Raw genomic sequence first — 57,671 nt, forward strand, 5'->3', positions numbered from 1 at the left:
ATCCAGACATTGGATCGTCATAGAACTCAGTTCAATTTCGGCCATGTTTAGCCAGCTTCCATGCTTGGGAGTGTAGTGGATTTCCAATCGTTTCGCTAAAGATAAGGCCTGTTCTGGCGGAAAGGTTTCATATAACGAAGAGATTGTGTGCGTGTTCAAATTGTCCATGACGAGCCGAACCCGTTTCGCATCGGGATAGTGAACGTCCAGTAATTCCTGGATTTGAAGTGCCCAATCTGCTTTGGTTCGTCTTTCGCTTGCCTGTACGTGACGCCATCCAGCTAACGGTTCCGTAAACAAAAACACACTGCAGCTTCCCTTTCGTACGTATTCGTAATCTTCACGCCGCACTTGCCCAGGTTTCATCGGTTCGGATGGACGAGAATCCTCCAGAAGCTGAATCGGCTGTTCGTCCATACAAATTAGTGGGATTTCAGGATCGTAAGGCAGGGCATACGTCTCCAAAACATCCTCCATTCGGGCGACAAATTCGGCGCTGGACTTGGCGGGAATACACCATTGTTTCTTTAAGTGAGGCTTAAGTTTCGTTTTTTTAACGTGGCTCGAATCGTCTCTCGTCCCACCGATTCTATAATATTCAGTTCGATGACCCGGCGCGTCAATAGACGAATGGTCCAGCGAGCATAGCCCACCGGCGGCTCGGAACAGGCCAGTGCAATGATCCGGGCCTCCAGTTCTCCCGTAATCACAGAGGGATGCCCCGGCTCCGACCGTTTTCGATACTGCAATGTGGCCTCTAAGCCGCGGGTACAGTAACTCTTCACGGTATGATGAATCGTGACGTCACTAACACCAACTCGCTGGGCAATCTCCATCTGCTTGGGAATGGCTCCTTGACTTTCATCTACCAGCATGAGGATGAGGCAGCGATTTCGAATTCCCCGTGAAGTCTCCTTCGCATGAAGAAGTTGCTGAAGCCGTTCGCGTTCTTCGTCTTTCAGTTCAACCACGTATTTTTTGTTCATTGGTAAGCCCTCCCATTTGACTCTATATGGAGAGCTTAAAGGTAATATTATTCACGGTCAAGGTACTAGTGTTAACCAACAAACATAAGTTTCTAACATAAGGCCGAAATCACTTCTATATTGAATCCTTTTTTTATCTTCTTTCGAAAAACTATCCATTGTCTTTATATATAGTGAGTGAAATAGTAAATCTTCAAGTATTTTTCGCTCTATAGGAATAAATTCATTATGACTAATTTTTAAAAATGGTTTTTTCAAAAATAAATCGAATGAAAAATTGACATGAGTCTCATTATTAATTTCATCTTCCTGTAATATCCATTTATTCGCTTCATATATATCAAAACTCATCTCTTTCAATATATTAGCAAAATACTCCTTGGACTTATCGCTAGCAGGTAAAAGCGTATTAGGGTTAATAAACCAATTATCCCTAATTAATCCAGTGTCATTATAAATATTTAACACTCTAAAAACTAACGCACTAGTTAAATATATGTATTTCTCCAAGGATATATTGAATTTTAATAAAAAAGAGTTTTGTACACTTTCAAGCGATGTTTCCTGTTTACTTCCTTTATTAAAGGGAGATTTAATAAATATAAAATATGATCTAATAAATTGTTGCGATGCATTATCATATCTATTAAAGAACGAATTCGCATCAATATATGTTTTTAAATCATTTTCATCATATTTCATTTCCGTTTCTTGTAATGATAAAATTAATTTGATTGAATTTGAAAATTCATTCTTATTTTTTATATAATTTCCTGTAGATTCTGACCCTATGTTCTTCAATAAGTATTTCCATGTCAAAAGAACTCCATGGCGTGTTATTAGTTGACTAGGGCGTGTCTGAAAACTAATCTTAATGGAGCTATTTCAACAAAATCATCGCAGAAGCCAGAAAGGCAAAGCTCAAAAAGTTTCGGGAAAGTTTGTCATAGCGTGTTGCGATCCCACGAAATTGTTTGAGTTTGTTGAAAAAACATTCCACAAGATGGCGTTCTTTATAATGGTAAAAATCACAGTCCCAAGGATCTGTCGTATTGGATTTAGGCGGGATGCAGAACGTTGCGTTTTGGGATTCAATATACGTTCGAATGCTAAGAGTTCCGTAAGCTTTATCGGCTAAAACAGCACTGCCAGACAACGTTACGTCAGAGAGGACGTGGGCGGCTACCGTACAGTCATGGATATTTCCAGGTGTTAAATACAGGCGAATTGGATTGCCCAGCGCATCTACTACGGCGTGGATTTTGGTATTACGGCCCCCTCGGGAAAGTCCGATTTCTTGATTGGTTTCGGCGTTTTCGGCCCCTTTTTAGCCCCCGCTGCGTGCTGATGAACTTTACAGGAGGTGCTGTCCAGAGAGACATCCTGCAAGTCCGCATCGCGGGTCAAGGCCTCAAAAATCTTTTGAAAAAGGTCGTCGTTACTCCACAAACGAAATCGGGAATACACAGTTTTCCAAGGACCAAACCGTTCAGGCAAATCACGCCAAGGCGCACCTGTTTTGACTTTCCAGAGCATTCCATTAAGCATCACTCGGTTGGATTTTGAGGGCCTGCCTTCTCCTGTGTTTTCGGGTGGCAATAAATCTTGTATTCGTTCCCAGTCCTGGTCTTTAATTTCGTGGCGTCTTAGCATCTTTTTACAAGCTCCTTGTAATTTCGTCCTTGTAAAATTATGCTACGGTTACGTTTTTGAAGCAATATCTAGTTTTCAGACACGCCCTAGTTTCAAGATACTTTATTCTTTTATAACTTTTTTTATGTTTTTTATTTATTTTAGATTCTCTAATAAATTCACTAATAATTTTTTCATTGTCTTTACTATGTTTGCTACTATCATTAAATCCTAGTCTCGATAATATTCTCGCTAAAACCACAACTTCCGTTTCATTGTATTTCTGCTTTAGAATCTCTTTAACAGTTGGATTTTTGAAAATTTTCGAATACTCTGCATATGTTAATACATTCACTAGGTTAGCCTCCATTTTAATTAACTCACACTTATAATAGCGAAACTTTGAAAAATACATATCGTTCTTTAAATACTTTCCTTAAAGTTTAACTCAATCCCTCTTCACTATTATCACCCTTATAAAAGCATAAATATAGTCCTCTGTTAAAACAAAAAACATAGAAAACATTTCGACAAAACCGTCCTCTAGCCCTGCCAAATCATGAGACATATCTCCAATTGGCCGAATTATTAAATTTGACATATAGTACTCTCTCCTTTAAAATTTTAATCTTCTATAAGTTCAACTAACAATTTTAAAGGGTAGTTGTTTAGAACGGTGTTCAGAAAAGCTAAATACGACTGGGCTGTGCACTGCACGTCTACTTGTGTAAAGACGACCGATTCCAATCACGATTTGCCCATTATCACGAAGCTGTTGAATCAGAAATCCATAAAGACCAAGCCTAATAAAATCTGGGTCACATACAATATGTCATTCCCCACCGAGAAGGCCGGCTATATCTGGCCAGTTTGCTCTTTTTTATAACCGAAAGCGAGTCAATGGTGCGCTGATTTTTTCCCCCTGTCCAGTTTGCAGCAAAGTTCAAAAAGAGAAAAACCGCATTATTCACTTTTTCATCCACTTTCTTGACGGAAGTCCTATACTTCAGCCAACGCCTGTGAAAAAAGAGATCACTCTTTAAATCATTTATTAAGTCGATTTTTCACATCACCATGTATTATCTCAATCGTAAACTTAATCCAAAGCTTTTCGTATTTCTTCTATCTTTTCCTGAGTAAACAAATATCTTTTTCGTCCATCCTTAAATACAACCGTTTGGTCAGGTATAATCCCCTTATCTTGAAGTAACAATTTCAGTTTCTTCTCTCCAATATGCATTATTTTCATCACTTCAGATAAATAATATCCTTTTACTTCCTGTCGCTCGTTTTTCAACTTTGCGATACACTTTTCCAATTCATACTCAGAATACAAAGCATCAGCAAGTGTTCCGCTAAAACATCTCCTTCTTGGATGAATCAAACCCGCTCTTGTGAATCGAATCAGATCTATTATCTTAAGACCGTTAACAGAGTACTTTATTAATGCTTCGTGAAAAGAAATCCCACGGAAGGAACGTTGATAAGGACCTGAGCAATCTAAAAGCAACTCTTCTATGTCTCGTTTTAATATCATCTTGTGAGTTACATATGGAGTAACAACCTCCTTAAGAATTTCTTCATTAATCAAATGAGCAACCGACTCACGTGTGATCCCAAGAATTGAAGCAGCATCATGTTTATGTATGTAACTATCCCTCTCTTCAATCAACTTGTTCAGAGACGTTTGATTAACGATATACCTCTGATGCACTCCAAACGGATTTGACTTCATTTCAAGTCTACCAATTTGTTGGAGATGTTTTATTTTTCCGTAACACATTCCTGTTTCATTCTTCACTTCTTCTCTACGAAGCGACACTCGCTGTCTTAGCAAATCTTTATTATTTTTAAATATGGAAAAATCTTTTCGTATAGCGCCTTCATTCAATTTTTGAATCCAAAACTGTTCATAAGCATTTCTTATCCATGAAAATTCTTTTGCAATCAGTCCTTGTTCATATCTAACTTTCTGCTCATACATTGTTCCTTTATTTTTCTTGGAAAACTCGTTTAGCACTTGATAATAGTGGGTTGGAAAATCTTGATACATCCATATGAAATTCCCCCAAGAAACTAGGTGTTTTAGATTATCCAAATTCCCATTTCGTTTATTTGAAAATGTGTGTATTGGAATGGGCTGATTATCAATGAAGCTCTGCAGTCCCTCTAGAATATGAAAAGAAAGCTCAGCTAAACGAAAAAACTGTTCGACTTCTATTATTCCGATATCATTTAATACAGGATCATCCTCAAGAAAACAACGTTGAATTAGTGCTTGGGAAGACATGTAAAAGGGTGTAGGTTTATATCTGTTTTCATTAGGAGTTAATAATTGATAACCGCACCGTTTACAACTTCCTAACTGCAGTATTTCGTGTAAAGTAAAATTTTTGTGACATTTGGGACAATGATCAATGAGAATTTGTTGATGTTCCACGCACATACAAACTGGATGAAATCCCCATATGTACTGATGGATGCCTTTTAAGTTTAGGCATTCTGAACAAAACTTAACTTTATTTCTGAGGATATACTTTTTACCAGATTCTTGATTTTTATTCCATTTCGAGTAGCTTCGAGAGTATAAACGATCCATTGTTTCATTAGTTAATCGTCCCAAAATAACCGTATCTTCCTTCTCAAATATATTATTTTGAAGATCCCTTGTTGAAGATGTTAGCAGATTGTAAATACCTAAACTAGTTTGATATTGATTTTGGTATACGATACGTTCTATATAGCCGGTCAGACTCTCCTCCTCATTTAATTGAGGTCTCAAAAGAAACTGCATCTTACTCCTCCTAATTTGGTTTCTACCATTTATTATTTCCAAATTAAAAGAATATACTCTACTATAAAAAAAAGCCCTACAGATTTAGTAGGGTTAGTAGCGTAGAAATTTATGAAACACCATATTGCCAACAACTTGTGATTGTAGTAGTCACTCACCTCCTCTTATTTTTCTCGGGCGAAGCTTGAAAGAGATTAGCCTGAAGTTTTTGCTCCTTCTCTATTTCCTCCATTAAATCAAATCTATTTTGTTCGAAGGGATTTATTGCATATGGACGAGTAGAGCGCGTAATTCTATCAAAGGCATCTCGTAAATCGATCTCGCTTATTTGATCGTCTCCCTTTTTGAGTGCATATTTTGTTGCTTGTTTAAGTAAGCGCATGATGTATCGAGGAATACCCGATGAGAAATAATAAATTTTAGCAGCAATCTCAGGATCGGATATATGTGAAAGGTTCGAAAACGGTAATAGTTTATCAATCGATACCAGGAATTTCCTAAACTCAATAATTTGTTCTTTAGAAGAGAAAGAAAAAGGTGGTAGCACAACCCGATTAGGGTAACGCCCATCTAATTGCTCATTATGTTCGAATATTCGTTCTGACACAGGCAACCCACAAAGTACTACTGGAATGTTTACCTCATCAATAAAAGTTTTGAGCCAGTCGGAGGCAGTAGCAAGAACATGATCTGTATCACGATCAATTAAATGATGAAATTCATCTAGAATAATCATCTGAATATCACAAGCTTTGACAAAATGTTGGATTCGGTTAGTCATATTTTCTTCTGTACCTTTATCAAAAAGTGGATCTCCCATTATTCTAAGAATTTTTGAAGCCAAGACTTTAGGTGAGCGAGCCCTTGGAGGGACTTTTAGGAGCAATACCGGAATAACGGTTCGTTCTGTTTCCTCTTTTCTTGGATAATTGGATACATACAGTTCGACCAAAGTTGACTTTCCGGCTCCGGTAGGACCAATAATACATAATTGTTCTGTTATTAAACTATCTTTAGAGAGTTCATGAATTTCTTCTAACTCTAAGAGTACCTCGGAAAATTTAGGGTGCATGACTAATATAGATTCGACATGCGCTATCCTTAGATTGTACTCACTAACTGATACTCGCTTCCCATTAAGAGGCTCAAAGATGGGTTTCACCATAATTTTCTACCCACTCTCATTCGATTTTTTACGAATAATCGTATCGTATTCTTCTAATTCAATATCGAGATCCTCGAAAATTGATTGACCTATTGAAGGTGTATTTGATTCTGATTTTGTATTTTTTTGTTTTCCATTGCTTTTTTTCCGTTTGGAAAGTATCTGCTTATTGTCCTCAACGTATTCGAGCGATTCATCGACTAAACGAATTGACTCCAAGTCACTCGGTGCTAATTGAGCATCAAAGGTAACTTGAATAGCAGCTAGATTTTTTGACATGATTTGTGCTCGTTTATCTTTAGGTAACTGTTCAATTTTTTTCAGACGCCTTTTACTATCAGTAATCAGTTTAGAAATAGCTCGATCTGCAGCGGCCAAATCAGATGTGTCAAACTCACGATAGGCATTCTCATTGTTATAAGAATAAGCATGTAATTGCTCATAGTGAACCGGATAAGAGTCATTGATCTTTTTATTCTTCAAACTATTACCGGTTGGGTATGCCTCAATATATTGCTGGTTTTCTTCATCGTAGATGTATACTGTTCTCATGTCTGCCATATTAAAACGGACCCTGACGTGCTCTGTATCTTTTCTTCGTTTTTTACGATCAGCCAACTCCATGAGTAATGAACTGTTATAATGTTGCGATTGAATCTCGATCCCTTTATTGGTGATCTTCCGAGGTTCTATCCCAGATCCCAATAATATTATCAATTCTTCTTTGCTATATGGTAGTTGTCTTTGAACATTCATTTCTTTTAGTCCTTGCTTCCATATAAAATCAGGAGTCCCTCCAACTGCAATGCTATAATCGTTAGCAATTTTATCAATAAAAATAATGTGAATGATATTGTACAATGTAAGCAAATCTATACAGGCATTTTTTTCTGATTTATACTGTGATCTTTCTTGTGGATTAGAGAATGTTGTACCAGGAAATTGGTGAATTATATGATTGATCCTTTTTAATGCTCTCTCGATGGTTCCTTTGTGGTGACCCGTTTGAACTGGACAATACTGAAGTTCAACACCAATTAATCCAAGCAAATCCTTAAGATCCTCGGATTCATTAACTTTGGCATTGTCTACAACGACTACCTCAGGACGACCAAATGCTGTCCAGTCATGTTTTAACTGAGGGTAGAGTTTCTTGAGGTGAACTTTAGGTAGCATGGCGTGAAGGAGACATTGTTTGATATCTTTCGTCTGGGGCTCGTTAGGACAAATATAAAAACCAAGAGGATAGTCGCTAAAAACATCAATAGCATAGATAAGATAGTAACGAACACGTTTTAACGTCTCTAAATCAACTATTAGTATATCAAGGGGAGTCCAATCAACTTCGATTCTTTGTAGAGGACGTTCAACATCAATCTCTGTAGTAGATCCGCTTTTATTTAAAGCTGCTTGTACGGGCCCATGTCTTGATCGATCTTTTTGATAGCTATTTGTCTTATCTTGCACAATACGGAAAACTGTCGTTTGACTACATGCTTTAATTTGATCTATTTTTTCACGTAATCTATTGTATTCCTTTACTTGCTCCTTCAATTCAATCCATTTATCTCGAATACTTGTCTCAAGTCCAGTTTTCTCTTCATTTCGAAGTAATGTCTCAATAATTGAAACATTGATTGGGTCGGTATAATAGCCACGCTTTCTAAAACGACCTGTAGAAATTAAGGACCTTTTATCACACGTCTCTAAATATCTTTTTTTCCACTTATATAGCATAGATACTGAACCAATACTCAGCTTCAGATTAGCTGGTAGCGAATCAATGTACCTCTGAATGTCTGCTGGTTTTATTTCACCTGAAATAACAGGATTTAATACTTTATATCGACTCTCCATAATTTCACGTTCCTCATTGGATAACAGATCAGGATCGGACATGCGGGGCAGCAGTTGATAAGTAGATTCTTTCTTTGGAAGAAGCCGTTTTTCAAACCAAGCCACTAATAATTCGTTCATTGAAAAAATCTCTACTTTATTATCATAAGATAAATTAGAAAGCTCCATGTCGTCATTATCCAGATACTTACGAATAACATATTTCTGCTCATTCATTAAAAACTGGACTCCAGGAAATAAAGCGAAACCTTCCATTCACTTACACCTCCAGTTGGATGCTAACTTCTGCTTCATCATTTAACTCCTGACTAATTAAATCCGTGTATATGTTGTGATGATAAATTAGCGAGTAGATTGCTTTGTAGAAGTTTTCAGTTTCGAGTTCGCTACATCTCCCTCTCAATTCACTTATTTTACATCTTTCTAAATCCATCAACTTTTGAGTAATATATAGTAGATCTTTGGTCTCTACAGGTTGAGTGCCTAAACTACGAAGTAGACTTAAGTTTTTTTGAAAATAGCCGGGTCTGATTAAAGTATCCGTTACAATCTTATATTCCCAGCCCAATTGGCTGCAATACGACTGTCCAACGGCATATTTGATCAAATTTTCTTCCGTTCTAAGTTTCCCTTCTGGCTTTATCTCAATGATCCATATTTCACCCGTAATCGTGATAACTTTGAAATCCGGATAATATTTACGTTTTTTTCCTCGATATATATAAGTGATTTTTATTGGCTGACTGATGACTTTCACTATTGAAGGATCAAAATCAAGAACTTTAACATAGTCTCGCTCTATACTACTCTCACAAAGAATCATTGATTTCGTTCTTAGAAAGGGAACCTGAAAACGATGATGCTTTCCCCTACTGGCTTTAATTTTTCGAGCTGGCTTTTCCATAAAAATCACCTCTCTAGTAATTTTACCATTCTATTAATTTTCTAAACCTAAAATGATAGTAAAAGTAAAAAAGAGTTACAATGAGTGGTCTTATTTGCAACAGAAAAAGAACAGGCTCTGCATTTCAATGCAAAATATATGAATGATTAATCCCCCTTCCTGGTATGCCTTGGTTATTTGATATAACAATAATCCCCTAACGCAGGATGCCTCCTTTTAGTTATACTCGCCGAACACATTTCTTCCATATATTCAATCAATTTTCTATCAACTTCAAGTAAATACACGTCACCTGGAAGAACCTTTTTATTATGTGGCTTTATTCCTATACCTGATAATTCGTTCAATAGTTTTTCTGTAGAGTTTATTGTCTTATGCGCTCTAACGATTTCAACTGCAGGAATGTAGTTTTCTCTAAAATATCCATACTCTTTAGAAGAAATTAGTTGAAATTTACCTTTTCTAAACGATTTCGAAACTTGGATGTAACCTAACTTAACCCAACGTTCAACACTACTTCTTTTCACCTTCAATTTTGTTGAAATCTGCTTTATTGTGAGATATTCTCCCATTAAAAATTCTTCAATTTTCCTTTTGTTAAAATAAAAACGATTTAGCCCTATTCCATCACCTATTTTAGTAGCTCTTATTGACCCGCAAACAAGTTCATTTACAAAATCAGCTAAATTCATATCGTAAAATTCACAAAATTTAGCACACTTATAAAAGGTAAGTGATTCTTCTAGGTTTACATTATGATAATCAGCATTTTGTTCAATATTTTCTAACATAGATATCACTTCTTTTTTGTCAAAAAGAATATATGGATTTCCATCAACTTCTGTACCATGGATTGGGTTCAGTATTTTTTTTTGAATCAGATTATCAATTTGATCTAAACCTACCCCAAGTACCTCCGCAATTTCTTTCCGAGATGTCCCCTCAGTAAATGCCTTATGAAAATTACGTTTAGTAGAAGCAATCATTCGTTTATGGTTTTTATTTAGGATAGTTATATCACTTTTGATTCCCTCTGAGTATCCTGTTTCAAAATAATTAAGCAAATAAAAATCAAATGCTTCCCGAACGAAATGAAATTCAGGGTATTCTAAATTTTTCAATATTAAGGTCCTTATTTTGTTATAACTAGTTACGTTCTGATTATTATCCTTTTCATTTAAACGCAAAAAATCAATAAATTCATAAAATCTGACTGGCCAATCTCGAAAGATATCTAAACTGATATCAAGCTTGAAATTCAAGCCACTTTCCATAATTGATTTAGAGAAATTATTAGTGTTTCTTTTGTTAAAGGTACCATTAACCCATCTTGTAACTATTATCATTAAATACAAAAATGAACTAAAAGTTAATTCATTAGTTACGTTTAAATCTTTCGGAAGTTCTCCAGTTTTATAAAATCTTTTATAAAAATAATTTGAAAAAGGCGATTCTATATGCTTAATTTCGGAATCTCTAAAATCAAATCCACATTTACAATGAACTAGTCTTTGCCGGTAAGGGTTGATCTTAGAATTACAATTACAACATCTATCAATCATATAACAGTTATGAATCGGACAAACTGTAAACAATGATAGTTCCCATAAATCTTGATGATAGGGACATTCTAGAAAACAAATCGGGCAAAATCTTTGTTCATGCGCACAAGTTGCGTACCTCCATAAATTAAATCGTATCCCTTCATTTTTTAATACTTCTTCAGCCCCTATTTGTTTTAGTAATACCTTCTCTTCTAAATTAGTTTTTAAAATCAATCTTTCTATGATTTCTAAATTCAACTCATTTTCAGGAATCAATAAATTTAAAAATTTATTATATTTCTGTAGACCAGCTAGTCGAAATAACATTTTTGAGTCTTGGTAATGATTTGCCTCTGAAATCCTCAAAATATAACCTCTAAGGCTTTCGTGCTCATACATCATAGGCCTAATAAGTAATGCTGATTCCAATGCTTCTTTCCTCCCTTCAATTCGCTTATATAATATCAAAACCACCCTTACTTTATAATTAAAGCAGAACACCCAACTAGACACTCAATAAATGATTATCTAAATAAAAAGACGCTCCAATAAAATGGAACGTCCAACTTGTAAAAGTCACTATTCTTTTAATGTCTTCAAAAAAAACCGATCATAGACTTTACCATATATCATTCCAAAGTTCTATTTTTCCCCGCTGCTTTTGCCTTCATTGAATTAATCATTGTCCCAGTTGTTTAAGTTGCAGTAAACGACCACTCTTTATCTGTGCAGCGAAATAGAAATCAATCCACCCAATTATAACAATAAACAAAAAATCAATTTCCATTCTCGAATCACGTATCATACTTGAAATCAACTTTCTGTCTGTTAAAGAGGGATGGGGGACTGCCTCTGGATGTGTATGCCATTCTCCAAGGTAAATGATTTGTCCCCCTGATTCTTCCCAATTTTTATCCACGATTTGCTGAGCTGTTTTTACATCACGTTCAAAAAAGCACCTCCCTGATCTATCCGTTTCAGAAGGCTCACTTACATGTTCGATTACAATTCTATCCATATAAACACGACCGAGCAGAATTCCTCCAGACTCGTGTTGATCTTTCCTGACTTGGCGGTAACTCTCGAAAATCCTTAGAACTTCTTCATTTATAATTACTTCCATTTTCCCAAACGCATACTTCAAGATTGGCATCCCTCACATCTTTGAAATTCAGAAAGAGGAACTCGTCTAGTTGTGTAATCATTAGCCAACCCCCAACGTGAAGATATCTTTCTCCCATTATTCCGTTGCTTAGACAAATCACCCAACCAAGTAAATAAAATGTTTTGATTTATTTTTTCAGAATTAATATCTTCGACAAAATACATGAGATCGTTAATAAAACGTTTAACTTCAACAACACTATAAGGAAAATAAGTACTCTGACAACCTGCTTCTCGGATTGCATATTGGCCAGGATTAATAAGGATGTTTTGCTTAAAAATATGGTCACGGTCAAACAAACAACGTAAGCAACCTTCGTTATTAGGATTCACATATAATGCATGTCCACCCGCTAAAAAAGGCTCTACCCAAACATAAAGAATTGGTTTGTGAATTATTCCTTTTTTCTGGAGGTCGTTAAGTCTTAATTCAATAGGAAGATTTCCAACTGCAACAATCACCAATTCATATTGATTTAGTATAGATTGGTAATCACGTAATATTTTTAGAATGTCCTCATTATATATAGCATGACGGCTATGAGGTAAGCGTGAGGTAAGATGTTGGCTTACAGCATCTACCTTATTTTTACCAACATCAATCGCCCCACATAAATGCCGAGCTATATTTTCAAAGGAGAGTTTATCTTTGTCAACGAGTAAGAGTTCAGTAATCCCCATATCACTTAGAGACTGTGCAATATGGCTGCCAATTGAGCCACACCCGAGCAATGCAACCTTCTCCTGAGGTTTTACTTCACCATCACCGCCACGATGCATAATTCTTTCCTTGTCTACACGAATTACTGAGTATTTCACTAAAGGAACCTGTCGAAAAAAATTCAGTTCCATTCTGGCGTTTGTCATTCCTTTTCGGAATCCGTCAACAGCCTTCTGTTTTTTGCGCTTCTTAATGTATGCCGAGGGGGCTGTTTGCCGGGGCATCTGATGTTCCCATATTCCTAATATTTGTCCCTTTGTAGTAGTTATAGAGAACATAATTGATGTTGGGCGGGTGTGCTTATTCATGAATTGGAATAATGGATTAATAAGTTCTGGGTCGAACTGACGTAATCTTTTTATTAACTCCCCATTAGTATTTGGATATGGTGGTGTACCAAGGGACTTTAATGGTAGATAAAGAGCCTTTTTGTTGGCAGGCTCTGCTACCGAGCCTATGTTTTTCAGCCATTTGATTCCTTCAAGTATGCTGTCAACAGCTATAGTACCAGCCCCAAATGTTGGGTGAATAAAATCTATCAGTTCAACCTCTTTTAATGAATTAGTCAGATCAATCATTGATAAAATTGTACCATTGGTATGTTGGCCCCAATAAGAATCAAATTCATCTAAGTAATCAGTCATGTTCTCTCTCCTTATTCCAGCCTCTATAAGGGAGAAAGCACGATTAATGACTTCATCTATCACACCTAGTGGATTTTCTGCATTAGGATGAGCCTCTTCTGGATCAAAACAACACAGATTACGGGTAATATCCAAATGAGGAATCGGATAAAGCCTAGAAAAATATGATTGTGGCACATGAACTGTAGGGAATACATCCGGAAACAAATAAGGTATCGATAATACTATTGCTTGACCGTTTTTTCGAAGGTGAAAAGATCGCGCAAATCTTCTCACATCGTCGACCTTAACTATTTGTGCTTCATAGTGCTTAATGAGATGGAGTGATACAACTTCTATCACTCCATCGTAGTATTCAGATAAACTAAGCTGATCTTCCATGGTTACCCAAAATTGGAGGAGATGCGAATGTGCGCGCAGCACTCGATTCCTGTTCCTCTTTCTCTGGTGGTTCAAACTCTGGAAAGCGGTCTCCAAATACGTCTATCCACTTACCAGCTGCTTTGGCTTTGTCGTTTTGTTCCAGTGCTTGGCCTGCTTTTTTGATTAAGCTATCTAGTTTGTTCAAAAAATTATCCTGCTTTGTCGTTGACCAATCTGCGATCAACTCTTCACTTGGAAAAACCGGTCTTGATAAACTGAACGACTCGGACAAAGCTTGATGGATGGCTTTTGCAGTTGCTGCAAATGCTGCATCATCTTGGTCATCTTCAACATAGTGATTCGCTGCCAAAATGGTAAGAATCATCCCACTTGGCAACTTAGGATCGCTATTTTTATAGTCCTTCCAAGCCTTAAGATAACGAACTATACGTTTTAACTGGTTGCCTTTTTCAGAAACTTCATTATTAAACCACTCGGTTAGAAGCTTTGGATCACTATCGATCCAACCCTTATTTTTATGTGCGAGCTTAGGATGGTCCCCCTGCATTACGTATATAGGGAGATCAACATGGTACTCAGCTTTGTAGATCACACGAACACACGTATTCTTATCTAATGGGTCTGTGTCTGTGTGCCCGTCTACTGCTTCAATCACCCAATTATGGACTGTTGAAGGGGTTGGCCAATCATCTCCATCAACATCTTCAAGATGTTGCAGGTAAATACCATCATCAATATCATATTCCTCATCAATTGGATTTATTGTAGTATTCATCATGTAAGAACCTTGCCCGTAAAATTTAGGCTCAGTTAGCTTAAGCGTATCTTTGAAATACTTTCTTATTTTGCTCCTTATAGCATTACGTGATGAACGCAAGCTCTTTTTCTTGTCAGAATGCAAATAAATCTTTTCATGGAACGCAGTAAACAAATCGTGACAATCTGACATTAGGCTGTCGCCTCCTTATTGTTAACTTCGAAAAACGCTTGTAACTCAGCTTTATCAATCCACTCTATTGCTTTCTCCATTCCTTTTTGTTCCATGATCTTGAGAGATTTCTTGCAAGCATAATCCAAGGATATATAGCCTTTTTGAGCTGGAGTTAGCTCTGTACTGGGAATTCTTAAATATTCCCCTCCTACTGAAGAACGCAACAGATAATTGATGAAGTTATGGGTTGCCCCACTTTGAGAATCAATCATCAACGAAAATAAATCCTGGTTCCATTTGAAAAAGGACATTCGTTTTTTAACTTTCAAGTGATCTGGAAATCGTACTCGCTCATTTAGTGATGATACCGATAAAAGAGCATAGTTATGGTACCTGTTATCGTCATTGTAATGAGTCAGGAACTCTGTGATCCCAAGTAAGGAAGGATTATTAGCCCAAACACCGCCATCAATGAATTGCTCAGTGCCCTTCATAGTTTGCATTTCTGCAATAGGAAAATAAGTCGGCGCTGCTGATGTCGCAAGTGCTACATCCGTAAGCAATCGGTCTTTATCACGAGTAAGAGCTGGCACGTGATCTGATTTAAACACATACGGCTCCCCAGTCGTAATGTTAAAAGTAGGAATTAGAACATTTGTGCTGCAATCTCCAACTCGTCTGTCTCCAAAAACACCCTCTAGTGCAGATTTTAAAGCAATATCCTTATACTTTGAAGTGAAAAGGAGCGACTTACCAAAATGAAATTTTCTTCTCCACTTATTATGGTAAGGAAATATTTTCGGACCCATTTCAGTATAAAATCTAACTACTTCAGATGCTTTAATCCCTGAGGCAAGTGCCAAGGCGATGATTCCACCAGTAGAAGTTCCACAAATTAAGTTAAAATGGCGATGGATGGGTCCAAACCTATCCTCAAAATGCGATAGAATTACAGCTGAGTAGAGGCCTTTAATTCCACCTCCGTCTATCGCCAAAATTTTGTAACAGTTTGAATTCAACTGACTTCCCCCTTAAAAAATCCCAAAGTTACATAATGGCTATAAAAAAAGAACACGGCATGAGAAAATAATAATCTGCCGTGTTCATGGTGTAGTGTATAAATATGCATGTGTATGAATTGAATTTCGAATTCTCAGCCAAATGAAACAGTTTTATCGTTTAAAATGAAACATTTCTCATTTAAAATGAAAAATCACAAATGAATAACGGGCAAAGAATATTTCTCAACTCACCCGCACCGACTATACCCGCAATTACTACACGTCTTACATCCCTCGACATTCACCAGCGAGGCGCTGCCGCAGGATGGGCAGAGGTCGCGCGAGGCTGTAGCATGATTATGTGCGCTATGCCCACCGTGACTATCGTCTGTGACGTTTGCGGCTTTCAGTTCGGCATTCAATGCCTCCGTGAAATCCTCCAGTTCAAGTGTTGCTGCGATTGGTGCAGGGATGTGATCGTCCTGGGTGTTGTTCAGCACATGGGTCTCCAGTGCCTTGGCAACGGCGTCGGCAATGGACTCTACGCGGTTCGCGCCGAAGCCGATGGCGCCGGAGCCGCCGATGCCTTTCAGATGCTTGATCAACAGTTCAACCTTCTCGCCGTGATCTCCATAACGGAGGAACAAGGAGCAGACACGCCCCAGTGCTTCCGCCATGGCGAATACGTCAGAACCCGCCTTGCCTACGTTCAGGAAGATCTCCGCCGGAGTTCCGTCCAGATCGTTGATTGTAATATAGGCCATACCGAATGGCGTGTTGATCTTATAGGTTGCACCACGCAGGATCTGCGGGCGTTTCTTGTATTGTTTGTCCAGCACATTAGCATTGGCTTGCGGTGCAGGGCTTGCGGACACTGCCGAATTTGTTGCAGCAGAAGCAGTTGCTTCGGAAACCGCCGGTTCAACAATTTCTTTTACAGGAGCATCCTTCTTGTCTTCCTTCTTCTCGGTTTGCAGCACTTGTATGTCACGGCTTCCGTCACGGTAGATCGTTACGCCTTTGCAGCCCAGATCAAAGGCCATTTCGTACAGCTCTTTGGTCTCTTCAACGGTGAAGTCGGACGGACAGTTCGCGGTCTTGGAAATGGAGCTGTCCACCCAGCGCTGAATGGCTGCTTGGGCGCGAATGTGATCCTTGGCTGACAAATCCATGGAAGTCACGAAGTAATCGGGAAGCTCTTCACCCGGATGGGCTTCCAGCCACTCCTCTGCAATCGGCACGAACTGCTCATCGAAGCCGAGACGGCTTTGACGGTAATATTTGAAGGCAAAATACGGCTCAATGCCGGTTGATGTACCTACCATTGTACCCGTGCTGCCTGTTGGCGCTTGGGTAATCACGGTCACGTTGCGCATTCCATGCTCACGAATGGCTGCGCCAACTTCAGGGTAGGTTTCGGTCATATTTTTCATAAAGCCGCTCAGCAGATATTTTTCGGTATCAAAGGCCTGGAATGAGCCCTTCTCACCGGCAGTTTCCGCAGAGGCAAGATACGCTTCGCGTGCCATGAAGCCATACAGCTTGTCCAAGAACTCCAAAGATTCCGGGCTGCCGTAACGGATATTCAGTTTGATCATCAGCTCCGCCAGTCCCATAGTTCCAAGACCGACTCGGCGTTCCAGCTTCTGATTGGCTTCATTTTCCGGGAAATGATAAGGGGTCTTGTCAATGACATTGTCCAGGAAACGCACGGAATACCGGGTTGTAATCGCCAAATCCTCCCAGTTCACATCATGATTCTCTTCATCATAGAACTTGGAGAGATTCACAGCCGACAAATTGCAGACGCCCCAGCCCGGAAGACCCTGCTCCCCGCAAGGGTTCGTACAAATAATCGGGTTAAAATACCAGCTGTTGGACATCTGGTTGTAGTATTCCATGAACACGACGCCCGGCTCAGCGGACTTCCATGCCGATTCAATAATGGTATGCCATACGTCACGCGCTTTGACGGTACGGTAATGAATGACGCTGCGGCCTTCGGCCTTCCATTTGTCCAGGTCGCCATCCCAAATTTCGTTATAATCCGGGTCCGTGGTATCCGGGAACACCAAATCCCAATCGAGATCTTCCTTGACCGCTTTCATGAAGCTGTTGCTCACGCATACCGAAAGGTTGGCATTGGTGACTTGCCCCATCGTTTGCTTCACGGTAATAAAGTCCATCACATCCGGGTGCCAGTCATTAATCATCAGCATCAGCGCACCGCGTCGGCTGCCGCCTTGCTCTATGAGTCCGGTCGTATAGCTGAACAGGCCGCCCCAGGATACAGAGCCGCTGGAGGAACCGTTGACTCCTCTTACAATGGCGCGGCGCGGTCGCAGTGAGGAAAGATTAATCCCTACGCCGCCTCCGCGGGCCATAATTTCCGTCATTTCAGACAACGTCTGCATGATGCCGCCACGGCTGTCCTTCGGGGAAGGCACTACATAGCAGTTGAAAAGAGTAAGCTCCTCGCTCGCTCCTGCGCCTGCGGCGATCCGGCCGCCGGGAACAAGCTTCCAGTCATCCAGGATGCTGCGGAATTTGCCTGTCCACTCCTGCTGAAGCTCGGGAGTTTTCTCTACGGAAGCCATGGCGGCTGCCAGCCGGTCCCACATTTCTTCCGGAGTTTTTTCAATATTAAGCGTCAGCTTCTCAACGTCGGATTGCACAAGCTCGCCGCGGCGTGTCTTAACCGTAACTATACGGCCATTACGCTCTACGATTTCGCCGACTTCCTTCGTCGGGAACTTGGGGTCGTCCTTGGTCAGGACGAGCACAACATCGCCCACCTTGGCATTGTTGCTGTCTGCATCCTTCCAGGCATAACGGTCCAGAAATATTTTTTCGCTCAGGCCTTCAAGGCGCTGCTTACGTTCCACTGTACTCAATAAAAAAACCTCCCGCATGTGTGATTAGTGCTTCCGCTTTCAACCAACATTTTAACCATTTGTCACAATATATTGTATACGCCAGCCTTTAAACTATACCACATATTGTATCACAGGTCTTTTTCCAGAATGATGCCGTTCTGCCCGAAAATCAACATAAGATAGCTTTTTTCTCACTCTTGCTTCCTTTTTTATCATATTAAAAAGAAAATAGCAGGTTATGAATTCTCTCTTTTACGCGCATACTACTTCTACGTATCCCTATGTAACCCGCGCTGGAGGTGGCTGCTCTATGACTCAATTATTCCGCAATTCCATGCCCCATAAGGGTGCAGAGTCTGCTCCTGTATTACCTGTCCCTCTATCCTTTGACCGCAGTTGGCTGCAGGATCTGGAGTCCAAGCTGGATAAAGGCGGCCCTTGGGGAGACTGGAGATTGTCCCGCCTCGCGGTTCAGGGCGAAGAGTCCGGGCTGGTCACCAGCTTCACTGAGCTGCAGTGCATGCAGCATCTGTCCGGGTTGTCTCCTCTTCCCCACCAGCTTGATACGGCCCATAAGGTTCTCTTCCAAATGTCGGGCCGGGCGATTCTGGCTGACGAAGTCGGACTGGGCAAGACGATCGAAGCCGGACTTATATTGAAGGAATATATCGTGCGCGGACTTGTCTCCAAGGTTCTTATCCTTGTTCCTGCCTCTCTGGTTTTGCAGTGGGTGCGCGAGCTGAACTCCAAATTCGGCATTTCCGCCGTGGCCCAGAAGAAGTCCTATTCCTGGGATAATTATATCGTCGTTGCTTCCATGGATACCGCGAAGCGTGATCCCCATAAAGAGATTTTGCTGAATAATGAATACGATATGCTGATTATCGATGAAGCACACAAGCTGAAAAACAAGAAGACAACCAACTATCAATTTGTCCAGCAGCTGCGCAAAAAATACTGTTTACTGCTCACTGCAACTCCCGTCCAGAACGATCTCGGCGAGCTGTTTAACCTGATTACGCTGCTGAAGCCGGGCCAGCTGGGCAACCAAAACGATTTTGCCAGCAATTTTGTTGTGGATAAGCGTCAGCCCAAGAATGAAGATCAACTCAAAGGGGAGCTGTCCAAGGTCATGATCCGGAACCGGCGCGGGGAAGGACCTGTTGTTTTTACCAAACGAAAGGTCCGCAACATCCCGCTCATCCTTTCACCCGAAGAGAGAGTATTATATGACAGCGTAACCTCTTTTGTCAAAGACCAATATCAGGAGTCAGGCGGAAATCTCAGCAGTATGCTCTCTCTGGTGACGCTACAGCGGGAGGTATGCAGCAGCCGGGATGCAGTATTCATTACTCTGGTGAATTTGATGAAAAAATTGCCCCCGGACTCTCCAAAACGGGACCGCATGATTGATCTGCTGCAGAAGATCCGTACTGTAAAAACGAATACCAAAGCGGAAACGACCCTTTCTCTCATCCAGGAAATGAACGAGAAAGTAATTGTGTTCACCGAATACCGCGCCACACAGGAGTATTTATTGCAGTATTTCCGTGAGCATGGATTGCAGTCTGTCCCTTATTCCGGCGGGATGAACCGCGGCAAGAAAGACTGGATGATGGATTTATTCCGCGGCCGCGCCCAGGTGATGATTGCAACGGAGGCGGGCGGCGAAGGCATCAACCTGCAATTTTGCCATCACATGATCAATTTCGATTTACCCTGGAACCCCATGCGGGTGGAGCAGAGGATTGGACGTGTTCATCGGCTGGGCCAGGAAAATGATGTTGTGATCTATAATCTGTCCACGGAAGGCACCATTGAAGAGCATATTCTGCATTTGCTGCATGAGAAGATCAATATGTTCGAGATGGTGATTGGCGGACTGGATGTGATTCTGGAGCGCTTTGAGAAGAAAGAATCCCTGGAGAAGAGTCTGTACAAAATCATACTCGAAGCCGGGAGCGACGAAGAGCTGCGCAGTAAAGTGGATCATCTCGGGCAGTCGCTAAGTGATTTGAAGGAAGGCATCCACATAGAAAGTGAGAGCACATCATGACCCTAACCCTACAGCAAATCCGCACACAAGTCATGGATTATCTCGAAGCCACAGAATGCTCCATTATTGAAAAGTCTCCGTATCACGTTACGGTTAAGCTGTCACCGCGAGCAGACCGGATGCTCACGGACCGTCCCTACTATTGGGGTTTTGTCGAGCGGACAGGTGTTGATCCGGAGACTCTGTCTTTTACCTTTGTCTTCGATCCGGAGAAGTACGATGCTTTGAGCGCCCCGGCCGGCAAAGCGCCGCCAGCGGGAGCCCCCCAAGCCGATCCGCAAGCCGGGCTCCTGTCCCGCTACTTCGGTGTAGCGCCTACCGTTCCATGGATCGGCCCGGGAATGATAAGGCGCGAGGACATTATTTATGGCAGCAAGCGGCTTCGGCAGATCTGGACGGCCGCCCGGGACGAGGGCAAATGTCTATATCTGTTCGAGGACCCGGGAACCAGACAGCGGACCACCTTGTTCTCGGCTTCCTACGAGCCTTGGCTCGGAGTTTGCTACAAGGTAGAAATGACTTGTGATTTAAAGTGCGAGCAATTGAACTTCATCGGAATATCACTCTCCACCGGGGTGATTATGGATGATTTTGCGGCCAAGCTGGCTTCGGGTTCATTGCAGCTCACCCCCCGTCTGCCGGAGAACGTCCATATTCAGCCTTACGCCATGTCCCCTTCTGCGGGTACCGACAGATTGGAAGCCTATCTTACCTCGAAGCTGGCAACGCTGGATTACAGCTGGGCAGAAGAGGCACGTGAACGGCTGCGGCTGGAACTTGCAATAATTGACGTGTATTACGAAGATCAGCTGAAAGAGCCGGAAGAGGATAAACGTTTGGCCGTGGAAGAGCAATATTCCAGACGCCGCAACGAAACGGTCTGGCAATATGAGCCCAAAATTACAGTTTCCGCGGTGACCTACGGTTTGTTTCACCTGCGAAGTACGTAGAATATGACCCCGCTCGCTAAAAGCAGGCAAAATAACAAGTGAATTAAGGGAATCAGGCACGACAGCAAGCAACACTCTTTTTAGCGCTTGTCCCATACAATAGAAGAAGTCCTCTGCGGACTATCCGCAGGAAAGAAAGGTGAACAACTGACATGAACATAAAAGATCGGAAGAGGCGCAGTGCAAGGCGACAGGCTTGCTTGCTTCTGCTTCTAAGTATCGGGCTTGCAGTGTCCGGCTTCAGTTTTCCTGCACAGCTCACTGCGGCCGGGAGCCGGGTTGCGGTAACAAAAAATGCTGCCTCCGGCTTGGTTATGAAGACATCCCCTGCTCCCCAAACACTTCAAGATTTCATCCAGATTACTATAGACAAGCTGGCGAAGGAGGACCCCTTTAAGGGTTGGAAGGCCGGGCAGGTTCAATATTATCCGCTGGGTCCGGGTACTCACAGCTGGCTCGTAAATGTAATGAACGGGGAACAACGTATCGGCTATTTGGTCATTGCCGCCAAGGATGAGGGCGGATACATGTTAAGCGAATACGGGGCCGGAAATGAGGGTCTTCCCTACAGTTTGAGTGATCTGCGCCAGTTTCTGGTGCAGGAAGGACTTATTTCATCAACTTATTCAGGTACGCCGGGACTGACTCCTTTATATTCAGCGCTTCTGCCGGTGTGGGAAATAACAATAGCCGGCAAAAAGCTGTATATCAATGCCGCAGTGCCGGAGATCCTTCCGTGGACATCTATTAAGGCGGAAGCTGTACTGAAAACAGAAGCTGCCGCTTCGAATGGGATCTCCGACCCGGAAGGTCTTTCATCCCCTCAAACGGTCTATCGGAGCGGACAATCCTCCGATCCGTATGATGATTTACTGTGGCTAAAGAATCCCAAGCTGCCAGTTCTGAGTGGAGATGCTTTCTTAGTCCTGCTGCAACAGAAGGGGAGCTTAGTGTTTCAGTCCGCCGGACGGAATGACAGATACGGAGCCCCCTTTATGATCACGGGTTATCAGGTGTGGACTTCCGCCACCAACACAGCGGAAACAGGGACACAGAACGCTGACAAGGTTTATGCTGCCATCGGTCCGCAAGGGAAACGATTCGTTCCGCTCTATCTGCTCCATGAGAACGGTACACTGCATAAGACTTCAGCGAACTAATATAGCCAAACACCAAACAACCTTCCTTGAGCCGTTTCGACGGCAAAGGAAGGTTGTTTTAGCTTCTGTCCTCATCCCTTGTTCTTATGACTCCACTTGCTGCGCCAGATGGACAGACCGAGCGGAAGCATCCCGAACCATTTTTGCGACCAGGGCTGTTTAGGTATTTCTTGACGAAGACGGCTGCTGCGCGGGTTCTCCATGTACACAACTACTTTTTCCGTTATATATTTTACCAGCTCATCCCCACCCGAAGCCATTGAAATCACCTCCTCTAGGCATAGTTTTACCTTAAAGAGCACATTCTAACAAAATATCTCGTTCAGGAGGCGATTTGCTTTGAGTTTCAAACGGTTGTACATCACGTTAGCCGCCGCGCTACTTGTCCTGGTAACGGGTTCGGGTTCCACTTACACCTATGCTGCTCCGGAAAAAAAGGACAAGCAGCCCCAGTCCATACTGGGACATGGCCAACCTATGATTCTGATTGACGCCGGTCATGGTGGGATAGATGGCGGAACCTCTTATGGCAAGGTATTGGAAAAGGATATTACGCTCGCTATCTCCCGCAAGCTGTTTCTGCTGCTGCGCAGCGAGGGATTTAACACCATTTTGAACCGGTTCGGTGATTATGCTCCCAGTGAAGAGAACCATTGGCTGAACAGCTCCTCCCGGCATCTGCGTGACCTCGCTCAGCGCAAAGAGCTGGCCGAGACCCTGCCGGCAACCATTGTCGTGAGTATTCATATTAACTGGGTCCCCTCTTCGTCGAAGCATGGGCCGCTTGTACTATACCGTCAAGAGGGCCGCAGCTTCATGCTTGCCGAATCAATTCAAAACCAGCTTAACAAGCTGTATAACGTAGAAACCGGCCCTAGACCCGGCAAGACGTTTTATCTGCTCAAAAAAATAACCGCCACAACAGTAATCGTTGAGACGGGGTTTATCAGCAGCCCTATCGACCGGGCCAAGCTTGTCAGCCCGGGTGGACAGAAGGATATCGCCGAGGCCATCGCTAATGGAATTGCCGCTTATTTTATGGAAGTGTAGGGCTGGCTTTCCATTTCCATTCGTCCTTGACCAGATCTGAAATTCCCACAAACTCGACGCTGTCCTTCATTTGATCGATCCCGCCGCGAATCCCTGCGGCGGTCTCTTTTCCTTGAATGCCAACATGCCCGATGGATATGCAGTAACGGGATTGCATCGCTTGCTCCTGCACCCGGCGCATTTGCCTTAAGACATGCGTCACCGTATGCGTATCATCAAGAAAAACTTGATTTTCTATACGCGGCAACCCCTTCTGCTGCGCCATTTTGCCGACAACAGAGCGGTAATTGGTTTTGCTGTCTACAAAAAACAGCCCTCTTTCCTGGCACACCGACAACACAATTCCCATTACCCGCTCATCACCGGTCACTCTGGAGCCCATATGATTATTAATGCCGATGGCATAAGGTACGTTATCCAATGCGGTTTCCACCCGCTTGCGAATTTCGCCGTCGCTCATATTCGCCAGCACCGCTCCCGGTCCAAGCCATTCCGGCTTGCCATGGCGAGGCTCCATGGGCAGATGCAAAAGAACATCATCGCCCCGCTTATGCGCCCTTATGGCGTCAGCTTTCGTTGTGGGCAGGAATGGCATGACAGCTACCGTTAGCTTTATCGGAAGCGCGAACATTTCCTCCGTTCCCCGTAGCCCGTTTCCAAAGTCGTCGATAATTAGAGCTACCCGGCTGCGGGATGATCTCTCTTTCCTCTGCAGCGCTTCGGCATTAACCGGCTGCTGTTTGACATCGAAATGGGATACAATCGCAGTAGATGCCCCAACATAATAGTCTGCTGCGCTTGCACTGGAAGCGGGAACTGCTGTCCCCAAAGAAGCCAGCAGCAGAGCGGCGGCTACTCTGCTTCCCGTTATGGACCATTGGCGCAGATGTTCTTTTATCATAAAGTCATCTCCCCTATAATCACCTATTCTCAGTGTTTGTAGGCTGGAGAACAATTATGTAAACCCTGCGGTGTCCAACTATTAACAGCATATTAAGACTTAGGCTTATTTGGCTGCTCACGCCCGGCGGTATCGATATATTCTTCGGCTGCTTCCATTTGCGGATGCGGGACGTCCATTCGACCTAAAATCCCATTTGGATAAGGGGATTTGCCGGTCCGGGAAAGTGGACGCCTGGCCGTTTTTCTCACAATGTACAGGCCTGCGAAAAATACGATTAATAGTAGACCCGCTATCAATCCTGCGGCTTGTCCCGGAATAAAAGGCATGCTGACCATAATCCCGATGATGCCGATCAGTCCCAGCCAAGAGGTATACGGAAAACCGGGCAGCTGGCAAAACGCGGCAGGTGAACAGGGAGTATTCTTTCGCCATTTATAATGGGAAGCCAAAATAACGAAGTAGGCAAACAGCAGCGAGAAGCCTCCCGAGCTTATGAGAAACAAATATACATACTGCGGGAGAATGAAGCCGAGACTTAGGCCCCCGAGCATAGCTGCACCGGAGAAAAGAATGCCTTTATACGGGATATCGGACTTATCCTTCAGCCAGGAAGGAGCATGCCCTTCTGCCGCCAACGACCGAATCATCCGTCCCAGTCCAAAGGTAGAGGCAAGCATCGTAGACAAAATCGCGGTAATCATGACGATGTTAATAATGGTGCCGGCCCAATTCATTCCCCAGCGGGATAAGGCAAGAACCAGAGGGCTTTGATCTTCTATAATGCCTTGGGTGGGAAATAACGGCAGGATGACTGCGATTGCGCCGACATATAATCCAACCAGCAGAATTAACGTAAAGTTAATTGCACGGGGAATCGTCTTCCTGGGGTCCCGCACCTCGGAGGTCGCAAGCCCGATGACTTCAAAGCCTGCATAGGTAAAGATGACAATCAGCATGCTGCCTGCAATTCCCGCAATACCGCGGGGAAACCATGGCTCTCCCCGTAATTCACCGGCTCCAACCGCTGGGGCACCCGGCATGACCCCTGCAATAATCGCAAGTCCAACGGCAATAAAGCCGGCTATGGCAAGCAGCTTCACCACTGCCAAACCGCTCTCCAGCCTGCTTAAATGCCTGGCACCCAATAAATTCAACAGGGTAACTGCAATAATAATCATCACTCCCATGACGATTGCTGAAATGTTCGGAAACCATAATCGAAGGAAAGTAGAAGCCGCAATCGACTCGCTGGACATGGCAAAGATAAGTCCCGTCCAATAGACCCAGCCTGTAATGAACCCGACGCCCGGACCAAAGCTTCTCTCCGCATACGTGCGGAATGATCCGGGCACCGGATCCGCAACCGTCATTTCCGACAACGCGTACAAAACGATGTAAATAAGCAAGCCGCCGAGAAGATAAGAAATAATGATGCTGGGTCCCGCTGCTTTGATGGCTACACCCGAGCCAAGGAAGAACGAACCCCCAACAACCGTTCCCAATGCCAGCATAGTTAGATGAAAAGTCGACAATTCCTGTTTTTTCACATTTGCCACAATAGCCAGCCTCCCTGATATTACTTTTGTCTATAGGGAGTATTAGCGAATAAAGGGCAAAGTATGTTAAATCATCATGCCAAGGCCGGGGGATTAATTCTGTTAGCGCCATAATGGCCGACAACGATGACCTCATCCGCATTAAGCTCGTACAGAGCGACAATGACACTTCGCATGATTTTTTTGTCGGGATAGCGGCTTGTAAGATAAGCCTCGTATTTTTTCTCTTCTACGAATTTTTTGTTGAATTCCAGAATTTCGGATATGTGGCTCATGAGCGCATCAGACCAAAAACCTGTCTATAGCCACTTTGAATTGGTCGACATCATCGGCAGCATCGGAATGAACACGCAGCGTGAGAGGCTGGCTCAAATCCACACTAAAAATGCCCATGATCGATTTGGCATCAATAACATAACGGTCTGAGAATAAGTCAATGTCGAAATCAAAGAGCTTTACCATATTCACAAAATCTTTCACATCTTTAACAGAACTCAGTTTGATAGTGAACCTATTCATATCTGGAAAACCTCTCTTCTTCAACGGATTAGACGCTCTTTATAAATTTTTCATATACTTTCCTCTGATTGAGGGCATTATAAAGATCATGCTTGCGAAGACGCAGTTTATCGTATTTAATATATTCCTCTGCATTTGGCTGATAAATCTGCTCTTCCTTCCCCACCATTTCCTTGAAGGCTTCTTCATGGGAATTGTAAATTCCCAGTGACACGCACGCTGAAATCGCCGCCCCCATTGAAGAAGCTTCACTGTTGGAGTACCGGACTACCTTCTTATAGAAAGTTGCGGCCTGTATTTGATTAAAGAGATCCGAATTTGTCATGCCTCCAGCCACACTTATAGTCTCGATCTCACCCGAAATCACTTCAATCAGTGAAAGGTTATCAGCGATCTCCATGGAAATGCCCTCCAGTATGGATCTGGCCATATCTCCCCTTTTGGTTCCAAGAGAAAGGTTGAAGAATACGCCTTTGGCATAGGGATTCCAGAAAGGAGCAGCACTTCCTTCAAAATGGGGAATTAGCATCACGCCATTAGAGCCAATTGGCGAAGCTGACGCCTCTTCATTCATATAAGTGTAGGAAGACTGCTCACCGGAGTAAAACTGATTCCTAAGCCAACGGTACACGGCACCTGTGTTGAAAATTCCCGCTTCCACAATCCATTTCCCGGGAATGGCTGAAGCGCTGCACAGAACCCGACACTTCTTGTCAAACACCGGCTTGTCGGAATAAGCGATTACAAACGAACCTGTCCCCGTATTGGCTTCCGCCATCCCGGGCCTCAGAATGTCCAGGGCAACTGCGGCATTCTGCTGATCCCCGCCAGCCATGATGACCGGAAGTCCCTCCTCCAGCCCCACCAGATGAGCCATTTCCTTCTTCAATCCGCCGGCCTGTGCTCCCGGCGGATGCAATTCGCAGAGAAGCTCTTCATCAATACCCGATGTGGCCAGGATTTCCCGGTCCCATTCAAAGGTTTTAATATTCATGAGCATGGTGCGGGCGGCCTGTGTCCAATCAGTCTTGAACTCTCCGGTCAACTGGTGGATAACATAGTCCTGCACACCAATCAGTTTATGAGCTTTCTTATAGATCTCTGGAGCCTTCTGCTTAAACCAGAGCATTTTGGGAAGCGAGAAATAGGGATTGGCACGCAGTCCGGTTTTAGCATATATGGCATTCATAGATAGCCGTTCGGTTAGCTCGCGGCAAATATCCACACTTCTCTTATCCTGCCAGGTAATCGCGTTATAGAGGCAGTTGCCCTCGAGGTCGACAGGGATGACGGATGCCCGCTGTGAAGTAACGGAGATCGCCGCCACGGAAATATTATTGTCCCGTACATATTGCGCAGCTTCTTTCAAGGTAAAGGCGAGGCCATTACCCCAGTCGAACGGGTCCTGCTCAACCAGACTGGGTGGAGTGAAAATGGCATGGTATTCATAGGTCGATGTATACAGCATCCGGCCCTTGACGTCATAAATAATAGCCCTCATGCTCATAGTTCCTATATCCAGCGTAATAATATGTTCCATGGAATCCTCCTTATACGATGATGCCAACCAATAGTGTTCCAAGAAGCGCGACCAGTGAAGCAATTGTAGTTGATGCGGTCCAGGTTCTAAACGTATCCGTAATGGACATTCCGTAATACTCCTTTACAATCCAAAAACCTGAGTCATTTACATGAGAGAGTCCAATTCCACCAGCACCGATAGCCACGCAGATTAGCGCCGGATCTACACCCATACCAGGAAGCAGTGGCAACATTATGCCGGCTGAGGTCATCATGGCAACCGTAGTTGAGCCAACGGAAAAACGCATAATAATAGCAATGATCCAGGCAAGCAGGATCGGGCTCATATTCAGACTGCTCAGCGTTTCTCCGAGAATTCCTCCCATGCCGCTATCCTGAAGCACCTGATTGAAAGCTCCGCCAGCACCGATTACAAGCAAGATTCCCGCCACCGGCCCAAAGCAGCCGTCTGTCAGACTGAGCAAATCTTCTTTCTTCAGCCCCCTCGAGAACCCAAGGGTAAAATAGGAGAAAAGCGCGGAAATGAGCAGCGCGGTAATCGGGTTGCCCACAAATTTAACAAACGGCAGATAGCCGGCACCTTCAGGCGCCAAAAGCTCCACAATCGTCTTGGCCACCATAATAATCATAGGCAGCAATATGGTAAACAGCGTAATCCCGAAAGAAGGCAATTTCTCTTCCGGTATCATCTCGCTTTTGACAAGATGAGCGGGCGGATTAAGTTTAATGAAACGGGAAATGAAATTACCAAAGACCGGACCGGCCAGAATAACCGCAGGCAGACCTATAAGCAGGCTGTATACGATAACAGTGCCTACATCCGCCCCGAGCGTCCCGGTAATCGCCAGCGCAGCGGGATGCGGCGGAACCATGGCATGAACCGTAATCAGACCGGCAACGACAGGGATTCCAATTTTGACAAGCGACATTTTGGTTTGAAAAGCGATACTGAAAATAACCGGAATCAGAAGCACGAACCCGACCTGAAAAAAAACCGGTATCCCACTGATAAAAGCAACAATCATCATGGCCCAATGTGCATTCTTCTCTCCGAACAAATTCAGCAAGCTTCGGGCCATACGCTGTGCCCCTCCGGAAACCTCCAGCATCTTCCCCAGAATTGTACCCAATCCGAGCACTGTAGCCAGAAAGCCGAGAGTAGATCCCATCCCTGCCTGAAATGAAGTCGCAACTTTATCAATAGGCATACCCGAGGCTATACCCAGGAACAATCCCGCGATGGTAAGAGCCAAAAAAGCGCTAAGTTTTGCTTTCATAATAAGAAATACGATTAATGCGATTGAAGCAAATAAGACCAATAACATCCATGTTACATTACTCATCATTATACCTCCCGAACTAATATTTTTCCGCTCCAAATGTGAAATCGCTTTCAAATATTATTTTTAAAAAAATGATGGTTATGTAATCATCGGAACATCAGCATATACTTCTCTACAACTTGTTTAATGGCATTAATCTGCTGCAACGAAAGAACGGATAAATGCGGTGTTGTCTCTTTAAGCAGTTCCTTAATGTGCTCAACAGTGAATACAGAAATCTCCGTATTGACATTGATTTTACGGATTCCGTGGCGGATGCATTCCCTCAGCACATTCTCCGGTGTTCCGGAACCTCCGTGCAGTACAAGAGGGACAGTAACCTGTTTTTTGATGCTGCGCAATATATCCACCCGGATGTTCGGCTCTCCCTTATACAAGCCATGCACGGTACCGATGGAAACAGCCAAGGCATCTACACCTGTTCTGCGCACGAAATCCTCCGCCTGATCAGGGCTGGTGTAAATTTCCTCATCAGCGGTTGATCCCTCATGGGAATGCTCTCCGGAAGCCAGTGAGCCAAGTTCCGCCTCAACCGATACGCCGCACGCATGTGCCACTTCCACCGCTTTTGCCGTATTGGCGACATTGTCGCTATAGCTCAAAGCCGATCCGTCATACATCACTGAGGTGAATCCTGCTTTTATGGCCCTGTACACATTTTCCAGGCTGGTGCAATGATCCAGATGTAGCGCAAAAGGAATATCCATATCCTTGGACTCCGATTTGACCATTGCTGCGGCAGTTTCGAAATCCATATTCTCCAGGTAACGTTCTCCAAAAGCCAGGATGGCAGGAATCTGGTTCTTCCGGGCACTTTCCAGAACCCCCCGGATCGTTTCATAGCTGTAGACATTAAACGATCCAACCGCATATCCGCCAGCGTCCGCAATGGACAAAACCTGTTTCATGTTGACCAGCATCGTATTCCTCCTTCTCTATTCCCGTTTCTCCCCGAGCCACTGTATAAATTCCGCATTCTCCAGCACTTCCGAATTCACTATAAACCGGGGTTTCTCTCCGTTAAGAAATTTGCGGATATCCTCAAGCAGCAGGGAAGGCGAATTGCCCAGGGCATCTGCCGTAGTGCCGGCGATATGGGTCGTCAGTGTAACATTGTCAAGCTCAAGAAAATCGCTGTCGGCCGGGATAGGCTCAGTCGTGAATACGTCCAGTGCTGCCCCTGAAATTGTCCCTTTACGCAATGCTGCTGCAAGAGCCTGCTGATCGATCAACCCTGCTCTGCCCGTATTGATTAGGTATGCTGTCGGTTTCATCAAGCTGATTTCTTGTTCGCCTATCATATTCTTGTTCGCCTCGGTCAATCTGGCGTGCAGTGTAATGAAATCGCTCTCTTTAAGCACGGTTTCCAGTTCAGCCTTGGTGCAGCCCGCTTCCTTGATATCTTCTTCAGAAGTATAAGGGTCAAACACAAGACAATTCACTCGGAAACCGGACAATTTCTGCGCAACCAGCCTTCCGATATATCCGAAGCCGATGATGCCGATGGTCCGGCCGGACAATTCCGGCACGATGGCGCTGTTGGAGAACGTCTTACGCCAAGTTCCGGTTTTGATTGCGTGATGGGCCCGTGCGATGTTACGGCATTCGGCAAGCATCATGCCGACCGCAAAATCAGAAACCGCATGGGCATTGCGACCTTGAACATTAAATACCAAAACCCCCCGTTTCGTAGCTTCTTGAACATTTACATTTTCCAATCCTGCCCTGGAAACACCGACGATTCGCAGATTTGGCATCGCTTCCATAAGCTTTGAAGAGACGGGCACAAAGAGACCTGCAAGTAATTCAGCATCCGCTCCTGACTCCGTTACAGCCGCAGGAACCTCTTCAATTTCCGGTCCTCTCTTCTCCACTTCCAATCGTCTATATTGAAGCTTCTCCCAATCCGGCTCCCAATCACCCACAACTTTATCGTTGCCATAAGCCCCCATCCATTTCTCCCAGGCTTCTCCAAATCCTTTACCGGGGATCATTGCGTCTCCTAGCAAAATGGCTTTAATGTTCTTTCCCAAGATAACTCCTCCATTTACGTAGTTTTTTTACTACTACAACTTTTAGTTAGTAGTTTTTTTACTACGGTAAATATACTACAGCTTCCTTTCTGCCGTCAATAGTGTTAATCGGGTAAAATTTATTTCAAAAAAATAGCGGTAAACTACTGTCGTCTGGAGACGGGCAGTAATTTTCCGCTTTTGGAGACTAGGGCTGAATCGAGAGGATCAAATTCTCTGGTTTGGCTATTCAGGTCTTCTTTTTGGCTACGGCCAGGCGTGACCGGTTAACCCGTCTGATACCCTCCGGGCCGAGTTTCAGCACCGTAGCCACATAAATGGTGTCGATGATGACCAACTGAATAATTCTGGATATCATAGCATCCGAACGGTAGCGGGTTTCCTGCGAGGAGCTGAGCAGAACAATGTCCGATTGTTCTGCCAGAGAAGAATTAGGGTAGCTGGAAATTGCAGCCACCCGTGTTCCTCTTTCCCTGGCCAGTTCAACCGCGTCCAGAATCTCCCTGCTTTCACCGGAATGTGAAACCGCCACGATCAAGTCTTCTTTCTTCACCTGTGCGCAGGCAATGTTCATGATATGCGGATCTCCGATAAAACTGCAGTCAAAACCGAGTCTCAGAAACTTGTGGTACGCATCTGCCGCAATCATCCCGGAAGCGCCTACTCCGATAAACAGAATTCTTCTTGCCGACTGCATCAGATCTGAAAATAATCTCATGTTACTTTCATCCAATATATTGTTCAAATCGTTAATGGAACTGACGGTAAGCTGAATTACTTTCTTTTTGATGTCATCAAGAGAATCATCGGTATTCACTTCTTCATAAATCGAATTCGTAGAACCATCGGCCAATTCCTGGGCTATCTTCACTCTGAATAGCTGATATGAATCGTAGTTAAGTTTTCTCAAAAAACGGATAACGGTAGTTTCACTCGTATTGCACAGTTGTGCAAGTTCTCCAAGTGATAATAAAAAAACTTTATCTGATTGGGTTAATATATAATCAGCAACCTGCTTTTGCGTAGGCGACAACGTATTGTATTTTGTTCTAATCAGGCTGAACACACTTTCTTCCACAAGAAACACTCCTCTTCTTTTTTCCCCTTGACATTCATTATACTAGATTCTGTGGAGGGGCGTATGTGAAGTTACAGCGCCGATTTCACAAACTTTTTGAGGTTCAACCCCAATATCAGTTCTTGACGGAGAGGGATCCTGTGCAATAGGCATTACTTGAACTTTTGAGAAATTGTTCCTAACCTACTTGCAGCGACGGTACGTTGTAGGAAAGACCGCCATAGTTAGTGCAGGAAATCCCCTCTTCCAGCAGCCAGCGATGCAGCATATAGCCGGTAGGTCCAGCCTCATAGCAGACCTCTAATTGAAAGGCTTCACTCTGGTCTCGCAACTTGCTCATGAGCTTGTGTACAGCCTCTTTAGTATGAACAATGCTGCCCCAGTACCTGGCTTCCTGTCGTCCTTCGTCCGCAACCGCCACAGCAATTTTCGCTTTGGACACGTCTAAACCTACGTATTTAATGGGCATATTCATAGTAAACCGACTCCTTTTTGTTTGGTGGCTCTGATTTTGGATTCTGAGCGTTCACTCTCATGATCACCAATTTCAACCTACGTATAAACAAATTGCGATGTCGGTTTCGTTCATGATAACTATCGACTTGAAATCTATTTTTCCCTGTAAATCAGCTAATTCACCCCATCCGGCGTGGTTAGAGGGAATTACTCCCTCTAAATCAGCTAACTCACCCTATCCGGCGTGGTTAGAGGGAATTACTCCCTCTAAATCAGCTAACTCACCCTATCCGGCGTGGTTAGAGGGAATTACTCCCTGTAAATCAGCTAATTCACCCTATCCGGCGTGGTTAGAGGGAATTACTCCCTGTAAATCAGCAAATTCACCCTATCTGGCGTGGTTAGAGGGATTTACTCCCTCTAAATCAGCTAACTCACCCCATCCGGCGTGATTAGAGGGAATTGCTCCCTGTAAATCAGCAAATTCACCCCATCCGGCGTGATTAGAGGGAATTGCTCCCTGTAAATCAGCAAATTCACCCTATCCGGCGTGGTTAGAGGGATTTACTCCCTCTAAATCAGCTAACTCACCCCATCCAGCGTGATTAGAGGGATTTACTCCCTGTAAAATCCCTAAATACACCTTAAAGCAGGTTCCCCCGGAATATAGAGGGACAATAGTTAGCATGATAACAAGGGCTATGGCGTACGCCCAACGGCTCAAATCCGCGTATTCCCGCGAGCAACATTTGGTAAAGCACTGATTCTGGTGTGGGTCCCTTTTTGAAACTGGAAATATTGCAGCGCTGTTTTATGAAAAATCGTCCCTGTCCTCTGTAGCGGCACAAACGTCATCATACACATGGACATACGGACATACGGACATACGAACACGCTTTCATTAGCTATTCTTCCCTAAGCCTACTGCCTAACACTTAGAAGTTCGAGCTTAAAAAAAAGAAAAACCCTTCCTAAGAAGAGTTTCGTTGATAAAGTATAATGCGGTCGAGAGGACTCGAACCTCCACGATATTGCTACCACACGGACCTGAACCGTGCGCGTCTGCCAATTCCGCCACGACCGCATATTATATGACTCGCTTTAGCGGCCACAAGATAGATCTTACCATGCCGAAAAAAATTCGTCAATACTTTTCCGGATTATTAATTTTCCCTTTATTTTCTGTATATTTCTTGCTTTCATTACCCCTTTCAAGGTATAATAAGAACAAAGGTTCGCATCCTATAAATGAGGTGATTTATATGGCGACTACTAAGATAAATACTCCAGATATAGCACAAGATATAACCCAAGAAGAACTGTCCCTCGTCAGAAGCTATTTGCTGCTAACATTTATTCATAAAGTCTTTGAACGTGATTGCCGGGTAATTGGCAAGAGCGGTCTGTTCAAGACACCTCAGCTGTATATGGAACTGGTATCCAGCGGTGCCAAGAAGACGTCATTAATGCTGCAGGAGGTCAAGCGAGAGCTTGCCTTGCATGGCCTGAGAATTAATACGGTCCGCCAGGATGTGCACGGTGTTGAGGCCCTTTATACTTGCAGAGAATATGCAGGTGAGCTCAATATTTTGTGGCCAGGCTTTCGCCGGGAGATGATGCTGCGGATGCGCGCTTATCTCGGTCTTGCGACTGAATTCTCCATCCTCGCCCGCGAGGAACATGTGGAGCAGTTGGCTCTGACTATCTAGTCACATCAGCACCACTATAAGACAGAAATAGCTCCCTGCCCGTGGTTAATGGTCAGGGAGCTATTTTATTTAAGAAAGGACATCTGGTCTTGGTTCATTAAAAGGCTGAAAGAGGTAATTCCGGTCCAGCTTTACCACCCTCCGGTTTGGACGGCGGATCATTACCTGAGCTTCATCCCAGGCCAGGACAATACCCTTCACATCATTGCTTTCCAATCCGTCCCGCACCACGCGGATTTTCTCGCCCGAGATCCGGTAGTTATTCAATTGTTCATCGCTAATCATCCCTCATACCTCCTCCTTCTTATTTTGCTGCTAATCATAAAAAAGACCACAATGATTGATCATTGGGTCTCATGTAAGCAATGAAAGAGATCACTTGCCTCTCTTGTTCGGTTCACCTATATCAGCGCTTCATTCTTCTCGAACCAAAAATCGAGAACTTTAGCAGACATCACTCGTTGTTCAAGATACTCCACTTGCTTGGCTGTAAACTTCTCCCTCCAGGAGTAGGACAGCTCCTCACATAGCCCTTTGATAGTCAGCAATTCGGACCAGGCTACATAGCGTTTGTACCAAAAAAACTGAGGATGTTCAATCATATAGGGATAAAGATCATCAAACTCTGTATGCTTACAATCCAATGCACGCTCGAAGTGATCCTTGGCCTCGGTTAGTTTATCAATAAAAAATTGCTCTGTCACCGGTTCTTTCCCCATTGTGACGCCTCCTCTCCTATGTCTAACATTCATTATAAAGGAAAATTCATAGGGTGAAAAGCAGTTGTTTTAAAAATGGGCTTTATTCTCATTTTCGTCACCGTTTAATCACCGAATACAATAGTTCCTTCACTTAGAGACATAATACGGACCAGTGATTCGAGCCGGATACCCTGTTCTCTGATTGTACGTGCACCTGCCTGAAAGCTCTTTTCTACTACTACGCCTAACCCGACAAGTTCTGCCCCGGAACGCTGGATGATCTTGATCAGCCCGCGTGCTGCATCACCGTTGGCTATAATATCGTCGATGAACAATATTTTATCTTTGGGGTCGATAAACTGACGGGATAACATAAGGTCGGTAACAATTCCTTTTGTAAAGGAAGGAACCCGTTCGCACAAGGCATCGGGATCAGCGAGCAATGTTTTTTTGCGGCGTGCAAAGACTAGCGGGACATTCATAATGTAAGCTGTGGCAAATGCTACGGCAATGCCCGAGGATTCAACAGTAACAATACGGGTTATCCCGCTGTCCGCAAACCGCCCGGCAAACTCCCGTCCCATTTCCATAGTCAGCTGGGGATCAACCTGATGATTCAGAAGAGCATCCAGCTTCAGCACCTGATCTGAAACGACGACTCCCTCTTCCAAAATCCGCTGTTTTAACAATTCCATGATTTTGAACCTCCAATGCCCTTTATAATTGCAGACCTTCCACTCTAATAAATACCCTCTAACGGGACAGGCGGAAGTCATGTCCTTCTGTTCATCATCATAACCTGTACTATGCGGACTGCACAAGGCAATCCTGCTAAAGCTTTAAGGAGGAGATCCATGAAATGAAAACATATATCCGCGCATTGCAGATTGCTTTCACCTATATTGGCACCATAGTGGGTGCCGGTTTTGCCACCGGCCAGGAAATATTACAGTTCTTTACCCAGTACGGAGGGTGGGCGGTACTCACGATATTTCTCTCCACTGTACTATTTATTTGGCTCGGGACCAAAATGATGATTATCGCCAGCAGGATCGAAGCGGAATCCTATGAGGATTTCAACCGTCACCTGTTTGGAGAAAATGCCGGGAGCCTTATCAGCCTGTTCACACTGATTATCCTCATTGGCGTCAACAGCATTATGCTCGCCGGGGCCGGTTCTATTTTTCAGGAGCATCTGGGACTCCATTATCAGACCGGTCTGCTAATCACTCTATTGGGATCTTATTGGCTGCTTAGACACGGAATTTCCGGTATCCTGCAAATGAACAGCATTATTGTGCCGCTGATGCTTACGTTGTCACTTATTATCGTTTTTAATACCTTTCAAAATCCGGGGGCAGGGCGTTTTTTATTCCTTGATACAGAGCTCAGTCCGATTAAAGCCTGGTTGTCGCCACTGCTATACACCGCTTTTAATCTGGGTATGGCTCAGGCGGTGCTCGTCCCTCTTGCACGGCATACCAAGGATGAAAAAGCGTTAAAGATGGGCGGTATCTTAGGCGGCATCGGAATCGGCTTCATGCTGATGACGGCGCATTTCGCTATGAGTGCCCAGATGCCGGGCATCCTGCAGTTCGAAATTCCGATGGGCAGCATTGCTTTTCAGCTGGGGACACTGGTGCAATCCGTTTATTTGCTGCTTATTTTTCTCGAGATTTTCAGTACCTTTGTTGCGGATATTTATGGAGCCACCACACAGCTTAAGCAGCATCTTCCTGTTGCACCGGGGCTCATAACACCTTGCGTAATGTTAATCTGCTATGCCTTGAGCCAATTCGGCTTCAGTTCATTGCTGTCTCTGCTCTATCCGGTATTCGGAGCCATCTCGCTGGTGTGGGCGGTTAAGCTGATTCGCACTCCGCTGTCGCTTCCCCCGAGGAATAATCCCCATTCGATAGACATAAGCGGCAGTTATGTGCCTGTAGATCCGGTAACACGAACTACACGGAAATAATCGTTGCACCCGGAATCAATGCGGCGGCCGCCTCAGCCACATGCCGATGGCAAGTCATCATCACCACTTGTCTTGACGTAGATAGATCACCGAGGAGAGTGAGTGCCGCATGAAGACGGTGCTCGTCGAAATTAACGAACAAATCATCGAACAGGAGGGGCAAAGGGGCCTGCCGCGTCATCGTTTCTGCCAGAGCCAGCCGCAGTGCCAGATACAGCTGCTCTGCTGTTCCTCGGCTGAGGGCACCGGAGTGGAGCAGACCTGCATCCCTGTGCTCGGCTTTAAGCTCCTTATTGCCGAGTGTCATAACTACACGGCGGTACTCTCCTCCGGTCAAATGCTCGAAATAAGCCGAAGCCAGCATCAGCACCTGCGGCTGCTTCTCCTGTTCGTAGATACGGCGTGTACGGCCTATTAATTCCGCTGCCAAGGCTGCAACGGCATATTGCCCGGCCAGTTCACGCAGCGCTGCCCGCTGTTCTTCCAGTTGTTGCATTGGGGAATCCTCTAGACAGCGTTCCTCCAGATTCTCCTGCTCCTGGAGCAGTTTGCCCCGCTGCTGCAGCAGGCGGTTCCGTCCCTCTTCCACCTCCGATACAGCAGCCTCCAGCGCAATTCTTTGTTCATTTAACACTGATAAATCATTATGATCCAGCAGGTCCAGCACCTGGGCTGTTCCCTTGGCTTCGAAGCCTCCGAACATAATAAGCTCCCATTGCCGGATGGATCTGGACAGTTCCTCTCGCTGCTGCACTACAGCCGCCCTGCGTAGGAAATCTTCCCCGTTAACCGCGCCGCCTTCAGCAAGCAGACTATCCCGGCGAAATTTCAGCCCGCTTAGTTCTCTGCGGCTCTCCACAAGCTCTGCTTCCATTTTAAGCACACTCGATAGGAGACTCTCACGGCGCTGCAGTCCGGCCTTCAATTCATCCCAGGCCCTCTTTCTTGCTTCCAGCCAGCTTAATCGCGATAAAGGTTTCAGGTCAGCCCCGCATTCCGCAGCCAAAGTCTGGCACTCCGCCTCAAAAGCTGCACATTCCTGTTCCAGCTCCTGCATACGTTGAGCTAATTTCTTCTCCTGGCGAAGCAATTCATTGCCTTGCTCCACTGTGCTGAAAATGTCAGGCAGCCCTTCCGGAGACAACCCTTCAGGCAGCTTGCGCTCCCGCAGCCATTCGTCATACCGGTCAACTGTCTCCTGAAAGGCATTCTCCGCCTGTTCCAGTTCTTCAGTGAGCACCCGCTCCTGTCCGGTTAAGGATTCCAGCTCACTCACTCCGGCATCGCGTTCGAGCGTCAGCCGTTCTATTTTTTGCTGCCAGGCTGTCCAAGAATCCATCAGCCTGCGCAGCTCTTTCATGCCGGCCTCCAGCCCGCTTGCATCAGGGCTGGCAGCCCGGCTCTCCGGCGCAGCGCCGGAGAGCAGCAGCCCCCGCAGCCGCAGCATCTCGGCTGCTGCGGCGTCGTCCCCGCCAGGCTCCGGCGGGGACACACGGGCCCGGCGCTGCGCCAGCACGCCGGCCCAAAGGGCCAGATCCGCGGCGGCCAGCAGGCCTAGCGCGATCCAGGCGCTGACCGGCGGCGCGCCGGTCAGCCACAGCGCTGCCGGCAGCAGGGCCGTCAGCGCCGCGCCTGCGAGCAGCAGGCGCCGGTAGAGCGATGCCATGCGCTGGCGCAGCATGGCATCGCTCTCGCCGCCGCGGCTGCGCTGCGGCCCGCGCAGCAGGCCTTCGCGCCAGCGCTCGGCGGCCTGCTGCAGCTCGCCCCACAGCTGCGCGGCTTCAGCCGCGCTTGCGGGGCGCAGCGCAGCGAACGGCTCCGCGCCGGCGGCCTGCTCCCGCGCCAGCGCACGGTCCGCGGCCTGCAGCGCTGCCGCTGCTGTCGCCAGGCGCGAGCGCAGGGCATGGCGCCCGGCGCCAAGACCCTCCATGCGGCGGTCATAGCCGGCGAACGCCGCAGCGAAACGCCGCCCCGCCTCCCGGTCTACAGCCGCGCAGGGGAAAGCTGCGAGCTCCGCTGAGCTCCACCCGGAATGAATGCTCCGCAGCAGCCGGTGCAGATGGTCCTGCACCGAACGGAGCTCGCCTGCGACCCGCTGCCGCTCCAAGCTGCGGTCCTCATAGCTCCCGCGGCGGCGATCCAGGCTTTCTATAGCCGGGCCTTGAGCAGCAAGAAGTTCATCCGGCTGATTCTGCTCCAGTTCGGAGTTCAGCTCACTCAGATTCCGCTCCCCGCGGGCGACCAGCCCTTCCGCATTTCTGATCTCTCCTTCAAGGCTGTGCCAGCGGGCCGGAGCATCTTCCGGAAAGGCTTCTACTACAGGCAGTTCCGCGAGTTCAAGCCGGGCCTCCCGCCATTTCAGCCAGACGTCACGGATTTCCAGCACCTTCCGCAGCCGGGTTAGACTAACGAAAGTTTCCTCGCCCCTGTCCTCAAGCTTGGCCAGCTCACCCTCTGTTGTCTTCAGGGCAACAGTAATCTCGTTGTACCGGGGCAGAAAGGTGCGGCTCTCCGCAATTTGACGCTCCAGCTTCTCCATAGCCTGCAGGATTTTGGCGGCATCCTGGAGCTTGCCCCGGGGCTTGTACAGCTTCTCGGCCTCCCCGAGCAGACGGCGCTCCGCGCGCATAATATCGCCGCCTCCGCCCATGCCCGCATGGAATAAATAACTGCTCATTTCCTCCGACTGGAGTGCAGCCAGCTGCTGCAGCTCGTCCAGCGAAACTGCAAACAATTGGCGGAACATGCTCCGCGAGATTCCACCCAGCAAATTCCGCTCCAGCTCACCCTGTCCCAGTTCTTCCAGCGTTCCATCGGACCGGCTTAAGGTAACCGTCAGCTTCTCGCTTTTCCCCTGGCCTGCGCCGCCTCCGGTATAGCGGTGAATTTTCCAGCTTCCACCCTCCCCGTCACGGGCCGTCAGGGTACCTCCATGTATCCCGCCTTGTGCCGGCTCATATCTTTCGAGCGGATTACTCCGGGAAGGAATGCCAAACAGCATGGAGCGCATGAACTGAAGCAAAGTGCTTTTACCGGCCTCATTACGTCCGTAAAGTACGGTAACTCCATCTCCCAGTTCTACTTCCACATTACGAAGCCGGCCAAAGCCGCTAATTTCCAGATGCTGAATTTTCATAGCTCCTGCCCTCCTCATGCTCCCGGACCGATGTTCCCTCATCGCTGCCTGGCTCCTCCACTGTGCTGAGCAGCGTTACCCCCAGTTCCGCTGCACGTTCCAGCCAGGCCAGCTTCTCGTCCTCTCCGGTCTCGGACAACAGTCTCCGCAGCTCCCTGTTCTCCATCAGCGGCGCCAGGGCACTGCGCACCAATTGATCCAGCTCTTCTTTGGATTCCTTGCTGCGGTCTGCAACGCGGAGCATTTCCCCGAGGAAGCTGTCTTCCTGCAAAAGGCGTTCCCGGTCAATCTCAATGCCCGATTCCACCGAAAAGCCCTCGGTCCAGACCAGTCCCTGGTATGCCTTTTGTTCCGCTCTGATTCCTTCGCGTCTCTGCAGCTCACCCAAAAGATCGGCTGCGGCTCCTTTTTCAGCCAGCAGCCTGTGAACAGCGCCCCGTCCTGTCAGACGAAACCTGACAACCGACATCAACTGCGGGTACTCTTCTCTAATGTCTTCTACGGCCTGCTCTACAGCGTCAATCCACTGTGCCTCATCATGCAGCCCTTGGATGGAAATATCCCGAACCTGCCAGCGTACCACATCCAGCTCATGAAATTGGAGAGAGGACGAGCCGTCCTCATCCACATCTACGACATAACAGCCCTTTGGACCTGTTTCTTTAATGCTGCGGCCCTGAATATTGCCGGGATAAACAATAAAGGGCCGTTCCTGCAAAATCCTTCTTGTATGTATATGCCCCAGCGCCCAATAATCATAGCCTCTTTCTATCAAGTCCCTCCGGCTGCAAGGAGAATACGTCTCATGCTGAGGATCACCGTCTACATTGCAATGATGCAGAGCAATGTGGAACAGCCCCGATCCCGGCTTGCGCTCAAAAGTCCTGGCAGTATTCTCCGTTACCTTCGCCGTGGGATAGGATAGTCCGCTTACGATAGCAACCTCAAGGCCGTCACTACGGCGATGGGCCGTCACCTGTCCGGGGGTATCGCTGCCGAATACCGTTACATGATCTTGCGGAGTGCCGGCCAGCCGCGGACCATCCAGCGGATCATGATTGCCATGAATCAGAAAAACGCTGATATTATGCCGACCCAGCTCTTGCAGCGCCTCCTGAAACCTGAGCTGTCCCTGCAGCGAAGAATCGGAGACATCATACACATCTCCGCTAATGACGACAAAATCAACCTGCTCTTTAATGGCGACGCCAACAAGCCGCCCGAGGGCGGCAAAGGTGGACTCGCGTAAAATGGACCGTACAGCCGGCGGAATATGCGCCAGTCCGGCAAAACGGCTGTCTAAATGCAAATCTGCGGCATGCAGAAAACGGAATGGAATCATAATATCATCCCTTCATTCCGGGATGATATTGCAGATATGTTTTTTTCAGTTCATTAGCTACTCTTGTCAGAGAATACATGCTCTTCGCTTTCTCCCAGGCAGAACGGGAAAGTTCATAGCGGTAGGAAGGATCGGTAATGACCTTTTCGAGCGCATCCGCCAGTGCAAGCTCATCATCAGGATTGACCAGCAATCCATTGACTCCATCTTCAATCTGTTCCGGTATCCCGCCAACATTCGTACCTACCAGAGCTAGGCAGCTAAGCGCAGCTTCCGCAAACACAGACCCGAATGCTTCCGCACGCGAAGGCAGAACAAAAATATCAAAGAAAGGCATGAACTCCTCCGGATGCAGCGTGTAGCCATAAAAAATAGTCTCATTATATATGCCCAAAGTCTGTGCCAGATTCTCAAGCTCGGCGCGGGAAGGCCCGTCTCCGATAATATGCAGCACATACTCATGACCGCGCTTTTTTAGTTCGGCGCAAGCTTTAATCAAGATGTCAATACCCTTCGCCGGGACAAGACGGGTGACCGTGACCAATTGGGTAATGCTGTTGTCATGCGACACCGGCTTAAATCTTTTCTCATCGAAACCGTTCGGAATGACACCGATATTGGAAGGCTCGGCTATATAAGGAGACAAATAGTCGGCAAACGAACGCGATACCGTCATGAGCCGGTCGCTGACATGCTCAAGCTCACGGTAGATCGACACCAGGAACTGGTGCTCCAATCCGTTCTCGGCAATGGCGCCATTCAGAATCAGCTCACGCTCATAGCTGGAGTGAAGTGTCTGGATCAACGGAATATCCGGGAACGCCTTTTTCATCGCCAGACCGGCAATTGGATGATGGGCATGAATAAGATCATATTTCTTGCTTAGGCGCAGCCTCGTCCACCATAAGTAATCACGGTACGTCTGAATATATTTTTGCACAACCGGACTCGCGCCGTACTGCGTCCAATCGAAGGTTTCGAATACAATTTCTTCACGGCCCTTGTTGCGAATCCGCTTCGGCAGCCAGAACAGATCCATTTCCCATCGGCTAGAGCGGAAGCGTTCCTGAAGATACGGGATCATGGAAGAGACACCACCGGGCTGTTCCGGCGGAAAGAAGAGCGCTTGCAGCAAATTCATAGGTACATCCCCTTTTCGATTGCCCCCATTACGGTGTAGCCTGGCAATTATGTTATAGTTGTGCATATGTACATTTTAGGCGCTTAAAGTTCCATACTTTGATTTTATCGGTATACACCTCAAACAGCAACAGACAAAAAGGAGAATGAATGATGAAGGAAGAACGGCTGCCCGCCGCTTACACCACAATGATGAGAGAAATGCTGGGACAAGAGGCGGACGCTTTTCTGGAGAGCTATACGGCCCCGAGAACTCAGGGACTGCGCTTCAACACGTTAAAAAGCTCCACCGATACAGGCCGAACAGCGGTGCGGAACACGATCTCCTTATTCGGGCTGAAATCCGTACCCTGGTGTTCTGAAGGGTATTATTACGAAGAGCCTTCACGTCCGGGTAGACATCCCTTTCATGCTGCCGGACTATATTATATTCAGGAGCCGTCGGCAATGTCCGCTGCCGGACTGCTGTCTCCCCAGCCCGGAGAGACGGTACTGGATCTTGCAGCAGCCCCCGGCGGAAAGACAACGCACATCGCTGCCTTAATGCAGGGACAAGGCCTGCTCATATCCAATGAAATTCATCGGGAACGGGCCAAGATACTGGCTGAGAATGTGGAGCGGCTTGGCATCCCGCATGCGCTGGTGACCAGCGCCACCCCTGGAGAGCTGGCAATGCGCTTCCCTGGGACCTTCGACAAGATCATGCTGGATGCTCCTTGTTCAGGCGAAGGCATGTTCCGTAAAGATCCTGACGCCATTGATGAATGGTCCCCGGAGCATGTGGCCATGTGCTCGTCGCGACAATGGGATATCCTTCAGGATGCCTATATTATGCTGAAGCCGGGCGGTAGCCTGGCCTACTCGACCTGTACATTCAACCGTAAAGAGAATGAAGAGATCATTGCGCGGTTGACAGACAGCTATCCTGATATGGAACTGATTACCCACAAACGGTTATGGCCGCATCTGGAAAAAGGCGAGGGCCATTTTGTTGCGCTGCTGCGCAAACAAATGTCTGAGGAGACCGGACAAGGCCGTAACAAACGCGGAACAAGCGGAGGACGGGGCAAAAACGACTCAAAAACCAATTCCTCTGTGCGGGATGCCTTCCAGCAGTTTCAATCCTGGGCTGCAACGGAACTTCCCGGATTCTCATGCCAAGGTGTACCGCTTCTCTTCGGAGACTCTTTATATTTGCTGCCCGCAGCATTTAACGACCGGATGCATACCGGACTGCTCGACGGGCTGCGAATTCCCCGCGCAGGTCTGCATCTTGCCCATCTGAAGAAAAACCGGATTGAACCTGCGCATGCGTTAGCTATGGCCCTCCAATCGGAGCAGGCCTTCCGCCGTTATGATCTTGCACAGGACGGGCCGGAAGTTCGGGCTTGGTTCCGCGGGGAGAGTCTTCCGGCACCTTCTGAGCTGCATGGCTGGACACTTGTGACCGTAGAGGGTTTACCTGTCGGCTGGGGCAAAGCGAGTTCAGGTCAGCTCAAAAACCATCTTCCCAAGGGACTGCGTATTATGTAGCCCATATTGGCAAGCACATAGGCTCTTGGCCAGTTCGTGAATCCCCCTTCGGCATATGATGTCATTATCCCCAAAAAAGGCTGCGCACAAGACGCGGCAATGGGAACAAGACCTTAGTCAAGGGAGGAATCAGACATGGGCGCAGTTGGAGGAGGCTTTACATCCACCGGAGCAATTTTGGTACTTTTCATATTGCTCGTCATTATTTCCCGTTCGTTATTCGTCTAATTTTAACTTCAATTCCATTAAACAAAAGCGCCTAACAGGATTTATTAACCAAGGAGGACCAGTGCGTTGGGCGGGAGAGTAACGGAGGCAGCTTTGTGCCGGCATCTCCCTTCGCGGCGTTAATCTGGGCTTGGGTGAGAAAAATACTGTCGGTCAGGTCGGCACCTCTCAGGTTAGCATCCCGGAAATCCGCACCGATGAGGTCAGCCCCTCTCAGGTTGGCGCCTCTGAGGTCAGCGGCAATTAGGTATGCCCCTCTCAAATTGGCACATCTCAAATCTGCACCCCTCAATTTGGCCCCGATAAGGTCTGCACCCCGTCCGTGGGTCTTCCGATTACCCGGGAGGGCCTTCGGCTTCCGCAAGGCCTCAGTCCGCACAAGTTCGCTGGCTCGCAGGAGCAGAGCATTGACCTCTGCCCGGTGAGCTGCTATTTCCAGTTTCAGGATTAAATCGGAATCGAGCTGAGTAAGGCGTTCCGTCTCATTGAGCGCCAAGCGGAGCTCACCATGGATTGGACGGGCAGGTTGAAACGTTAGCGCTTCAAGCAGATACCAGAGAAGCTCGTGAAGCTGGCGCATGATCGGGAACACCTCAAACATTTGTTGGGCGGATCCTGGTGCATGCAGCCAGTCCTTTCCACCAAAGGTAACGCGGGAAACCTTTTGCCCCGCCCCGAAGCAGTCATAAACAGTGCAACCTCGAAAACCCAGTTCCCTGAGGCTGTTGTGAACGCCGCAGCGAAAATCCCCTTGCAGGTTTTGGCAGGGCTGCCCTGCATCTTTATCCATGGCGAAGTCTGCCGAAGCAGCGAAGGGCAGCGCGGCACAGCACAAGCCAAAGCAGCTCTCGCAGTCAGCTTGCAGACTGGAGCGGCGGTTGTGGGGGATTGATTCTGGATATTTGTAATTCTCGGACATTACGAAGTCTCCTTCAGTTCTCTGCAAACCTTAACTCTGGGGGTCACGATGATCAGGAAAGGCAGTACTTCATCAGTGCGTCACGTACCCCATGCTCATTGTTTGTACCTGTGATAGCATTAGCCGCAGCTTTGACTTCAACCGGAGAATTGTCCATCGCTACGCCCATTCCGGCATAAGTCAGCATGGATATATCATTAAAATAATTGCCGATCGAGAGAACTTCCTCTTGCTGAATTCCAAGCTGCAGCGCCAGATGCTTGAGGGCATTGCCCTTCGAGGCCTCGGGGTGCATGAAGTCTACAAAAAATTCTCCGCTGCGCAGAATATTATATTGCTGTCCCCAGGTGCGCCATACCCGCTCAGCCTCATCCAGTATATCGGACTGGGTAAACACCGTGAATTTCACGATGGGTTCGCGGAACTCCTCCCAGGCCGGCAGCGTGGCAGGCAGTATCCGAAAGTGCTCATACATATAATTGGCTTCCTTGGTCAGGTTCTCCACATTATCAACGTACATTTCAAAAGCGGTATTCACATCAAAATGGATATTCCGCTCCCGGCAGTAATCAATATACGGATCAAGACCGCGCGCATCCAGACCGTATTGGTGCAGCACTTCACGGTCTTTCACCCGCACCGTTGCCGCTCCGTTATGACCAAGCACATATCCGGACAGCCCCATCTCCTCCATAAAAGGAATCGAATTCTGCGGACTGCGTCCAGTGCATAACACAATTTGGCCTCCCTTCGCGGTAACCTCTGCGATTGCCTCCTTATTCTCCGAGCTGAGCTGATGGTCGTCATTCAGCAGTGTTCCATCTACATCAAGCGCTATCAGTTTGTATCTCATGCTCCACCATCCTTGTCTATCCTTTTTATCTATATAAAAGTGAATTGTTGAACCTGTCAGTTATTCTCCGCTCCGAGCAGATGCATCTCCTCGGCAGTCAGTTCACGGTATGAGCCCAGTGGCAGACTCTCATCCAGCTTCAACTCGCCCATGGCTACACGCTTGAGGAACGTCACTTTTTTACCGACGGCCTGAAACATGCGCTTTACCTGGTGGAACTTCCCCTCGGTGATCACAAGCGATATGTACGAGATCACTTTAGTGCCGCGTTCTCTGCCCAAGATGGTCAACTGTGCGGGCTCAGTGACATAACCATCCTCAAGCGTTACTCCCGCCGCAAATGCCGCTACATCGTCGGAATCAACCTCACCCTCTACTGTAGCTTCATACGTTTTGGGTACATGCTTGCGCGGCGACAGCAGTTCATGGGCAAGCTTGCCGTCATTCGTCAACAGCAGCAGTCCGACGGTATCCTTATCCAGTCTGCCTACGGGAAAAGGTTCGAATAGAGCATAATCTTTCGTAAGCAAATCCAGTACAGTTCGGTCCCGCCGGTCTTCCGTTGCAGACAGCACACCGGGAGGCTTGTTCATCATTAAATAAATATACTCGCGGTAGAGGACGGGTTCACTCCCCACCTCGATTTTATCCTTATACGGATCGACATGAAACCCGCTGTCTTTAACCACAGCTCCATTCACAGTGATTAATCCTTGCTTCGCTTGTTTGCGGATATCACTTCGTGAAGCGATGCCAACATGAGACAGCACCTTATCCAGACGTTGTTTTTTGCCTTCATTGCCTGATGACTGCTTCATTCTTACGTCCACCTCCAGCCAGCGGGATATTCATTCTTGAGCATGCCGTCCTGCCATTTGCCCCATCCCGCACTGTATCCGTCAATGCAGACCAGAACATAGCCTTTAAAAGGACTTCCCTGCTTCACAGCCAAGCGTTCCGAAGGAATGGAGAGTGTTTCTCCTTTGAGGTAAGAAACTGCCTCACTGTCCTTACTGGACAGCGACAGGCTGCGGCGGCTTTCTTCAGGTCTCAGTGCCGTGGCTAACGGATGTCCAGGAATAAACCGTCCATTGCGAACAGACCCTACGTACCAGCCAGGGCGGATGGTCTTCAGTCCGTCCATTGCTGTTTTAGGCAGGGGCGAAATATACAAATGATCGCCAAAAAGAATCGGATAGCCCGCAGGCTGAAATCCCAGCTGTTCCTGTACAAACTGCCCATAGGCAGCCAGAGCCGCTTCTTCTCCCGGCACCTGTCCATTTCGTCCCCCGCTCTCGCCGGTTTTACCCGGTGAACGTCCACTTTTACCCCGGGCGCTGCCGGCATTTTGCCTTGATGCCATTTTAACAGCGGATCCTTGCCGCTTCTTATCACGGCCCTGTTCCCCGGTTATCGACACTGCCAGCGTAGAGTCTAAAGGTAACTCTCCCTTAATCCCCTCAACAGCAGAGCTTCCGTCGTGCTTTAATACAGCGATGAAATGACCTTCGCCCTTAACCTTGTGTGGCCATAAACGGGCTGTTCCTGCAAGCTCCCCGAAGCCTGGGGCAAAAGAGCCCGTCCCTCCAACCGGAACAACCGAAAACTGCGGATGAACGGCGAGAAATTCCGTTATAGTCCCTTCGTTCTCCTCTGTAGCAAATGTACAGGTTGAGTAGACCAGCGTCCCGCCCGGGGCCAATGCGGAAGCTGCGGATACCAGAATATCTCTTTGCATCGCCGCATATTTGGCTGGCGTTTCGCTGTCCCACTGCTTGACCATATCCTCATCCTTACGGAACATGCCTTCCCCGGAGCAAGGGGCATCGACCAGGATTTTGTCAAAAAAAGCAGGAAACGCCGCAGCGATACGCTCTGGACTCTCGTTCAGGACGATACCGTTGCGGGTTCCGTACAGCTCCAGATTTTTAGCCAGCGCTTTGGTCCGTTCGGGATGAAGATCATTGCTGACCAGCAATCCCTGCCCCTGCAGCTTGCCCGCAATCTGCGTCGACTTGCCGCCGGGAGCGGCGCATAAATCCAGAACACGGTCACCCGGCGTCACACCGAGCAGTTCTGCCGGCGCCATGGCACTGGGCTCCTGAATGTAATACAGACCCGCATGATAATAGGGATGCTTGCCGGGCCTGGCGCCTTCCCCCGTATAAAAACCGGTAGGACACCATGGAATCGGCTCCAACGGAAAAGGGGAGATTTCCATAAGCTCCGCGGCCGTAATTTTTAAGGTATTGGCCCTGATGCCTCCGTAGGGTATTTCGTTATAGGCTTTTGCAAATTGCTCGTATTCTGTTCCCAGCAGCTCCTTCATTCTTTCCATGAAAGAGTGTGGCAATTGTGCTGCCATGATGCTGTCCTCCTGCCATACACAACAGGTATGAATGACTCAAGGAACACCCCTGCGGGTGCCCCTCTTGGAAATCCATATCAATCGTCTTTGGATGTTTATTTATGATAAGATGCCCGGCCTCTTTGGGGACCCCGGCGTTGAGGAATGTTGGGAGTAATACCAGGGGATGCCGCTTCCACCTCGCGGGCCAGTACTTCATCCACTATTTCAATGGTTAAGTCGTAATAGGGAAAGGGCTGCGCTTCGTAACTCTCCAGGCGGCGAACATACTCCTGTGCCTCGGCCACCAGTTTGCCCAGATTGATCCCGAGGCATAGCAGAGGATAATCCTGCAGTTTCCCGGCGGCCCTGTCCAGCAAAATAGTTCCGCCGCGAACATTGCCGTTACGAAAATGGTACAAGCCCACGGCTATCTGGAGCAACCCCTTATAGAACGGGTCATGTTCACGGGCAATCCACAATTCCTCGAGCACCTCATGACACTCAAAATAGTCCCGGTCGCGGTTAAAATAGACCAGATAAGCTACGTACAGCTTTTCATAAGTCATAAGGCTGATTGCCCTTTTTCGCTTCAGAGAGCAGTGCTCTCACATGGTCTAGTAATTCCTTCATGGCATCCATATCCTGTGCTTGCCAGATCTCGTTAAACCGCCCCTGACATTCTATCGCTTCATTCACAAGGTGATAGAAATACAGCTGGTGAATAGCCTTCAGAACCTGTGTAGTCGCATTGGAATTTTCCTCAAAGGTTTTTTGCGCCTCGAGTATTTCCTCCCGAATACTGGACATTTCACTATCCAGAATGGATGCGGCTTCCGCTGCCGTTTTCAGGCGAACCCGCATGACATCCGGCAGACTTTCCCGGTACTTATAATTCAGGGAGTGCTCAATGGTGGCCCAGAAGTTCATCGCCAGCGTGCGGATTTGGATTTCGGCCAGAATAATCTTTTGACCCAGAGCTGTTTGTACAGGATATTTAATGATCATGTGAAAGCTGCGGTAGCCGCTCTCTTTATAATTTGTAATGTAATCTTTCTCATAGAGAACTTCTAGATCCTTGCGGGCCCGGATATATTCCGCTACCCTGCGGATATCCTCCACAAATTGGCACATGATGCGGATGCCGGCGATATCCTCAATGCCCGTCTCCAGGTCCTCCATCTTCACATTCAGCCGTTGCGCCTTTTCCAGAATGCTGGACAGCCGCTTCACGCGTCCGGTTACGAATTCGATCGGGGTATATTCCTCTCTCTTTTTCAGCTCGGAACGCATCGTTTTGAATTTAACCTTAAGCTCCTCCACAGTCTGTTCATATGGAAGCAAAAAAGTTCCCCAGTCCCTGCCGTCCATCTACCCGTCCTCCTGTCCTCTGTACCTTCAATGATGGTCTGTGCCCACCGCTTCCGAGATATGGCGGAATCCGTCCCGCCGTAGCAGCTGCCGTAATCCGGCATGCACCCTGCGGTTAACCTCCGGCCCCTCGTAGATAAGAGCTGTATAAATTTCAACCAGACTTGCACCTGCCCGGATTTTGTCATAAGCGTCCTGGCTCGTAAAAATCCCACCCGAGCCGATTATGGGCAGCTTGCCCCCGGTCTGCCGGTAAATCGCGCTGATAATTTCTGTGGAACGATCACGCAGCGGCCTTCCGCTTAAGCCTCCGGTTTCTTTGGCGCTTGAATGTTTCAGGCCTTCCCGGCTTATCGTTGTATTGGTAGCAATAATACCATCCATCCCGGTTTCTGTCAGTGTATGTACCATGTATTCCAGTTCGGCCGCACTAACGTCCGGAGCTATCTTTACCAATAAGCTCTTCTGGATGCCGCTTGCTTTACGTTGCAGCTCCATCTCTTCCTTCACCTGAGTCAACAGGAATGACAATTCACTGCCATGCTGGAGGCTGCGCAAATCAGGCGTATTCGGCGAGCTGATATTTACCACAAAAAAATCACCGTACGGATAAAGCGTACGGATACACTGGCGGTAATCCTCATGGGCCGCTTCATTGCTGGTTGCCTTGTTCCGGCCAATATTGACCGCTACCGGAATAGGACGTTTAACGAAGGTCTTCAGCCGCCGTGCCATACTCTCCGCACCCTCATTATTGAAGCCCATCCGGTTGATGAGCGCTCCATCCGAGGGGAGACGGAACAATCGCGGGCTCTCATTGCCCGGCTGTCCCTTTGGTGTCACGGTTCCAACCTCCATAAAGCCGAAGCCGATGGATGAGAAGCCTGCAACAGCCTGGGCATTCTTATCCAATCCTGCCGCCAGTCCAACCGGAGTCGGGAAGTGCTGCCTGAACAGATCCACCGCCAGATCGGCTGTTTCAGGAACGCCATACATCATACGCAAAGCTGCGCGGCCGCCTGGGAGAGCAGACGATTTCTCCAATCCGCCTACGACGAGATGGTGCGCCTTTTCCGGGTCCATTTTAAAGAAAAAGGGTTTGGCAATATTACGATATAGCACCGTTCTCGCTCCTTCAAGGGGTTCATTAGTGTGCCTTTCACCCCGGTTGTGTAGGTTTCTTCTTAATTTTAGCCTTTTACAGTTGAAAAGAAAAGTTTTTTGCCTCTGGAGATATTGCGGGCCTGCCTAGAGAGTATAGTATTTTTCTGATAAACGAATTACAATGAAAGGGTAACCACCGATGAAAAGAGAAAGAAGGTAGAGCCGTATGTCAACCAAACGTAAACCGCCTACACTGCAGCAGAAGAAAGAAGAAGTGAACCGCAAAGCGATTCTATGGATCGGGGTAAGCCTTGTATTACTAATTCTTCTTATCATCGTCCTATTTATTGTAGCAGGTAATTAATTCAGCCAATGGTATACTTTGCGGGGGTTGGTCTGGTTCTGGGTTGCAGGGGGAGAGAAACGTTTCTTCGGCAATAACAGGGCAGAGGGCAGAACCCCTTTACTTATTTCTACTTTTGTACCCATCGGAACCAGAGCAAATAATTCCTCGACATCCTTTCGATTCATCCGGATACAGCCCAGTGATTCATCCTTCCCGATACTGTCCGTTTCGTTAGTGCCGTGGATCGCATAGTTGCTGTCCGAAAGCTGCATTCCGCGGCTGCCGAACTCCCCGTTATCACGCCCGTTCGGGTTAACGACTTTATCTGAGATGACGAAGCCGCCCTCAGGCGTCTTATCTCCCCCAAGACCCACTTCATAATTCCGCAAAATAATGGAACCGCTGGTCACTGCCAGCCGGTGTCTTTGTTTATCTACAATAATAGTAAGCGGTTCTGTCAGGAATGGAATTTCCGCATCGCTGTTGGAAGCAGAATCAGCCGGAAGGACTTGACCCTTCATTGAAACAGCAGCGTTCTTAAGAGGTATGAACGCCTGTTTCATTCCAGGCGTTGTACCCGCAAGCCAATTGCCCGGAAAAGAACCTGCCAGCTCTTTCAGTGAAGCAGGAAGACGGCCCTTACTATTATTGAAGGCTCTCATTGCGCTCCACAACACAGCTAGTTCCTGCTGCCGGACCTGCCATTGTGCGGCCTTTACAGTTAATTCACCGGAGTCCGGAGGCTGGCAGGCACAAGCAGCCGGATCATAGGATTGATACACCGCACCCCCGTTTCCGGTCTTCTCCAGCGTATAATCAAGAGGAAGCTTCTCTTTCCAGAGCAGCCATTTACCGGAGCGTTGCATACTCAGCACAGCTGTGTAAGATGGCCCCTTGCTTTTCTTCAGCAGGTTCGTAAGCTCATTACCGGAAGACGACCCCTCGCCTGCCTCACGCGCTGTAAAGAGAATTTCTGGTTGTTCACTAGAAACCGCATCCGGAGTCATTTTATCCGGTGGCACTGCAGCATCGCTGGCACTTGTACCCTTTGGCATCGACCCGCTTTCTTCATTTACATATGAACCCGGGGCTGTTGCTGTTGGCGTAAAGAGCAGCAATAGAAACATCAGTCCCAGCAGGAGACGGCGGACTTTCTGCCTGTTCATATCACGCTGCCGGCCCGCCTTCAATAAGCCCTCTTCATATTCCCTCAGCATTTCGCTGGGAATCTTACTGTGCTCAAACGCCTCATATACCTCTCCTGCTTCATTGAAGCAGTAATTCGCTTTACCTTCCTGGCCGTTCTTATAATATTCCTTACCCAGCAAGTACCATGCCATCTTATTCTCAGGATGGTTTTGTACATATTGTTTGAGGTACTGCGAATTTTTCATCGGAGCCTCCGTCAATTATAATTTAGTTCCTTATTTATATCGGAAGTTTCGGGAATAAAAAAGAGACATTCCCCAGCCGAATGAAATGCCGGCAAATGGGAAGTCTCTTTATGTGGCCTTGCAATACTAACTTGCGAAGTGATTAGCCTTCTTTGTTGAAAGGAACGTCCGCAATTTTAATGGAATCCGTCGGGCATCCATCGGCTGAATCCTGCAGGTCATCAAACAGATCGTCAGGAATAGCTGTGTTTCCGCGGTTACCATCATTCTCATAGATGGTTTCCGCCAAGCCTTCATCATCGAAATCAAAAATATCAGGGGCCGTCGCACCACACGCACCGCAAGCGATGCAACTTTCTTTCTCGACCCAAGTATACTTAGCCATAGTTATCTCTGCCTCCTGTTAAACATACACCGCCGCTGTAGCAACGTGTTATTTTCTCATATTAATATAAATAGACTGCAATTTCAATGGGTTTTCAAGACGTTTGCATTTCTGCCGCATTATGCGGCACCTTTAATAACATGCATAAGAACATCCATGTCACACGTCATCCTGGTCTACGCCATGCAAATTATCCTTCTGAAGGGAGGTGCCGCGCTCCTTGTGATTACGCAAGAGTGCCGAGTGGGCATCACTAAGCATGCCGGCGGTCAATACCGCATTCTCTCCGAATTTGTTACGGAGCATATCCATTGCTTTGTTGAGCGATTCCTTCTTCGGCTGGCGCTCATAATCGAATAAATCCAGCTGGATCGCCGATTCGTCTTTCGCCTTAAGGCCCTGCAGTGTTACACCGAGGAGCCGTACTGGCTTGTCGCCCTTCCAATGCCGGATGTAAAGATTGCAAACCGCTTTATAAATATCCTCGGCGCTTTCCGATACCGTCTCCAGCTGACAGGAGCGTGTGATCGTCTTCATATCGGGGGTGCGGATCGTGAGCTGGACTCCGGAGGCTACTAAATTCTGCCGCCTGAGCCGCCGCGCCACCTGATCTGAGAGATTCAACAGAATGGGCCGCGCTTCGGCAATGCCTGTCACATCTCTCGGCAGGGTCGTTGTGTGTCCAATGGATTTGCTCTGTTCCCGCTCCGGATTCACCAGCGAATGGTCGATACCGTTACCGGCCCGCTTCAGCCATGAACCCAATACTCCAAAATGATCGCTTAACATCCCTTCATCCGCTGCCGCTAACTGTCCTATACTATAAATGCCGAGCTTGCGCAGCTTCTCTGCCGTTTTGTCGCCGATCCCGAACATTTCATTGCAGGGCTTGTCCCAGAGAATATTCGCCACATCGCGCAGCCGCAGCACTGAAATGCCATTGGGTTTCTTTAAGTCAGAAGCCATTTTGGCCAGCAGCTTGTTTGGAGCAATCCCGATGGAGCAAGGCAAACTCAGCTCTTCCATAATACGGCGCTGTATATCCTCTGCAATCTCCAGGGGAGTTCCAAACTGCTTGGAGCCTGTAATATCAAGATAACATTCATCTATGGAGACGGCCTCGAGCAGGGGTGTATAACTGTATGCGATTTGCATGAAGGCACTGGAATATTTGCGGTATAGATGAAAGTCGGGTTTAATAACCATCAATGAAGGACACAGCCGCAGTGCTTTCTGCACCTGCATCCCCGTTGAAATTCCCAGTCTTCGCGCAGCATAGGAACAGGTTACGATGATCCCCTTGCGCAGCTCGACGCTGCCTGCAACCGCAGTCGGCTTTCCCCGGTATTGATCCGGGTCCTCCGCCTCGTGGACGGAGCAATAAAAAGCGTTCATATCCACATGCAGGATTACCCTGCCGCTCGTTGGATAGTATTGATCGACGTTTTGCACAATATCTACCTTCTTATCCTGGGTTTCTATTGCCAAGCTTAGAATACCCCTACCACACGCTAAGGTCAACCTATTGCAAGCTGCAAAGTTCTTTGTTACATTCCCGCGTAAAAATGTTATAATATAAAAATTCATTTCCTTTAAGGAGGACTCTCATGTCTAAGTCCATCTCCATCTTCGATACAACTCTGCGTGACGGCACCCAAGGCGAAGGTATCAGTCTTTCGGCTGACGACAAGCTGAAAATCGCCAAGAAACTTGATGATCTGGGTGTGCACTATATTGAAGGTGGCATTCCGGGAAGCAACAATAAGGACATTGAATTTTTCAAAAGAGTCAAGGAGCTGCGTTTGAATGCCAAAATAACCGCATTCGGCAGCACGCGCCGCAAAAACTCTCTGGCAGAGCAGGACGAAAACCTGCAAAGAATGATCGACGCAGGCGTTCCGGCAGTCACATTAGTTGGTAAGTCCTGGGACTTCCATGTGCATACCGCATTACAAACCACTCTTGAAGAAAATCTTGCCATGATCGGCGACTCTATATCTTATCTGAAAAGTAAAGGGCTTGAGGTTATATTCGATGCCGAGCATTTCTTCGACGGCTACAAGCACAATCCCGAGTACGCCGCTGCCGTTCTCGCTAAAGCACAGGAAGCCGGTGCGGACTGGCTTACCATGTGCGATACGAATGGCGGAACACTTCCACACGAGATTCAGGGCATCATCTCTGCAGTAGCGCTGCAGGTTCCCGGAGCATCACTTGGAATTCATACGCATAACGACTGTGAACTCGCGGTAGCGAATACGCTTAGCGCGATCAGCGCAGGGGTACGGCAAGTACAGGGTACGATTAACGGCTACGGCGAGCGCTGCGGCAACGCTAATCTATGTTCTATTATTCCTACGCTGCAGCTCAAAATGGGCCTGCATTGCATACCCGAGGACGCACTCCCGAATCTTACCAATACAGCCCGTTATATCAGCGAGGTTGCCAATGTCAACATGCCGGTGAATCAGCCTTATGTAGGAACTGCCGCTTTTGCCCACAAAGGCGGAATCCACGTATCCGCTATTTTGCGTGATTCACGCACTTATGAGCACATTGCACCGGAAAAGGTTGGCAACAAACAGCGTGTGCTCGTCTCTGAACTGGCTGGCCAGAGCAACGTACTCTCCAAAGCTCAGGATATAGGCCTTAGTCTGGACCCCAGCAGCGAGCAGGCACGAAAAGTCATTGATAAGATCAAGGATCTTGAACATCAGGGCTATCAGTTCGAAGGCGCTGACGCTTCACTTGAACTGCTACTCCGTGAAGCCACTGGTGAAATGAACGAGCTGTTCACCTTCGAATCCTTCAAAATGCTTGTGGAAAAAACAGCCGGCAGACCCGTGGTCTCTGAAGCCTTTGTAAAACTGAAGGTCGGCGGCGAAAGCCTGTATACGGCTGCAGAAGGCAACGGCCCCGTTAATGCGCTGGACAACGCGCTGCGCAAAGCATTGCTGGCTTATTTCCCTCAATTGAAAGAAATGCACCTTTCCGACTACAAGGTTCGGGTGCTGGATGAGAAGGATCAGACTGCGGCCAAGGTACGCGTATTGATTGAGTCCAAGAATTATGTCAATACCTGGAGCACAGTCGGCGTATCCGGCAACGTCATCGAGGCAAGCTGGGAGGCGCTAGTTGACAGTATGCGCTACGCCCTGCTGGGACAAATCTCGCTGGAAAGCGAAATAACAGCAGACAGAGAGCCTAGAGGACTGGTTAATCACTAATCCAATAAACGACGAACACCCCCTGAGGAGATGGGCATCCAAACCAGTTCTCAGGGGGTGTTTATTAGTGTTATGCTGAGTTATCTCTACGTATCTGTTAATGCCTTAATCTTTTCTTCCAGCTCTTCAGGACTTAACACTCCGAGAACGACATCAGAAATCACTCCGTTCTTATCAATGAAAACATTTGTAGGAAAGACAACACCGTTATATTTGGCGAATACCTCTCCCTTCAAATCAAACATTGCCGGAAAAGTCAGGTTATACTTTTTAATAAAACGTTCCGCATTGGGTTTATAATCATGACTGGTCACATTCACGCCATAAATATCAAGGACATCCTTGTATTTTTTGGCCATTTCATTCAGCTCCGGCGCTTCCAACTGACAGGGTTCGCACCAGGACGCCCAGAAATTCACCAGCACAGCCTTGTCCCTGGGTCCGCCGACGGAGAAGGTTGTGTTCCCTTCTCCCTGCAGAGTAAATGAGGGAGCCAGCAATCCCGCCTTAACGCCGCTTTCTGCCTTGGATTCATTCTGCTGTTGAAAAACTGGTACTGATTCTGCAGTCCGGTTACGCGTTAATGCAAGGACGGCCAGAAATACGACGAGAGCTATAACCGTTATGTTTCGTTTATTAGCTGTTTTCATTAATCGTCTGTCCTTTGCGAATGGGATAGTTTTCTCCTATTGTACCCCCATTTGCTAAAGT

The 57,671-nt window shown here is 46.8% G+C and carries 52 protein-coding genes, 1 tRNA gene and 1 pseudogene (1 of these 54 cut by a window edge); 10 read left to right on the top strand and 44 right to left on the bottom strand.

Going from position 1 to position 57,671, the window contains the following annotated elements:
• The 15 genes from PaeBR_RS17190 to PaeBR_RS17260 form a co-directional block, all read right to left on the bottom strand.
• A protein-coding gene (locus tag PaeBR_RS17190; protein ID WP_410515058.1) for an IS630 family transposase crosses the window boundary here: on the bottom strand, positions 1-639 show its 5' portion. Its footprint begins 144 nt before the window's first position; the window shows 639 of its 783 coding nt (coding positions 1-639); it begins with the start codon at positions 637-639; its stop codon lies off the left edge, out of view.
• On the bottom strand, positions 528-986 hold the full coding sequence (locus PaeBR_RS17195) for a helix-turn-helix domain-containing protein (RefSeq protein WP_410510947.1): 459 nt from the start codon (positions 984-986) through the stop codon (positions 528-530). The genes PaeBR_RS17190 and PaeBR_RS17195 overlap by 112 nt, the downstream gene beginning before the upstream one ends.
• A 57-nt stretch (positions 987-1,043) precedes the next feature.
• The gene (locus tag PaeBR_RS17200; RefSeq protein WP_410511756.1) at positions 1,044-1,805 is read right to left on the bottom strand and encodes a hypothetical protein; all 762 of its coding nucleotides are present in this window, start codon (positions 1,803-1,805) and stop codon (positions 1,044-1,046) included.
• Positions 1,806-1,866: 61 nt separating this feature from the next.
• Positions 1,867-2,639 (bottom strand): IS5 family transposase gene (locus PaeBR_RS17205; RefSeq protein WP_410511520.1). Its coding sequence is split into 2 segments (ribosomal slippage): positions 1,867-2,309 and positions 2,309-2,639, totalling 774 coding nucleotides; the frame shifts between segments, so codons are not numbered across the junction.
• A gap of 37 nt (positions 2,640-2,676) precedes the next feature.
• A complete protein-coding gene (locus PaeBR_RS17210; protein ID WP_410511757.1) occupies positions 2,677-2,973 on the bottom strand; it encodes a hypothetical protein in 297 nt (98 codons plus the stop codon).
• A gap of 741 nt (positions 2,974-3,714) precedes the next feature.
• Positions 3,715-5,412, bottom strand: coding sequence for a TniQ family protein (locus tag PaeBR_RS17215; protein WP_410511758.1), 1,698 nt, complete (start codon positions 5,410-5,412; stop codon positions 3,715-3,717).
• Positions 5,413-5,566: 154 nt separating this feature from the next.
• Positions 5,567-6,577: a TniB family NTP-binding protein gene (locus tag PaeBR_RS17220; RefSeq protein WP_410511759.1), complete on the bottom strand. Its 1,011-nt coding sequence runs from the start codon at positions 6,575-6,577 to the stop codon at positions 5,567-5,569.
• Between the two features lie 6 nt (positions 6,578-6,583).
• Positions 6,584-8,689, bottom strand: a complete 2,106-nt coding sequence (locus tag PaeBR_RS17225) for a transposase (protein ID WP_410511760.1) — start codon at positions 8,687-8,689, stop codon at positions 6,584-6,586.
• A gap of 4 nt (positions 8,690-8,693) precedes the next feature.
• Positions 8,694-9,338, bottom strand: coding sequence for a TnsA endonuclease N-terminal domain-containing protein (locus PaeBR_RS17230; RefSeq protein ID WP_410511761.1), 645 nt, complete (start codon positions 9,336-9,338; stop codon positions 8,694-8,696).
• A gap of 173 nt (positions 9,339-9,511) precedes the next feature.
• Entirely contained in the window at positions 9,512-11,311 is a 1,800-nt protein-coding gene (locus tag PaeBR_RS17235; RefSeq protein ID WP_410511762.1) for a TniQ family protein, read from the bottom strand.
• Between the two features lie 250 nt (positions 11,312-11,561).
• Entirely contained in the window at positions 11,562-12,026 is a 465-nt protein-coding gene (locus PaeBR_RS17240; RefSeq protein ID WP_410511763.1) for a Mov34/MPN/PAD-1 family protein, read from the bottom strand.
• Positions 12,023-13,834: a ThiF family adenylyltransferase gene (locus PaeBR_RS17245; protein ID WP_410511764.1), complete on the bottom strand. Its 1,812-nt coding sequence runs from the start codon at positions 13,832-13,834 to the stop codon at positions 12,023-12,025. Before PaeBR_RS17245 ends, PaeBR_RS17240 begins: the two co-directional genes overlap by 4 nt.
• A complete protein-coding gene (locus PaeBR_RS17250) occupies positions 13,776-14,744 on the bottom strand; it encodes a CBASS cGAMP synthase (RefSeq protein WP_410511765.1) in 969 nt (322 codons plus the stop codon). Before PaeBR_RS17250 ends, PaeBR_RS17245 begins: the two co-directional genes overlap by 59 nt.
• Positions 14,744-15,745, bottom strand: a complete 1,002-nt coding sequence (locus PaeBR_RS17255) for a CBASS cGAMP-activated phospholipase (RefSeq protein ID WP_410511766.1) — start codon at positions 15,743-15,745, stop codon at positions 14,744-14,746. The genes PaeBR_RS17250 and PaeBR_RS17255 overlap by 1 nt, the downstream gene beginning before the upstream one ends.
• 230 nt (positions 15,746-15,975) lie before the next feature.
• Entirely contained in the window at positions 15,976-18,639 is a 2,664-nt protein-coding gene (locus PaeBR_RS17260; RefSeq protein ID WP_410511767.1) for an adenosylcobalamin-dependent ribonucleoside-diphosphate reductase, read from the bottom strand.
• A 274-nt stretch (positions 18,640-18,913) separates the two neighbouring features.
• On the opposite strand from PaeBR_RS17260, the gene PaeBR_RS17265 reads away from it, so the two are divergent.
• The 3 genes from PaeBR_RS17265 to PaeBR_RS17275 all read left to right on the top strand — a co-directional run bounded on the left by PaeBR_RS17265 (position 18,914) and on the right by PaeBR_RS17275 (position 22,769).
• Positions 18,914-20,659 carry a DEAD/DEAH box helicase gene (locus tag PaeBR_RS17265; RefSeq protein ID WP_410511768.1) on the top strand — a complete coding sequence of 582 codons (1,746 nt, stop codon included), beginning with the start codon at positions 18,914-18,916 and terminating at the stop codon, positions 20,657-20,659.
• Complete coding sequence (locus tag PaeBR_RS17270; protein WP_410511769.1) at positions 20,656-21,609, top strand: YqhG family protein; 954 nt, start codon at positions 20,656-20,658, stop codon at positions 21,607-21,609. Before PaeBR_RS17265 ends, PaeBR_RS17270 begins: the two co-directional genes overlap by 4 nt.
• 152 nt (positions 21,610-21,761) lie before the next feature.
• On the top strand, positions 21,762-22,769 hold the full coding sequence (locus PaeBR_RS17275; protein ID WP_410511770.1) for a hypothetical protein: 1,008 nt from the start codon (positions 21,762-21,764) through the stop codon (positions 22,767-22,769).
• A gap of 71 nt (positions 22,770-22,840) precedes the next feature.
• Here PaeBR_RS17275 and PaeBR_RS17280 read toward each other — a convergent pair whose 3' ends face one another.
• Complete coding sequence (locus tag PaeBR_RS17280) at positions 22,841-23,029, bottom strand: YqzE family protein (protein WP_410511771.1); 189 nt, start codon at positions 23,027-23,029, stop codon at positions 22,841-22,843.
• A 79-nt stretch (positions 23,030-23,108) separates the two neighbouring features.
• Here PaeBR_RS17280 and PaeBR_RS17285 point away from each other — a divergent pair, with 79 nt between their 5' ends.
• A complete protein-coding gene (locus PaeBR_RS17285; RefSeq protein WP_410511772.1) occupies positions 23,109-23,819 on the top strand; it encodes an N-acetylmuramoyl-L-alanine amidase family protein in 711 nt (236 codons plus the stop codon).
• Here PaeBR_RS17285 and PaeBR_RS17290 read toward each other — a convergent pair.
• The 11 genes and pseudogenes from PaeBR_RS17290 to PaeBR_RS17340 form a co-directional block, all read right to left on the bottom strand.
• The gene (locus tag PaeBR_RS17290) at positions 23,806-24,720 is read right to left on the bottom strand and encodes a divergent polysaccharide deacetylase family protein (protein WP_410511773.1); all 915 of its coding nucleotides are present in this window, start codon (positions 24,718-24,720) and stop codon (positions 23,806-23,808) included. The two genes, PaeBR_RS17285 and PaeBR_RS17290, sit on opposite strands and share 14 nt — an antisense overlap.
• Before the next feature lie 92 nt (positions 24,721-24,812).
• Entirely contained in the window at positions 24,813-26,279 is a 1,467-nt protein-coding gene (locus PaeBR_RS17295) for an amino acid permease (protein ID WP_410511774.1), read from the bottom strand.
• Positions 26,280-26,374: 95 nt separating this feature from the next.
• A pseudogene (locus PaeBR_RS17300) lies at positions 26,375-26,554 on the bottom strand (carbonic anhydrase); the annotation flags it as partial.
• A gap of 7 nt (positions 26,555-26,561) precedes the next feature.
• Positions 26,562-26,798 carry an HPr family phosphocarrier protein gene (locus PaeBR_RS17305; RefSeq protein WP_410511775.1) on the bottom strand — a complete coding sequence of 79 codons (237 nt, stop codon included), beginning with the start codon at positions 26,796-26,798 and terminating at the stop codon, positions 26,562-26,564.
• Between the two features lie 28 nt (positions 26,799-26,826).
• Positions 26,827-28,338: an FGGY-family carbohydrate kinase gene (locus PaeBR_RS17310; RefSeq protein WP_410511776.1), complete on the bottom strand. Its 1,512-nt coding sequence runs from the start codon at positions 28,336-28,338 to the stop codon at positions 26,827-26,829.
• Positions 28,339-28,348: 10 nt separating this feature from the next.
• Complete coding sequence (locus tag PaeBR_RS17315) at positions 28,349-29,683, bottom strand: gluconate:H+ symporter (protein WP_410511777.1); 1,335 nt, start codon at positions 29,681-29,683, stop codon at positions 28,349-28,351.
• An 86-nt stretch (positions 29,684-29,769) separates the two neighbouring features.
• Positions 29,770-30,603 carry a class II fructose-bisphosphate aldolase gene (locus PaeBR_RS17320; RefSeq protein WP_410511778.1) on the bottom strand — a complete coding sequence of 278 codons (834 nt, stop codon included), beginning with the start codon at positions 30,601-30,603 and terminating at the stop codon, positions 29,770-29,772.
• Positions 30,604-30,618: 15 nt separating this feature from the next.
• A complete protein-coding gene (locus PaeBR_RS17325; protein ID WP_410511779.1) occupies positions 30,619-31,716 on the bottom strand; it encodes a 2-hydroxyacid dehydrogenase in 1,098 nt (365 codons plus the stop codon).
• Positions 31,717-31,945: 229 nt separating this feature from the next.
• A complete protein-coding gene (locus PaeBR_RS17330) occupies positions 31,946-32,794 on the bottom strand; it encodes a MurR/RpiR family transcriptional regulator (protein ID WP_410511780.1) in 849 nt (282 codons plus the stop codon).
• Between the two features lie 178 nt (positions 32,795-32,972).
• Positions 32,973-33,269, bottom strand: a complete 297-nt coding sequence (locus PaeBR_RS17335) for a hypothetical protein (RefSeq protein ID WP_410511781.1) — start codon at positions 33,267-33,269, stop codon at positions 32,973-32,975.
• A 981-nt stretch (positions 33,270-34,250) separates the two neighbouring features.
• Positions 34,251-34,334, bottom strand: a tRNA-Leu gene (locus tag PaeBR_RS17340).
• A gap of 178 nt (positions 34,335-34,512) precedes the next feature.
• Here PaeBR_RS17340 and PaeBR_RS17345 point away from each other — a divergent pair.
• Positions 34,513-34,959: a hypothetical protein gene (locus PaeBR_RS17345; RefSeq protein ID WP_410511782.1), complete on the top strand. Its 447-nt coding sequence runs from the start codon at positions 34,513-34,515 to the stop codon at positions 34,957-34,959.
• 69 nt (positions 34,960-35,028) lie between these two features.
• Here the strand turns inward: PaeBR_RS17345 and PaeBR_RS17350 are convergent, their stop codons facing one another.
• The 3 genes from PaeBR_RS17350 to PaeBR_RS17360 all read right to left on the bottom strand — a co-directional run bounded on the left by PaeBR_RS17350 (position 35,029) and on the right by PaeBR_RS17360 (position 36,355).
• Positions 35,029-35,244 carry a hypothetical protein gene (locus PaeBR_RS17350; RefSeq protein ID WP_410511783.1) on the bottom strand — a complete coding sequence of 72 codons (216 nt, stop codon included), beginning with the start codon at positions 35,242-35,244 and terminating at the stop codon, positions 35,029-35,031.
• A gap of 116 nt (positions 35,245-35,360) precedes the next feature.
• Positions 35,361-35,678, bottom strand: coding sequence for a hypothetical protein (locus PaeBR_RS17355; protein WP_307591246.1), 318 nt, complete (start codon positions 35,676-35,678; stop codon positions 35,361-35,363).
• Between the two features lie 104 nt (positions 35,679-35,782).
• A complete protein-coding gene (locus tag PaeBR_RS17360; protein ID WP_410511784.1) occupies positions 35,783-36,355 on the bottom strand; it encodes a xanthine phosphoribosyltransferase in 573 nt (190 codons plus the stop codon).
• Between the two features lie 164 nt (positions 36,356-36,519).
• On the opposite strand from PaeBR_RS17360, the gene PaeBR_RS17365 reads away from it, so the two are divergent.
• The gene (locus PaeBR_RS17365; RefSeq protein ID WP_410511785.1) at positions 36,520-37,635 is read left to right on the top strand and encodes a hypothetical protein; all 1,116 of its coding nucleotides are present in this window, start codon (positions 36,520-36,522) and stop codon (positions 37,633-37,635) included.
• Here PaeBR_RS17365 and PaeBR_RS17370 read toward each other — a convergent pair.
• The 3 genes from PaeBR_RS17370 to PaeBR_RS17380 are packed head-to-tail and all read right to left on the bottom strand — an operon-like array spanning position 37,622 to position 43,254.
• A complete protein-coding gene (locus tag PaeBR_RS17370) occupies positions 37,622-40,771 on the bottom strand; it encodes an AAA family ATPase (RefSeq protein ID WP_410511786.1) in 3,150 nt (1,049 codons plus the stop codon). The genes PaeBR_RS17365 and PaeBR_RS17370 overlap by 14 nt on opposite strands.
• Positions 40,746-42,113 carry a metallophosphoesterase family protein gene (locus PaeBR_RS17375; protein WP_410511787.1) on the bottom strand — a complete coding sequence of 456 codons (1,368 nt, stop codon included), beginning with the start codon at positions 42,111-42,113 and terminating at the stop codon, positions 40,746-40,748. Before PaeBR_RS17375 ends, PaeBR_RS17370 begins: the two co-directional genes overlap by 26 nt.
• Before the next feature lie 4 nt (positions 42,114-42,117).
• Positions 42,118-43,254: a glycosyltransferase family 4 protein gene (locus PaeBR_RS17380; RefSeq protein WP_410511788.1), complete on the bottom strand. Its 1,137-nt coding sequence runs from the start codon at positions 43,252-43,254 to the stop codon at positions 42,118-42,120.
• A 152-nt stretch (positions 43,255-43,406) separates the two neighbouring features.
• On the opposite strand from PaeBR_RS17380, the gene PaeBR_RS17385 reads away from it, so the two are divergent.
• Entirely contained in the window at positions 43,407-44,786 is a 1,380-nt protein-coding gene (locus PaeBR_RS17385) for an RsmF rRNA methyltransferase first C-terminal domain-containing protein (protein WP_410511789.1), read from the top strand.
• A 135-nt stretch (positions 44,787-44,921) separates the two neighbouring features.
• Complete coding sequence (locus PaeBR_RS17390; RefSeq protein WP_410511790.1) at positions 44,922-45,014, top strand: YjcZ family sporulation protein; 93 nt, start codon at positions 44,922-44,924, stop codon at positions 45,012-45,014.
• A gap of 31 nt (positions 45,015-45,045) precedes the next feature.
• On the opposite strand, the gene PaeBR_RS17395 is transcribed toward PaeBR_RS17390, so the two are convergent.
• The 7 genes from PaeBR_RS17395 to PaeBR_RS17425 form a co-directional block, all read right to left on the bottom strand.
• On the bottom strand, positions 45,046-45,933 hold the full coding sequence (locus PaeBR_RS17395; RefSeq protein ID WP_410515223.1) for a pentapeptide repeat-containing protein: 888 nt from the start codon (positions 45,931-45,933) through the stop codon (positions 45,046-45,048).
• 52 nt (positions 45,934-45,985) lie between these two features.
• Positions 45,986-46,786, bottom strand: coding sequence for a Cof-type HAD-IIB family hydrolase (locus tag PaeBR_RS17400; protein WP_410511791.1), 801 nt, complete (start codon positions 46,784-46,786; stop codon positions 45,986-45,988).
• Between the two features lie 56 nt (positions 46,787-46,842).
• Positions 46,843-47,604: a pseudouridine synthase gene (locus tag PaeBR_RS17405; protein WP_410511792.1), complete on the bottom strand. Its 762-nt coding sequence runs from the start codon at positions 47,602-47,604 to the stop codon at positions 46,843-46,845.
• Positions 47,605-47,606: 2 nt separating this feature from the next.
• On the bottom strand, positions 47,607-49,151 hold the full coding sequence (locus PaeBR_RS17410) for an RsmB/NOP family class I SAM-dependent RNA methyltransferase (protein WP_410511793.1): 1,545 nt from the start codon (positions 49,149-49,151) through the stop codon (positions 47,607-47,609).
• Positions 49,152-49,249: 98 nt separating this feature from the next.
• A complete protein-coding gene (locus tag PaeBR_RS17415) occupies positions 49,250-49,702 on the bottom strand; it encodes a DUF309 domain-containing protein (protein ID WP_410511794.1) in 453 nt (150 codons plus the stop codon).
• The gene (locus tag PaeBR_RS17420; protein WP_410511795.1) at positions 49,692-50,504 is read right to left on the bottom strand and encodes a GTP pyrophosphokinase family protein; all 813 of its coding nucleotides are present in this window, start codon (positions 50,502-50,504) and stop codon (positions 49,692-49,694) included. The genes PaeBR_RS17415 and PaeBR_RS17420 overlap by 11 nt, the downstream gene beginning before the upstream one ends.
• Positions 50,505-50,531: 27 nt before the next feature.
• On the bottom strand, positions 50,532-51,626 hold the full coding sequence (locus PaeBR_RS17425; protein WP_410511796.1) for a quinone-dependent dihydroorotate dehydrogenase: 1,095 nt from the start codon (positions 51,624-51,626) through the stop codon (positions 50,532-50,534).
• 208 nt (positions 51,627-51,834) lie between these two features.
• On the opposite strand from PaeBR_RS17425, the gene PaeBR_RS17430 reads away from it, so the two are divergent.
• Entirely contained in the window at positions 51,835-51,972 is a 138-nt protein-coding gene (locus PaeBR_RS17430; protein WP_410511797.1) for a hypothetical protein, read from the top strand.
• On the opposite strand, the gene PaeBR_RS17435 is transcribed toward PaeBR_RS17430, so the two are convergent.
• The 3 genes from PaeBR_RS17435 to PaeBR_RS17445 all read right to left on the bottom strand — a co-directional run bounded on the left by PaeBR_RS17435 (position 51,969) and on the right by PaeBR_RS17445 (position 55,221).
• Positions 51,969-53,348: a L,D-transpeptidase gene (locus PaeBR_RS17435; protein ID WP_410511798.1), complete on the bottom strand. Its 1,380-nt coding sequence runs from the start codon at positions 53,346-53,348 to the stop codon at positions 51,969-51,971. The two genes, PaeBR_RS17430 and PaeBR_RS17435, sit on opposite strands and share 4 nt — an antisense overlap.
• A gap of 142 nt (positions 53,349-53,490) precedes the next feature.
• Positions 53,491-53,733 carry a ferredoxin gene (locus PaeBR_RS17440; RefSeq protein ID WP_410511799.1) on the bottom strand — a complete coding sequence of 81 codons (243 nt, stop codon included), beginning with the start codon at positions 53,731-53,733 and terminating at the stop codon, positions 53,491-53,493.
• Between the two features lie 159 nt (positions 53,734-53,892).
• On the bottom strand, positions 53,893-55,221 hold the full coding sequence (locus PaeBR_RS17445) for a DNA polymerase IV (protein WP_410511800.1): 1,329 nt from the start codon (positions 55,219-55,221) through the stop codon (positions 53,893-53,895).
• Between the two features lie 119 nt (positions 55,222-55,340).
• Between PaeBR_RS17445 and cimA the strand changes: the two genes are divergently transcribed.
• Positions 55,341-56,960 (top strand): citramalate synthase, encoded by a 1,620-nt coding sequence (gene cimA, locus PaeBR_RS17450; RefSeq protein WP_410511801.1) that lies wholly within the window; start codon positions 55,341-55,343, stop codon positions 56,958-56,960.
• 86 nt (positions 56,961-57,046) lie between these two features.
• On the opposite strand, the gene PaeBR_RS17455 is transcribed toward cimA, so the two are convergent.
• Complete coding sequence (locus PaeBR_RS17455; protein ID WP_410511802.1) at positions 57,047-57,610, bottom strand: TlpA family protein disulfide reductase; 564 nt, start codon at positions 57,608-57,610, stop codon at positions 57,047-57,049.
• Between the last annotated feature and the right edge of the window lie 61 nt (positions 57,611-57,671).

Source organism: Paenibacillus sp. BR2-3, assembly GCF_046529485.1.
GTDB lineage: Bacteria > Bacillota > Bacilli > Paenibacillales > Paenibacillaceae > Paenibacillus_AQ.

Bases quoted from the DNA above. Each gene is read 5' to 3' on its own strand.
- PaeBR_RS17335 (WP_410511781.1), bottom strand. From the start codon at position 33,269: ATGAATATGCCCATTAAATACGTAGGTTTAGACGTGTCCAAAGCGAAA.
- PaeBR_RS17400 (WP_410511791.1), bottom strand. From the start codon at position 46,786: ATGAGATACAAACTGATAGCGCTTGATGTAGATGGAACACTGCTGAAT.
- PaeBR_RS17280 (WP_410511771.1), bottom strand. From the start codon at position 23,029: ATGGCTTCGGGTGGGGATGAGCTGGTAAAATATATAACGGAAAAAGTA.
- PaeBR_RS17440 (WP_410511799.1), bottom strand. From the start codon at position 53,733: ATGGCTAAGTATACTTGGGTCGAGAAAGAAAGTTGCATCGCTTGCGGT.
- PaeBR_RS17420 (WP_410511795.1), bottom strand. From the start codon at position 50,504: ATGGACGGCAGGGACTGGGGAACTTTTTTGCTTCCATATGAACAGACT.
- PaeBR_RS17225 (WP_410511760.1), bottom strand. From the start codon at position 8,689: ATGGAAGGTTTCGCTTTATTTCCTGGAGTCCAGTTTTTAATGAATGAG.
- PaeBR_RS17395 (WP_410515223.1), bottom strand. From the start codon at position 45,933: ATGTCCGAGAATTACAAATATCCAGAATCAATCCCCCACAACCGCCGC.
- PaeBR_RS17430 (WP_410511797.1), top strand. From the start codon at position 51,835: ATGTCAACCAAACGTAAACCGCCTACACTGCAGCAGAAGAAAGAAGAA.
- PaeBR_RS17350 (WP_410511783.1), bottom strand. From the start codon at position 35,244: ATGATTAGCGATGAACAATTGAATAACTACCGGATCTCGGGCGAGAAA.
- PaeBR_RS17355 (WP_307591246.1), bottom strand. From the start codon at position 35,678: ATGGGGAAAGAACCGGTGACAGAGCAATTTTTTATTGATAAACTAACC.
- PaeBR_RS17250 (WP_410511765.1), bottom strand. From the start codon at position 14,744: ATGTCAGATTGTCACGATTTGTTTACTGCGTTCCATGAAAAGATTTAT.
- PaeBR_RS17260 (WP_410511767.1), bottom strand. From the start codon at position 18,639: ATGCGGGAGGTTTTTTTATTGAGTACAGTGGAACGTAAGCAGCGCCTT.
- PaeBR_RS17385 (WP_410511789.1), top strand. From the start codon at position 43,407: ATGAAGGAAGAACGGCTGCCCGCCGCTTACACCACAATGATGAGAGAA.
- PaeBR_RS17305 (WP_410511775.1), bottom strand. From the start codon at position 26,798: ATGAATAGGTTCACTATCAAACTGAGTTCTGTTAAAGATGTGAAAGAT.
- PaeBR_RS17195 (WP_410510947.1), bottom strand. From the start codon at position 986: ATGAACAAAAAATACGTGGTTGAACTGAAAGACGAAGAACGCGAACGG.
- PaeBR_RS17380 (WP_410511788.1), bottom strand. From the start codon at position 43,254: ATGAATTTGCTGCAAGCGCTCTTCTTTCCGCCGGAACAGCCCGGTGGT.
- PaeBR_RS17275 (WP_410511770.1), top strand. From the start codon at position 21,762: ATGAACATAAAAGATCGGAAGAGGCGCAGTGCAAGGCGACAGGCTTGC.
- PaeBR_RS17375 (WP_410511787.1), bottom strand. From the start codon at position 42,113: ATGATTCCATTCCGTTTTCTGCATGCCGCAGATTTGCATTTAGACAGC.
- cimA (WP_410511801.1), top strand. From the start codon at position 55,341: ATGTCTAAGTCCATCTCCATCTTCGATACAACTCTGCGTGACGGCACC.
- PaeBR_RS17220 (WP_410511759.1), bottom strand. From the start codon at position 6,577: ATGGTGAAACCCATCTTTGAGCCTCTTAATGGGAAGCGAGTATCAGTT.
- PaeBR_RS17455 (WP_410511802.1), bottom strand. From the start codon at position 57,610: ATGAAAACAGCTAATAAACGAAACATAACGGTTATAGCTCTCGTCGTA.
- PaeBR_RS17410 (WP_410511793.1), bottom strand. From the start codon at position 49,151: ATGGCAGCACAATTGCCACACTCTTTCATGGAAAGAATGAAGGAGCTG.
- PaeBR_RS17310 (WP_410511776.1), bottom strand. From the start codon at position 28,338: ATGGAACATATTATTACGCTGGATATAGGAACTATGAGCATGAGGGCT.
- PaeBR_RS17230 (WP_410511761.1), bottom strand. From the start codon at position 9,338: ATGGAAAAGCCAGCTCGAAAAATTAAAGCCAGTAGGGGAAAGCATCAT.
- PaeBR_RS17405 (WP_410511792.1), bottom strand. From the start codon at position 47,604: ATGAAGCAGTCATCAGGCAATGAAGGCAAAAAACAACGTCTGGATAAG.
- PaeBR_RS17365 (WP_410511785.1), top strand. From the start codon at position 36,520: ATGAAAACATATATCCGCGCATTGCAGATTGCTTTCACCTATATTGGC.
- PaeBR_RS17345 (WP_410511782.1), top strand. From the start codon at position 34,513: ATGGCGACTACTAAGATAAATACTCCAGATATAGCACAAGATATAACC.
- PaeBR_RS17415 (WP_410511794.1), bottom strand. From the start codon at position 49,702: ATGACTTATGAAAAGCTGTACGTAGCTTATCTGGTCTATTTTAACCGC.
- PaeBR_RS17435 (WP_410511798.1), bottom strand. From the start codon at position 53,348: ATGAAAAATTCGCAGTACCTCAAACAATATGTACAAAACCATCCTGAG.
- PaeBR_RS17290 (WP_410511773.1), bottom strand. From the start codon at position 24,720: ATGATAAAAGAACATCTGCGCCAATGGTCCATAACGGGAAGCAGAGTA.
- PaeBR_RS17390 (WP_410511790.1), top strand. From the start codon at position 44,922: ATGGGCGCAGTTGGAGGAGGCTTTACATCCACCGGAGCAATTTTGGTA.
- PaeBR_RS17320 (WP_410511778.1), bottom strand. From the start codon at position 30,603: ATGCTGGTCAACATGAAACAGGTTTTGTCCATTGCGGACGCTGGCGGA.
- PaeBR_RS17360 (WP_410511784.1), bottom strand. From the start codon at position 36,355: ATGGAATTGTTAAAACAGCGGATTTTGGAAGAGGGAGTCGTCGTTTCA.
- PaeBR_RS17215 (WP_410511758.1), bottom strand. From the start codon at position 5,412: ATGCAGTTTCTTTTGAGACCTCAATTAAATGAGGAGGAGAGTCTGACC.
- PaeBR_RS17265 (WP_410511768.1), top strand. From the start codon at position 18,914: ATGACTCAATTATTCCGCAATTCCATGCCCCATAAGGGTGCAGAGTCT.
- PaeBR_RS17370 (WP_410511786.1), bottom strand. From the start codon at position 40,771: ATGAAAATTCAGCATCTGGAAATTAGCGGCTTTGGCCGGCTTCGTAAT.
- PaeBR_RS17315 (WP_410511777.1), bottom strand. From the start codon at position 29,683: ATGAGTAATGTAACATGGATGTTATTGGTCTTATTTGCTTCAATCGCA.
- PaeBR_RS17270 (WP_410511769.1), top strand. From the start codon at position 20,656: ATGACCCTAACCCTACAGCAAATCCGCACACAAGTCATGGATTATCTC.